Source organism: Sphingomonas sp. jy18, from assembly GCF_056931895.1.
In genome coordinates, this window is record NZ_JBXPBT010000001.1 from 56,008 (window position 1) to 112,525 (window position 56,518).

General features: G+C 67.4%; 54 protein-coding genes and 1 riboswitch (2 of these 55 running past the window's edge). Of the genes, 18 read left to right on the forward strand and 36 right to left on the reverse strand.

Going from position 1 to position 56,518, the window contains the following annotated elements; genetic code table 11:
* The 29 genes from AC0QC4_RS00285 to AC0QC4_RS00425 all read right to left on the reverse strand — a co-directional run.
* Positions 1–853, reverse strand: partial view of a TonB-dependent receptor gene (locus tag AC0QC4_RS00285; protein WP_483657546.1) — the start only. 1,523 nt of this gene lie to the left of the window's left edge; 853 of the gene's 2,376 nt are visible here — the first part of the coding sequence; it begins with the start codon at positions 851–853; the stop codon falls past the left edge of the window.
* Positions 854–999: 146 nt separating this feature from the next.
* Positions 1,000–1,377: a winged helix-turn-helix domain-containing protein gene (locus tag AC0QC4_RS00290; protein WP_483657547.1), complete on the reverse strand. Its 378-nt coding sequence runs from the start codon at positions 1,375–1,377 to the stop codon at positions 1,000–1,002.
* 4 nt (positions 1,378–1,381) lie between these two features.
* On the reverse strand, positions 1,382–3,058 hold the full coding sequence (gene gcvPB, locus AC0QC4_RS00295; RefSeq protein ID WP_483657548.1) for an aminomethyl-transferring glycine dehydrogenase subunit GcvPB: 1,677 nt from the start codon (positions 3,056–3,058) through the stop codon (positions 1,382–1,384).
* A complete protein-coding gene (gene gcvPA, locus AC0QC4_RS00300; protein ID WP_483657549.1) occupies positions 3,055–4,407 on the reverse strand; it encodes an aminomethyl-transferring glycine dehydrogenase subunit GcvPA in 1,353 nt (450 codons plus the stop codon). The genes gcvPB and gcvPA overlap by 4 nt, the downstream gene beginning before the upstream one ends.
* A gap of 2 nt (positions 4,408–4,409) precedes the next feature.
* Positions 4,410–5,243, reverse strand: coding sequence for a glycosyltransferase family 2 protein (locus AC0QC4_RS00305; protein WP_483657550.1), 834 nt, complete (start codon positions 5,241–5,243; stop codon positions 4,410–4,412).
* A 4-nt stretch (positions 5,244–5,247) separates the two neighbouring features.
* Positions 5,248–5,619: a glycine cleavage system protein GcvH gene (gcvH, locus tag AC0QC4_RS00310; protein ID WP_483657551.1), complete on the reverse strand. Its 372-nt coding sequence runs from the start codon at positions 5,617–5,619 to the stop codon at positions 5,248–5,250.
* Positions 5,620–5,622: 3 nt separating this feature from the next.
* On the reverse strand, positions 5,623–6,777 hold the full coding sequence (gene gcvT / locus AC0QC4_RS00315; protein ID WP_483657552.1) for a glycine cleavage system aminomethyltransferase GcvT: 1,155 nt from the start codon (positions 6,775–6,777) through the stop codon (positions 5,623–5,625).
* 171 nt (positions 6,778–6,948) lie between these two features.
* Positions 6,949–7,062: riboswitch (glycine riboswitch) on the reverse strand.
* A 51-nt stretch (positions 7,063–7,113) separates the two neighbouring features.
* Positions 7,114–7,749: a Rossmann-fold NAD(P)-binding domain-containing protein gene (locus AC0QC4_RS00320; RefSeq protein WP_483657553.1), complete on the reverse strand. Its 636-nt coding sequence runs from the start codon at positions 7,747–7,749 to the stop codon at positions 7,114–7,116.
* A gap of 27 nt (positions 7,750–7,776) precedes the next feature.
* Positions 7,777–8,958, reverse strand: coding sequence for a deoxyguanosinetriphosphate triphosphohydrolase (locus tag AC0QC4_RS00325; protein WP_483657554.1), 1,182 nt, complete (start codon positions 8,956–8,958; stop codon positions 7,777–7,779).
* Entirely contained in the window at positions 8,955–10,781 is a 1,827-nt protein-coding gene (locus AC0QC4_RS00330; RefSeq protein WP_483657555.1) for a tetratricopeptide repeat protein, read from the reverse strand. The genes AC0QC4_RS00325 and AC0QC4_RS00330 overlap by 4 nt, the downstream gene beginning before the upstream one ends.
* A gap of 169 nt (positions 10,782–10,950) precedes the next feature.
* Entirely contained in the window at positions 10,951–12,489 is a 1,539-nt protein-coding gene (gene ftsZ, locus AC0QC4_RS00335) for a cell division protein FtsZ (RefSeq protein ID WP_483657556.1), read from the reverse strand.
* Between the two features lie 139 nt (positions 12,490–12,628).
* Positions 12,629–13,879 (reverse strand): cell division protein FtsA, encoded by a 1,251-nt coding sequence (gene ftsA / locus AC0QC4_RS00340; protein ID WP_483657557.1) that lies wholly within the window; start codon positions 13,877–13,879, stop codon positions 12,629–12,631.
* Complete coding sequence (locus tag AC0QC4_RS00345) at positions 13,879–14,814, reverse strand: cell division protein FtsQ/DivIB (protein WP_483657558.1); 936 nt, start codon at positions 14,812–14,814, stop codon at positions 13,879–13,881. Before AC0QC4_RS00345 ends, ftsA begins: the two co-directional genes overlap by 1 nt.
* The gene (locus AC0QC4_RS00350) at positions 14,811–15,734 is read right to left on the reverse strand and encodes a D-alanine--D-alanine ligase (RefSeq protein WP_483657559.1); all 924 of its coding nucleotides are present in this window, start codon (positions 15,732–15,734) and stop codon (positions 14,811–14,813) included. The genes AC0QC4_RS00345 and AC0QC4_RS00350 overlap by 4 nt, the downstream gene beginning before the upstream one ends.
* A 151-nt stretch (positions 15,735–15,885) precedes the next feature.
* A complete protein-coding gene (gene murB / locus AC0QC4_RS00355) occupies positions 15,886–16,770 on the reverse strand; it encodes a UDP-N-acetylmuramate dehydrogenase (protein WP_483658628.1) in 885 nt (294 codons plus the stop codon).
* An 8-nt stretch (positions 16,771–16,778) separates the two neighbouring features.
* Entirely contained in the window at positions 16,779–18,212 is a 1,434-nt protein-coding gene (murC, locus tag AC0QC4_RS00360; protein ID WP_483657560.1) for a UDP-N-acetylmuramate--L-alanine ligase, read from the reverse strand.
* Complete coding sequence (gene murG / locus AC0QC4_RS00365) at positions 18,209–19,381, reverse strand: undecaprenyldiphospho-muramoylpentapeptide beta-N-acetylglucosaminyltransferase (protein WP_483657561.1); 1,173 nt, start codon at positions 19,379–19,381, stop codon at positions 18,209–18,211. Before murG ends, murC begins: the two co-directional genes overlap by 4 nt.
* Positions 19,378–20,616, reverse strand: coding sequence for an FtsW/RodA/SpoVE family cell cycle protein (locus AC0QC4_RS00370; RefSeq protein WP_483657562.1), 1,239 nt, complete (start codon positions 20,614–20,616; stop codon positions 19,378–19,380). The genes murG and AC0QC4_RS00370 overlap by 4 nt, the downstream gene beginning before the upstream one ends.
* A complete protein-coding gene (murD, locus tag AC0QC4_RS00375; RefSeq protein ID WP_483657563.1) occupies positions 20,613–22,118 on the reverse strand; it encodes a UDP-N-acetylmuramoyl-L-alanine--D-glutamate ligase in 1,506 nt (501 codons plus the stop codon). The genes AC0QC4_RS00370 and murD overlap by 4 nt, the downstream gene beginning before the upstream one ends.
* Positions 22,115–23,185, reverse strand: coding sequence for a phospho-N-acetylmuramoyl-pentapeptide-transferase (gene mraY, locus AC0QC4_RS00380; protein ID WP_483657564.1), 1,071 nt, complete (start codon positions 23,183–23,185; stop codon positions 22,115–22,117). The genes murD and mraY overlap by 4 nt, the downstream gene beginning before the upstream one ends.
* Position 23,186: 1 nt before the next feature.
* On the reverse strand, positions 23,187–24,596 hold the full coding sequence (locus AC0QC4_RS00385) for a UDP-N-acetylmuramoyl-tripeptide--D-alanyl-D-alanine ligase (protein ID WP_483657565.1): 1,410 nt from the start codon (positions 24,594–24,596) through the stop codon (positions 23,187–23,189).
* Positions 24,593–26,041, reverse strand: coding sequence for a UDP-N-acetylmuramoyl-L-alanyl-D-glutamate--2,6-diaminopimelate ligase (locus tag AC0QC4_RS00390; protein WP_483657566.1), 1,449 nt, complete (start codon positions 26,039–26,041; stop codon positions 24,593–24,595). Before AC0QC4_RS00390 ends, AC0QC4_RS00385 begins: the two co-directional genes overlap by 4 nt.
* Positions 26,038–27,918 (reverse strand): peptidoglycan D,D-transpeptidase FtsI family protein, encoded by a 1,881-nt coding sequence (locus tag AC0QC4_RS00395; RefSeq protein WP_483657567.1) that lies wholly within the window; start codon positions 27,916–27,918, stop codon positions 26,038–26,040. The genes AC0QC4_RS00390 and AC0QC4_RS00395 overlap by 4 nt, the downstream gene beginning before the upstream one ends.
* Complete coding sequence (locus tag AC0QC4_RS00400; protein WP_483657568.1) at positions 27,915–28,370, reverse strand: hypothetical protein; 456 nt, start codon at positions 28,368–28,370, stop codon at positions 27,915–27,917. The genes AC0QC4_RS00395 and AC0QC4_RS00400 overlap by 4 nt, the downstream gene beginning before the upstream one ends.
* Positions 28,367–29,350 carry a 16S rRNA (cytosine(1402)-N(4))-methyltransferase RsmH gene (gene rsmH / locus AC0QC4_RS00405; protein ID WP_483657569.1) on the reverse strand — a complete coding sequence of 328 codons (984 nt, stop codon included), beginning with the start codon at positions 29,348–29,350 and terminating at the stop codon, positions 28,367–28,369. Before rsmH ends, AC0QC4_RS00400 begins: the two co-directional genes overlap by 4 nt.
* Complete coding sequence (locus AC0QC4_RS00410) at positions 29,347–29,868, reverse strand: hypothetical protein (RefSeq protein WP_483657571.1); 522 nt, start codon at positions 29,866–29,868, stop codon at positions 29,347–29,349. The genes rsmH and AC0QC4_RS00410 overlap by 4 nt, the downstream gene beginning before the upstream one ends.
* A gap of 281 nt (positions 29,869–30,149) precedes the next feature.
* Positions 30,150–31,370, reverse strand: a complete 1,221-nt coding sequence (locus tag AC0QC4_RS00415) for a Gldg family protein (RefSeq protein WP_483657572.1) — start codon at positions 31,368–31,370, stop codon at positions 30,150–30,152.
* A complete protein-coding gene (locus tag AC0QC4_RS00420) occupies positions 31,367–31,750 on the reverse strand; it encodes a hypothetical protein (RefSeq protein WP_483657573.1) in 384 nt (127 codons plus the stop codon). The genes AC0QC4_RS00415 and AC0QC4_RS00420 overlap by 4 nt, the downstream gene beginning before the upstream one ends.
* Positions 31,747–32,748: a cysteine synthase A gene (locus AC0QC4_RS00425; protein WP_483657574.1), complete on the reverse strand. Its 1,002-nt coding sequence runs from the start codon at positions 32,746–32,748 to the stop codon at positions 31,747–31,749. Before AC0QC4_RS00425 ends, AC0QC4_RS00420 begins: the two co-directional genes overlap by 4 nt.
* A 197-nt stretch (positions 32,749–32,945) precedes the next feature.
* Here AC0QC4_RS00425 and AC0QC4_RS00430 point away from each other — a divergent pair, with 197 nt between their 5' ends.
* Complete coding sequence (locus tag AC0QC4_RS00430) at positions 32,946–33,737, forward strand: SDR family oxidoreductase (RefSeq protein WP_483657575.1); 792 nt, start codon at positions 32,946–32,948, stop codon at positions 33,735–33,737.
* A 24-nt stretch (positions 33,738–33,761) separates the two neighbouring features.
* Here the strand turns inward: AC0QC4_RS00430 and AC0QC4_RS00435 are convergent, their stop codons facing one another.
* Together AC0QC4_RS00435 and AC0QC4_RS00440 are read right to left on the reverse strand one after the other, a co-directional pair.
* Positions 33,762–36,497 (reverse strand): TonB-dependent receptor, encoded by a 2,736-nt coding sequence (locus AC0QC4_RS00435; RefSeq protein WP_483657576.1) that lies wholly within the window; start codon positions 36,495–36,497, stop codon positions 33,762–33,764.
* Positions 36,498–36,628: 131 nt separating this feature from the next.
* Entirely contained in the window at positions 36,629–37,681 is a 1,053-nt protein-coding gene (locus AC0QC4_RS00440) for a quinone-dependent dihydroorotate dehydrogenase (RefSeq protein ID WP_483657577.1), read from the reverse strand.
* A 412-nt stretch (positions 37,682–38,093) separates the two neighbouring features.
* Here AC0QC4_RS00440 and AC0QC4_RS00445 point away from each other — a divergent pair, with 412 nt between their 5' ends.
* From AC0QC4_RS00445 to AC0QC4_RS00490, 10 genes are all read left to right on the forward strand, one after another.
* Positions 38,094–38,924 carry an AraC family transcriptional regulator gene (locus AC0QC4_RS00445; RefSeq protein WP_483657578.1) on the forward strand — a complete coding sequence of 277 codons (831 nt, stop codon included), beginning with the start codon at positions 38,094–38,096 and terminating at the stop codon, positions 38,922–38,924.
* A 73-nt stretch (positions 38,925–38,997) separates the two neighbouring features.
* A complete protein-coding gene (locus AC0QC4_RS00450) occupies positions 38,998–39,597 on the forward strand; it encodes an RrF2 family transcriptional regulator (protein WP_483657579.1) in 600 nt (199 codons plus the stop codon).
* The gene (gene sufB, locus AC0QC4_RS00455; protein WP_483657580.1) at positions 39,594–41,075 is read left to right on the forward strand and encodes a Fe-S cluster assembly protein SufB; all 1,482 of its coding nucleotides are present in this window, start codon (positions 39,594–39,596) and stop codon (positions 41,073–41,075) included. Before AC0QC4_RS00450 ends, sufB begins: the two co-directional genes overlap by 4 nt.
* Positions 41,076–41,588, forward strand: a complete 513-nt coding sequence (locus AC0QC4_RS00460) for a hypothetical protein (protein WP_483657581.1) — start codon at positions 41,076–41,078, stop codon at positions 41,586–41,588. It begins immediately after the preceding gene.
* Positions 41,588–42,421 carry a Fe-S cluster assembly ATPase SufC gene (gene sufC, locus AC0QC4_RS00465; protein WP_483657582.1) on the forward strand — a complete coding sequence of 278 codons (834 nt, stop codon included), beginning with the start codon at positions 41,588–41,590 and terminating at the stop codon, positions 42,419–42,421. Before AC0QC4_RS00460 ends, sufC begins: the two co-directional genes overlap by 1 nt.
* Positions 42,418–42,633, forward strand: coding sequence for a DUF7336 domain-containing protein (locus AC0QC4_RS00470; RefSeq protein WP_483657583.1), 216 nt, complete (start codon positions 42,418–42,420; stop codon positions 42,631–42,633). Before sufC ends, AC0QC4_RS00470 begins: the two co-directional genes overlap by 4 nt.
* Positions 42,581–43,369, forward strand: coding sequence for a SufD family Fe-S cluster assembly protein (locus AC0QC4_RS00475; RefSeq protein WP_483657584.1), 789 nt, complete (start codon positions 42,581–42,583; stop codon positions 43,367–43,369). Before AC0QC4_RS00470 ends, AC0QC4_RS00475 begins: the two co-directional genes overlap by 53 nt.
* A gap of 140 nt (positions 43,370–43,509) precedes the next feature.
* On the forward strand, positions 43,510–44,688 hold the full coding sequence (locus tag AC0QC4_RS00480; RefSeq protein ID WP_483658629.1) for a cysteine desulfurase: 1,179 nt from the start codon (positions 43,510–43,512) through the stop codon (positions 44,686–44,688).
* Positions 44,685–45,158 carry an SUF system Fe-S cluster assembly protein gene (locus AC0QC4_RS00485; RefSeq protein ID WP_483657585.1) on the forward strand — a complete coding sequence of 158 codons (474 nt, stop codon included), beginning with the start codon at positions 44,685–44,687 and terminating at the stop codon, positions 45,156–45,158. Before AC0QC4_RS00480 ends, AC0QC4_RS00485 begins: the two co-directional genes overlap by 4 nt.
* Positions 45,158–45,517 (forward strand): HesB/IscA family protein, encoded by a 360-nt coding sequence (locus tag AC0QC4_RS00490; RefSeq protein ID WP_483657586.1) that lies wholly within the window; start codon positions 45,158–45,160, stop codon positions 45,515–45,517. The genes AC0QC4_RS00485 and AC0QC4_RS00490 overlap by 1 nt, the downstream gene beginning before the upstream one ends.
* A 33-nt stretch (positions 45,518–45,550) precedes the next feature.
* On the opposite strand, the gene AC0QC4_RS00495 is transcribed toward AC0QC4_RS00490, so the two are convergent.
* A complete protein-coding gene (locus tag AC0QC4_RS00495) occupies positions 45,551–46,918 on the reverse strand; it encodes a cytochrome P450 (protein WP_483657587.1) in 1,368 nt (455 codons plus the stop codon).
* A 445-nt stretch (positions 46,919–47,363) separates the two neighbouring features.
* Between AC0QC4_RS00495 and AC0QC4_RS00500 the strand changes: the two genes are divergently transcribed.
* From AC0QC4_RS00500 to nth, 3 genes are read left to right on the forward strand one after another with little or no spacing between them, the layout of a single operon-like run.
* Positions 47,364–48,590, forward strand: coding sequence for a M48 family metallopeptidase (locus tag AC0QC4_RS00500; RefSeq protein ID WP_483657588.1), 1,227 nt, complete (start codon positions 47,364–47,366; stop codon positions 48,588–48,590).
* On the forward strand, positions 48,587–49,114 hold the full coding sequence (locus AC0QC4_RS00505) for a hypothetical protein (protein ID WP_483657589.1): 528 nt from the start codon (positions 48,587–48,589) through the stop codon (positions 49,112–49,114). The genes AC0QC4_RS00500 and AC0QC4_RS00505 overlap by 4 nt, the downstream gene beginning before the upstream one ends.
* A gap of 28 nt (positions 49,115–49,142) precedes the next feature.
* On the forward strand, positions 49,143–49,805 hold the full coding sequence (gene nth / locus AC0QC4_RS00510; protein WP_483657590.1) for an endonuclease III: 663 nt from the start codon (positions 49,143–49,145) through the stop codon (positions 49,803–49,805).
* An 18-nt stretch (positions 49,806–49,823) separates the two neighbouring features.
* On the opposite strand, the gene AC0QC4_RS00515 is transcribed toward nth, so the two are convergent.
* The 4 genes from AC0QC4_RS00515 to AC0QC4_RS00530 form a co-directional block, all read right to left on the reverse strand.
* Positions 49,824–51,029 (reverse strand): cupin domain-containing protein, encoded by a 1,206-nt coding sequence (locus tag AC0QC4_RS00515; RefSeq protein ID WP_483657591.1) that lies wholly within the window; start codon positions 51,027–51,029, stop codon positions 49,824–49,826.
* Positions 51,030–51,085: 56 nt separating this feature from the next.
* A complete protein-coding gene (locus AC0QC4_RS00520) occupies positions 51,086–51,571 on the reverse strand; it encodes a hypothetical protein (protein ID WP_483657592.1) in 486 nt (161 codons plus the stop codon).
* Between the two features lie 180 nt (positions 51,572–51,751).
* Positions 51,752–52,636: a hypothetical protein gene (locus AC0QC4_RS00525; protein ID WP_483657593.1), complete on the reverse strand. Its 885-nt coding sequence runs from the start codon at positions 52,634–52,636 to the stop codon at positions 51,752–51,754.
* A 77-nt stretch (positions 52,637–52,713) separates the two neighbouring features.
* Positions 52,714–52,845, reverse strand: a complete 132-nt coding sequence (locus AC0QC4_RS00530) for a hypothetical protein (RefSeq protein WP_483657594.1) — start codon at positions 52,843–52,845, stop codon at positions 52,714–52,716.
* A gap of 31 nt (positions 52,846–52,876) precedes the next feature.
* Between AC0QC4_RS00530 and AC0QC4_RS00535 the strand changes: the two genes are divergently transcribed.
* From AC0QC4_RS00535 to purT, 4 genes are all read left to right on the forward strand, one after another.
* Positions 52,877–53,266 (forward strand): MerC domain-containing protein, encoded by a 390-nt coding sequence (locus AC0QC4_RS00535; RefSeq protein WP_483657595.1) that lies wholly within the window; start codon positions 52,877–52,879, stop codon positions 53,264–53,266.
* Positions 53,267–53,312: 46 nt separating this feature from the next.
* Positions 53,313–53,768 (forward strand): Fur family transcriptional regulator, encoded by a 456-nt coding sequence (locus tag AC0QC4_RS00540; RefSeq protein WP_483657596.1) that lies wholly within the window; start codon positions 53,313–53,315, stop codon positions 53,766–53,768.
* Between the two features lie 81 nt (positions 53,769–53,849).
* Complete coding sequence (gene dxs, locus AC0QC4_RS00545; protein ID WP_483657597.1) at positions 53,850–55,775, forward strand: 1-deoxy-D-xylulose-5-phosphate synthase; 1,926 nt, start codon at positions 53,850–53,852, stop codon at positions 55,773–55,775.
* Positions 55,772–56,518, forward strand: partial view of a formate-dependent phosphoribosylglycinamide formyltransferase gene (purT, locus tag AC0QC4_RS00550; protein WP_483657598.1) — the 5' portion only. Its footprint extends 429 nt past the window's final position; the window shows 747 of its 1,176 coding nt (coding positions 1–747); the start codon lies at positions 55,772–55,774; its stop codon lies beyond the right edge, outside the window. Before dxs ends, purT begins: the two co-directional genes overlap by 4 nt.

Genomic DNA, 56,518 nt, shown 5'->3' on the forward strand with positions numbered 1-56,518 from the left:
ATTGCCGCGCTGCGGCGCGCAGGCTGGTGCCGACCTGCCAATAGACCTGGGTGCAGCAATTGCTGCGGAAGCTGGTAAAGTCTGCACTCAGCCGGATGCGCAGGTCCGCATCGGGGACGAACAGCAACTGGCCGCGCACCGCCTGATTGCCGATGCCATTGTGGTCGATGCCACTGACCACATTACGGATGAATCCGTCCCGGCGGGTGACGAGGCCGGACAGGCGGAAGGCCACGACATCGCCGACCAGCGGCCCCGTCACCGATACCTTGGCCTGCACCAGATCGAGGTCGCCCAGCGACAGTTCAAACCGACCGCTGCGGCGAAATTCCGGTGCGGCGGTGGTGATGCTGATCGCACCGGCCGTGCTGTTCTTGCCGAACAAGGTGCCCTGCGGCCCGCGCAGAACCTCGATCCGCTCGATGTCGGTGAAATCGAACGCAGCCGTCGCCGGGCGGGCATGATAGACCTGGTCGACATAGAAGCCCACTCCCGGCTCCAACCCGTCGTTGGCCTGGCTGACCGCAACCACGCTGCTGCCCAGCCCCCGGATGGTGAAGGCGGTGTTGCGCGGATTGGCCGAGCTGTAGTTGAGCGTCGGCACCAGCAGGCTGAGCTGCTGGGTGTTGACCGTATAGGAGGCATCGAGCAGCGGCGCATCGACCACTGAGACCGCGATGGGCACGCTCCCCAGCGGCTCGGGACGTAGCCGTGCGGTGACCATGATGTCTGCGATGTCCGGCTCTGTGTTCGCCACTCCGGCATCGCTGGCGATGGCCGGAGGCCCGGCCTGCGCATGCAATGGAGACGTGCCCGCCGCGGTCAGCGCCGCCCCACCCACTGCCGCCAGCATCCTCCAGCGCATATTGCCCCCTGCCCTGTCAGTGCCAGCAGGCGCCGGCGAGTCTCTATATCCCATTGGATATAGAGGTGTGCTATCATCGGGAGCTGCAGCATGCAAGCGGGGTGATGCGACAGGCCGAGCGGGCGGTGCGCGGGTTAGCCGCTGTGCGGTGGCACTGGATGTTCGCGGATCAGCGCCTCAATGGTCGCATAGGCAGCACCGTCTGCTGCATCGGCAATCGCCGCGTCGAGCGCGCGATAGGCAATCAGGATAGTGCGGCCTGCCTCGGTCAGCCGTGCACCCCGCTCACGACCGCCACCCTGCAGCGTGTCCACCAGCCGCTCGCTGAAACAGCGGTTCATCTCGTCGACCAATATCCAGCTGCGGCGATAGCTCATGCCCATTGCCCGCCCGGCTGCGGCGATTGATCCATGCGTGTCGATGGCCTCGAGCAGATCGGCCTTGCCCGGCCCGATTGCCGCTACCTCGCCGCAGAAAATCTGCGCCTTGAGCTTGAGCGGGCCGATGCGCACCGGGTCAGCCTGCGGCCGGCTCGCGCCACACCAGCACCGGCTTGCGCGCCGCCAGCGTCTCGTCGAGGCGGGCGCGCGGGGCGAAGTGGGGGGCGGATTTGAGCGCTTCATCGCCCGCCTTGGCCCGCTCTGCGACATGCCGCAGCGCGCCGATGAACTGGTCGAGCGCGGCCTTGCTTTCGGTCTCGGTCGGTTCGACCAGCATCGCGCCATGGACGACCAGCGGGAAATAGACGGTCATCGGGTGGAAGCCTTCGTCGATCAGCCCCTTGGCGACGTCGAGCGTCGAAAAGCCGTCCGGGAAACCGTCATCGCTGAACAGCGCCTCATGCATGCACGGGCCGGAGCCCGCGAACGGCGCGTCGAGCACATCCTCCAGCGCGCGCAGCACATAGTTTGCGTTGAGCACTGCGTCCTCGGCAACCTGCCTGAGGCCGTCTGCACCGTGGCTGAGGATGTAGGTCAGCGCGCGGGTGAACATGCCCATCTGGCCGTGGAAGGCGGTCATCCGACCGAAACTGTCGGGATGTTCGGCGGGGGCGCTTTCTTCCTCGACCAGTCGGAACGATCCATCCGGATATTTGGCGGCATAGGGCAGCGGGCCGAAGGGGCTGAGCGCCTCTGATAGCACCACCGGGCCAGAGCCGGGGCCGCCGCCGCCGTGCGGGGTCGAAAAGGTCTTGTGCAAATTGATGTGCATCGCATCGACGCCGAGATCGCCGGGGCGGACGCGGCCGACGATCGCGTTGAAATTGGCGCCGTCGCAATAGACGAAGCCGCCGGCTGCGTGCACGGCATCCGAAATCGCCTTCATGTCGCGCTCGAACAGGCCGCAGGTGTTGGGATTGGTGATCATCACCGCCGCGACATCGGGGCCCAGCCGCGCCTTCAGCGCCTCCAGATCGACCCGGCCTTCGGGCGTCGCGGGAATATCCTCTACGGTGAAGCCGGCGAAGGCGGCAGTGGCGGGGTTGGTGCCATGCGCGCTGGTCGGCACCAGCACCACCTTGCGATCGTCGCCGCGTGCCTCGAGCGCGGCCTTGATGCACAGCATGCCGCACAGCTCGCCATGCGCGCCGGCCTTGGGGCTCATGGCGACACCATGCATGCCGGTCAGCTCGATCAGCCAGAAGGCGAGCTGGTTGATCGCCTCGAGCGCGCCCTGCACCGTTTCCTGCGGCTGCATCGGGTGGACATCGGCGAAGCCGGGCAGCCGCGCCATCTTCTCGTTGAGGCGCGGATTATGCTTCATCGTGCAACTGCCCAGCGGGAACAGGCCGAGGTCGATGGCGTAATTCTGGCGGCTGAGGCGTGTGTAGTGGCGCACGGTCTCGGCTTCGGACAGGCCGGGGAGACCGATGGGGGCGCTGCGGAGAAGGGAGGCGGGGAGGTCCTCCCCGGAACGGGGAGGGGGACCATCCGCAGGATGGTGGAGGGGCTGCGCGATGGCACCATCGTTTGGCTCAGCCGCTGCCCCTCCACCAGCTTCGCTGGTCCCCCTCCCCATGCCGGGGAGGACCGCATCCCCAAAATCCACACCTGTCCGCGTCGTCGAGCCGATCTCGAAAATCAGCGGCTCTTCCAGCATCAGTGCGCGATTGCCGGTGAAGGTGGCCGCAGTCTCCTGCTGCACCACGCCGCCGATGGTCGGCTTCCAGCCGGTGGGGTTGATCGCGTTCATGCCAGCACCTCCTTCAATGCAGCGGCAAAGGCAGCGATATCCTCGCTGCTGACGGTTTCGGTGGCGGCAACGATCAGATGGTTGGCGAGGTCCGGACGATCCGGATAGAGCCGCCCCAGCGAAACGCCGCCGAGGATGTTGCGTGCTGCCAGCTCATGCACGATTGCCCGCGCATCGCGCGGCAGTTCCACGGTGAATTCGTTGAAATAGGCCGGCGTCCGGATGCTCACGCCGGGGATGGCGGCCAGCGCCTGCGCGGTCTCCACCGCGCGGGCATGGCTGATGGCCGCCATCTGCCGCAGGCCCGCCTCACCCAGCAAGGTCATATGGATGCTGAAGGCCAGCGCACAAAGCCCTGAATTGGTACAGATATTCGACGTCGCCTTTTCCCGGCGGATATGCTGTTCGCGGGTCGACAGGGTGAGCACGAACCCGCGCTGGCCATTGGCATCGACCGTCTGGCCGCACAGCCGCCCCGGCATCTGTCGCACGAACTTTTCCTTGGCGGCAAACAGCCCCACATAGGGCCCGCCGAACTGCAGGCCGACGCCGATCGACTGGCCTTCGCCGACGACGATGTCCGCGCCCATCGCACCGGGGCTTTCGATCATCCCCAGCGCGACCGGCTCGGTCACCACCGCGATCAGCAGCGCGCCTGCGGCCTGTGCGGCGTCGGCGATGGGGCGCAGATCGAAGACATTGCCGAACACGTCGGGATATTGGACGACCACGCAGCTGGTCTCACCGTCGATGTGCGCGATGATGTCCTCGGCGCCCTGCCCCACCGCCGCAGGCAGCGCGTCGAGCGTGTCGCCAGTGAACCTCGCCATCGTCCGGCAGACCGAGGCATAATGCGGATGCAGCCCGCCCGCGAGCACCGCCTTGCGGCGCTTGGTGATGCGGCCGGCCATGCCGATCGCTTCCCAGCAGGCGGTCGAGCCGTCGTACATCGAGGCATTGGCGATGTCGCAACCGAGCAGCCGCGCGACCTGCGTCTGGAATTCGAACAGCATCTGCAGCGTGCCCTGCGCGATTTCCGGCTGATAGGGCGTATAGGCGGTCAGGAACTCGCCGCGCTGGATGAGGTGATCGACGCTGGCCGGGACATGGTGGCGATAAGCCCCTGCCCCCAGGAAGAAGGGCACGTCGCCCGCGACCATATTCTTTGCCGCCAGCGCCTTCATGTGCCGCTCGACCGCCATTTCGCTGGCATGGCCGGGCAGCCCCTTGATCGGGCCGTCGAGCCGGGCTTCGGCCGGCACATCGACAAACAGATCGTCGATGGTCGTGGCACCGATGGTCGCCAGCATCGCGCTGCGGTCGTCGGCGGTCAGAGGGAGGTAGCGCATAGTTACTCCGGCGAGGCGGGTGAGGGGGAGGCGGTTGGCGCCGCAAACAGTGGCGCAAGATCGGAGAGGCTGCCCGAAAAGGTGGCGGGGCCGCTGTGCGCGGTCCTGACCCAGGGCGCGAGCCAGATGCGGAAGCCCGCATCGCGGGCGCGGCGGCAGAAGGCATAATCGTCGGACAGCATGTGCTGGCTGCCCGGCTCGATCATCGGCTGGAAGATGGCGTGCACCTCTTCGCCAAGCCCATAGCCGCGGCGCTCCTCGGCATCGGGGCGATAGATGAGTTCGGGGTGGCGGTCGCACAATGTGTCGATCACGTCGCGGCGGATCAGCATCAGCCCGGTGCCGAGCCGCGACAGTTCGACCAGATCGGTGAGCGCAAAGCTCTGGTCGGGCTGCAGGAAGCCGAAGGCGAAATCGCCGGAGTAGCGGGCGAGATCGGCCGGATTGGCATCCGCCAGCCCCATCTGCGCGGCGCGGGCGACATTGCCCCAGCTGATCGCCCGCCGCGGCACCGGCCCGCCGAGGATGGCGCATTCCGGGAGGCCGGCCATCGCCCGCACCATCGAGAATATGTCATCGGCGGAAAAATCGATGTCGCTGTCGATGAACAGCATGTGCGTGAAATCGCTGTTGCGGAAGGTGTGCGCCAGCATGTTGCGCGCGCGGTTGATCGACGGCTGGTGCAGGATGAAGGCGAAGTCGACGATGATCCCGTGCCGCTGTGCCGCCAGCGCCAGCGCCAGCGCCGAGCGGACATAGGTGCCATGCGCCGCATCATAGATGGGCGTCGCCACCATCAGGCGGCAATTGGCCAGCGCGGGATCGAGCGTCGTCATGCGCTCACAGCTTGGCGACGAACTCGGCGTAGGCCGCTTCGTCCATCAGCCCGTCGAGTTCGCTGGTGTCGCTCAAGGTCATCTTGAAGAACCAGCCGTCGCCCTCGGCGTCGCTGTTGACCAGGCTCGGCTCGGCTTCCAGTTCGCTGTTGCCCTCGATCACCTCGCCCGAGACCGGGGCGTAGACGTCCGACGCGGCCTTGACCGATTCGACCACCGCGGCGTCATCGCCCTTGGCAATGGTGCGGCCGGCCTCGGGCAGTTCGACGAACACCACGTCGCCAAGCTGGCCCTGCGCATAATCGGTGATGCCGACGGTGGCGATCTCACCATCGAGATCGATCCATTCATGGTCTTCGGTGAAATAACGCGACATGGCTCAGGCTCCTTTGCGGACGTAGCGGTGGGGAACGAAGGGCATGGGGGCGACGGCGATGGCGATGCGCTTGCCGCGCACTTCGGCGGTGAGGGCCGTGCCGGGCGCAACGGCCGTCGACAGGAAGCCCATCGCAATCGGCGCGCCGACGCTGGGCGCAAAGCCGCCGGAGGTGATGACGCCGACGTGCGCTTCGCCCGCGTAAATGGCCGCGCCTTCGCGCACCGGCTGGCGGCCGTCGACCGTGAAGCCGACCCGCTTGCGCTCCGCCCCTCTGGCCAGCGCGCCCAGGATGCGCGCGGCCCCGTGGAAGCCCCCCTCCTCGCGGCGACGCTTGGAAATGGCGAAGGCGAGATCGCCCTCGACCGGATCGACGCTGTCGTCGAGATCATGCCCGTAAAGCGGCAATCCGGCTTCGAGCCGCAGCGAATCGCGCGCGCCAAGGCCGATCGGCTTGACTTCCGGCAACGCACACAGCGCATCGGCAAGGGCGACGACATGGCTTTCGGGGACCGACAGCTCGAACCCGTCCTCGCCAGTGTAGCCGGAGCGGCTGATGCCCACCGCCACCCCATGCCACTCGCGCGACGTGCCAGCCATGAACACCAGTTCGGCGGCGACGCCCGGCAGCACGGCGTCGAGCGCACTAGCCGCCTCAGGCCCCTGCAGCGCCAGCAGCGCGCGGTCGTCGAGATGGTTGATGACGATGTCGTCAGGCAGATGCTCGCGCAGGAAGGCCAGATCGTCCCACTTGGTCGCGCCGTTGACCACCAGATACAGCCGCTGCTCGCCCTCCGCCTCGACATTGGTGATCATCAGATCGTCGAGAATGCCGCCATCCTCGGCCAGCAGCAGCGAATAGCGGATGCGGCCGGGCTTCAGCGCGGAGATGTCGCCGGGCACCAGCGCCTCGAGCGCGGCGGCGACGCCTTCGCCGGTCAGCATAAGCTGGCCCATGTGGCTGACATCGAACAGCCCGGCATGCTCGCGCGTCCAAAGATGCTCGGCCATGATGCCCTCATACTGGATGGGCATGTGGTAGCCGGCGAATTCGACCATGCGTGCGCCACGCGCGCGGTGCCACGCATCGAGCGGCAGCGTTGCCACCTCCGGTTCGACATACTCGTCGGCCTGATCGATAAAGGACTGGTCGCTCATCGCAGGAGGCTCCGGCACAAGGGTCATGACAGTCGCGAGGCCCGGCGAACCGGTCCCGACGCACTGCCCCCTCTGTCACGGAAACCTGAGAGCTTTGATCCCGGACCCAGGTCCGGGACTTACCCCTTCGGTGGCCACGGACCATGTCCGGGGCGCTTTCCAGAGTGCCTCACCAGCGATGCGGTCCGGTCGACCTGAGAGATTCCGGGGCGGTTGCTCCTTCGGTGCCTGCGAACCGCCGACCAGCGATGGTCGGCATCCGCAGGACTCTCCCGCATCGCCGCCCGCCGTTGCCGCCGGGAGACGCGTCCGCCTTGGCCAAGCCCCTCGCCAGAGTCAATCGGCGAGCGCGTGCATTTCCCGATTGTGGTGGATGAAATGCCCTGCCGTGCCGCTGTCCGCCAGCACCGCGATGGCGGCGGCGACGGTGCGCGCCTCTATCGCACGGTAGCGGTCGAGCGAGGACGGAGTCAGCAGGTTGGTGATCGGCGCGAGCAGCATGCCCAGCCGTTCGGCCGGACGCGCCGGGCCGCTCCTGTCTCCCAGCAGCAGCCCGGGACGCAAGATGTCGAGCCGCTCAAAGCCGAGCGAGGCGAGGCCAGCCTCGGCTTCGCCTTTGACCTCAAGATAGAAGTTGCCGCCCCCGGCACCGACCGAGCTCACCGATATCGCATGGCGCGCGCCGGAGGCCCCGGCGCAGGCCAACAGCAAACTCTTGTCGACCGCGACGAACGCCGCCTGCGATCCGGCCTGGCGGATGGTGGTGCCGAGCGTCGAAATGAACAGCGCCGCGCCGAGCGCGGCAATGGCGTCGGGCCATTTGTCGGAGGGCATGACATGCTGCGTCAGCCCCGCCCGCTCCGGGACGGCACGGCGGAGGAAGGCATGGACATCGGCCCTGCCCTGCGCGGCCAGCCGGTCGAGCAACAGGCCGCCGACGAGGCCGGAGCCGCCAACGATGGCGATGGTCATGTGCCATTCCCTTTCCAGTTTGCAACGTCAACCACGCCGCAGCACCTCCGGCACCGCATCCGCACCGAACAGCTCGGCGTAGCAATCCAGCGCAAAGCGGTCGGTCATGCCGGCGATATAATCGGCGATGTGACGGGCGCGTCCGGTCTCGTCCTGTGGCAAGCGCTCAATCCAGCTACCGCCCATCGCCTCGGGCTGGCCCTGATAGGCGACGAACAGCCCGGTCACGACCTCGCGCGCGGCATCCGCGGCCTCGATCTGGCTGGGGTGATGATAGAGGGTGCGGTACATGAAGCGCTTGAGATCGCGCTCCGCCGCCGCCAGCGCGTCGGACAAGCCGGCAAGCGGGCGGCCCGCGGCGCGGACATCGTCGACATTTCCGACCCCGGCCGCTCGGGTGGCGGCCAGCGTCGCGGCGATCACGTCATTGACCATCACGCCGATCTGGCTGCGCACCAGCTCGCGCAGGCGGCGGTCCTCGGCAACATCGGGCAGCGCCGCCTCGACCCGCGCAAGGTTGGCCGCGACCCACGGCTGTTCGCGCAATTGCGCCACGCTCAGCAGGCCGGCGCGCAGGCCATCGTCGATGTCGTGATTGTCATAGGCGATGTCGTCGGCAATCGCCGCCACCTGCGCCTCGAGCGAGGCATGGCTTGCGAGGTCCAGCGCAAAGCCCGCGTCGAGCGCGCGCATCGCCCAGGTCGGCTCGGTGACCGGGCCGTTGTGCTTGGCCAGCCCCTCCATCGTCTCCCAGGTCAGGTTCAGCCCGTCGAAATGCGGGTAGGGCGTTTCCAGCAGTGCCAGCGTACGCAGCGTGTGGGCATTGTGGTCGAACCCCCCATAGGGCGCGAGGCAGGCTTCGAGCGCATCCTCACCGGCATGGCCGAACGGCGGATGGCCCATGTCATGGGCAAGGCACAGCGCCTCGGTCAGATCCTCGTTGAGGCCCAGCGCACGCGCAATGGTCCGGCCGATCTGCGCGACCTCCAGGCTGTGGGTCAGGCGGACGCGATAATGATCGCCATCGGGCGCGATGAACACCTGCGTCTTGTGGCGCAGCCGGCGGAACGCGACCGAGTGGATGATCCGGTCCCGGTCACGCTGGAAGCAATCGCGCGGACCGCGCGTGCCATCGCCCGGCTCGGCATGCGCCCGGCCGCGCGACCGCTCGGGGCGGCACGCCAGATGCGCCAGCGGCCCGGCGCTCATCGCCGGGGCAATGGCGCCACTTCCTCGCCTGCCTCGCTGTTCCAGACAAAGCCCTGCCCGCCCGCAGCCGTCAGTGTGCGCAGCCAGTCGCGCGCGGCCGCGGCGTTGCGGAACGGGCCGACCAGCAGCCGGTTGGTCCGGTTCCATGTCGCGGTTGCGCCCGATTGCCCTTCGAACTGCTGCGGGAAGCGGCGCGCCATCCGCCGGTAATCGCCGGCCAGCGCGCTGACCGGGGAGCCGGTCGCGACCTGCACCCAGATCCGCGCCGGATTGGCGCGCAGCCGCTGCTGTTCGGCGCGCGCTTCGGCCTGGGCTTCGGCCCGGCGGCGTGCCTCGGCCTCGGTACGCAGGCGCGCCTGATCGGCGGCCCGCACCCGCGCCGCTTCCGCCGCGGCTTCGCGGGTGGCGCGCTGTTCGGCGGCGATGCGCTCGATCTCTGCAAGCGACAGCGCCTCGGCGGCTGCGGCGCGCTCGGCTTCGGGCACTTCGATGGTCTGGACCATGTCCGCCAGCGACCATCCGCTGACCACCGTGGTCTGCGACGGCGCCGGCGCGCTGGCAACGGGCGCCGGGGCGGGCGATGCAACGACCGCTACCGGGGCGGCCGTGAAACCGGGGCGGACGTCGCCGGTATCCGGCGGACCGGCCACCGCGCCGACACTTGCCGCGGCGCTCTGGGCCGGTGCCGGCAGCCGCGCGGGCGGTGCAACCATTGCGGGTGGCGGAGCTGATGTGGCTGTCTGGACGGCGACTGTGGCCGGTGCAGGGGTCGGGGTCGCAGTCGGGGTCGGCGCGGTGGCGACCACGGCAGGAGGCGCCGCCGTTGGCCGGGCCGGCACCGGCGGCGGGGGCGGAGGCGGCGTGCCGATATCGGCGCTGGCGACGCGCACCGGGGCGGGCGCGGGCGCAGGCGCCGGCGCCGGGGTTGCTGCGGAGCTGCGCGTGCGGCTGCGCGAACCACGGTCGCGGCCCCGCGTCCGTTCGGGCCGCGCTGCGGCCGGCGCGGCCGGCGCGGCCGTCTGCGCTGCCGCGAGCCGCACCGCCTCGCTGCGTGACGGCTGGTTGCGCACCGTTTCATAACCCGGAAAGCGCCCGAAGTGCGAGGCGGCGGCGAGCTGCGCCGGAGTCAGCCGGTCGAGCAGCGGAAAATAGCTGTCGAGCGCCTCGGCGAGTTCGGCGGGCAGCGTCTGGCGGGCGATCTGCCGTGCCTCATCGGCCCGGCCGTTCATCGCCAGGATCATCGCCCGTGAGCGCCAGGCGGCGCGGTCCTGCGCGCGCAGCAGCGGCGCGAGCAACTGCACCGCTTCGTCGGCGCGGCCCGAAATGCCGAGCGAGATCGCCCAGCGCCGGGTCAGCTCCGCCGACGGCGCGGACTGCTGCGCCACCGCATAGTCGGCCTGCGCACGCGCCTGGTTGCCGAGCAGATCGAAGGCAAGCCCGCGATCGCCCAGATAGGTACGATCCAGGCCGCCAGCGGCCACTGCCGCATCGAAATAGCGCAGCGCCTGCTCCGGGTCCTCGAGCTGGACCATCGCCGCGCCCAGCGCCGCCTTGATCACCGGATCGCGCGGCATGAGCGCCTCGGCGCGGATCAGGAAACCGAGCGCCGCGCGCGCATCTCCCAGCGCCAGCGCCGCACGCCCGGCCTCGGACAGGGCCATGCCGTCGCTGCCATCGGCGGCGATGCGCGAAAGCGCGCCGGTCAGTTGCTGCTGCGCCGACGATCGCGCTGCCGCCTCGGCGTCGAGCGGGGTCGCCGGTGCCGTGACCTGTGCCCGCGCGGCAGAGGGCATGGCAGAAGCGACCAGGGCGATCGTCGCCATTGTGGTGAAGGCGGTGAAAGGCAGGCGGCGCCGTGGGCGCCCGCGGCGCGACGTCATGGTCAGGATCATTCCGCCCGACTAGCACGTGCGACCGGCTTGGTCAGCCCCATCGGGCGCATCCCGCCCCCCGTTCGTCGCGACCGGTCTCGGCCGCGACGCAGCACGGGCTTCACTGGTTGGACTGTCGGCCCAGAAAGCGCGGGATCGACGGAAAGGCACTGTCATCCTCGCCCTCGTCGTCTCCGGCCTTGTCCTTGCCGCCTTCGATGCGCGACAAATGCTTCATCCGCTCGAACAGCGTCGCACCGGCGGGGACGCGCGACTCTTCGGCCTCGGGCGCGGTAATCGGCGGCAGAGACGGCTGCGAGGGCGGCGGCGGAGCCAGATCGTCGAACACGGCGGCAGGGGCGGCGGGTGCGGCAGGCTCGGGGGCCGGCGCTTCCAGCACCAGCTCGTCGGCTTCGTCCGCTTCCGGCGGCGTATCTTCCGCAGTCGGCTCGGTCAGTTCGAGCGGCTCCGGCTCGACGACGGGCGGCTCGGCCGAGAAGCTGCCGAAACCGGGCGCAGGCTCGGCATGCGCCGAGGGCGGCGGCACCGACAGGCCGATCGAGGGCGCAGCGGGGGCCAGCGACGGTGCGGGCGCGAAGGCCGGCGCGGGTGCCGGAGCGGCCGGAGCCAGCGAAGGCGACGCCGGACGCGGGGTGGAGAACAGCGAAGGCCGCTGCACCTGCGGCGCGCCTGCGCCCATCTCGAGGCCGGTGGCGACCACCGACACGCGGATGCGGCCGTTCAGCGATGGATTGAAGGCCGACCCCCAGATGATGTTGGCATCCGGATCGACCAGATCGCGGATATGGTCACCGGCTTCCTGCAGTTCGAACAGGCCCATGTCCTCGCCGCCGGAGATCGAGACGATGACGCCCTTGGCGCCCGCCATGCTGACCCCGTCGAGCAGCGGGTTGGCGATGGCCTGTTGGGCGGCGAGCAGCGCGCGGCCCTCGCCCTCGGCCTCGCCGGTGCCCATCATCGCCTTGCCGGCATCGCGCATCACAGATTTGACGTCGGCGAAGTCGAGATTGACCAGGCCCGGCATCACCATCAGGTCGGTAATCCCGCGCACGCCCTGCTGCAGCACCTCGTCGGCCATGCGGAACGCCTCGATGAAAGTCGTCTTGGCCTCGGCGATCATGAACAGATTCTGGTTGGGGATGACGATCAGCGTGTCGACATGCTGCTCCAGCTCCTCGATCCCGGCCTCCGCCGCGCGCATGCGGCGGGCGCCTTCGAAGCTGAACGGCTTGGTCACCACGCCGACGGTCAGGATGCCCTTGTCCCGCGCAGCCTTGGCGATCACCGGCGCGGCGCCGGTGCCGGTGCCGCCGCCCATGCCGGCGGCGAGGAACACCATGTGCATACCTTCGAGCGCTTGCTCGAGGTCGACGATCGATTCCTCGGCGGCGGCCCGGCCGACTTCGGGACGCGAGCCCGCCCCCAGCCCCTGCGTGATCTGCGTCCCCAGCTGGATGCGCCGCTCGGCCTTGCTGGCGTTGAGCGCCTGCGCATCGGTATTGGCAACGAGGAAGTCCACGCCCTGAACATCGGCGGCGATCATGTTGGCAATGGCATTGCCGCCGGCCCCGCCCACACCGATGACCGCGATCTTCGGTTTCAGACCATCGAGCTGCGGCAGACCGATATTGATGCTCATATGTTTTACTCCCCAGTCCGGCCAGTCGTTGCGACACCATCAAGTGGTGAAGGGCTGAACGAAACCACCAGTGGTTGAATCTTTGCACATATTGCGCGGCGGGTGAATCCCCAATCGTTTACCATGTTGCGTTTTTCTTTCATTTGCCGCGCTTCCACAGGCCGATCAGCCGCGACAACCAGTTGGCGCCATCCGCCACCGGCGTGCTGCCGCCACGCGGGCGCAGATCGGCGGGCGGGTCGGCAGCGTGCAGCACCAGGCCGATCGCCGTGGAAAACACCGGCCCGGCATGGGCCGTCGGCAGCCCGACGATCCCCATCGGCATCGCCGTGCGGGCATGGCCGCCCAGCGCGCCCTGCACATAATCGGCCATATTCTTGAGTTCCGAGCCGCCACCGGTCAGCACCACCTGGCGGTTGGCCGGCCCGCCATCGCCCATCGCCTTCAGCATCGCGCCGATCTGCGGGACGAAATGGTCGAGCCGCGCGCGGATCACCGCGTTGAGCTGTGCGCGGTTGATACGCAGACCCGCCGCGCCGTCATCCTCGGCGGACGGATCGACCGGCAACTGGTCCTGATGGTCGCGCGGGCTGGATATGGCCGATCCATATTTGCATTTCAGCCGCTCGGCCTGGCTGCGCCGCGCGCCGAAGCTGGCGGCGATATCGTCGGTGATGTCGCCGCCACCGGCAGCGATGGTGCCCAGCCCGATCAGCATGCCGCCGGCAAACAGGCCGACATGGGTCAGCGACGCACCGATGTCGACCAGCGCGGTGCCCAGATCCCGCTGTTCGTCGGTCAGCATCGCCCGGCCGGAGGCGACCATCGTCGCCACCACCTCGCGGACATCGACATGCGCGGCACGCACGGCGGTGACGAGGTTGGACACCGGGCCACGGTCCGCTTCGACCAGATGCACCGCCACGCCGAAACGGTCGGCGTGCAGCCCCACCGGATTGCGCACGCCCTCCCCGCCGTCGAGCGTGTAGAGCGCCGGCTGCGCGTGCAGCACCGCGCGTTCGTCGCGCAGCAACCGGTCGCGCGCGCGTTCGAGCAGCTCGTCGACATCGTCGGGCTCGATCTGGCCGCGGCTGAACTGTTCGCTATGGTGCTGGATGCTGCTGCTGATCGATCCGCCGCCGAAGCCGATCCATGCCTGTTGCACTTCCAGCCCGGCGACGCGCTCGGCCATTTCCAGCGCCTCGCGCACGCTGCGGTCGACCGCCGCGATATCGACGACATAACCGCGCTTGACGCCCAGGCTTTCGCGTACGCCGGTGCCCAGCGCGTGGATGGTGCCGTCTGCGGTCTGGCCGGCGATGACCACCGCGATCTTCGAAGAACCGACGTCGATGCCGGTCAGCAGCCGTTCGACCCTGGGTCCGGCCATCAGCCGCCTTCCCCGCCGTCGGCGCGCACCGAGGTGCTGATCGAGCGCAGTTCGGCATCGCTGATCGCACCGTCCGCGCCGGGCCGCATGATCAACTGATCGTCGAAGCGCATGTCCATGCGCACCAGCCCGCGCCCGAGCAGCCGGTTGACGCCTTCGACCCGGGCGAATTCGGCAAAGGCTGCGTGCGCGGCGCTCTCGTCTTCGGGAAGCAACAGATCCTCGCCGGTGCGGAAGCGCAGCGTCCAGCGCCGGTCGCCGACCCATTGCGCGCCGGCAATCTGGTCCTTGAGCGCCGGAGCGGCATCGAGCAGTTCGAGCAGGGCCGGCATCTGCACCTTGGGGTCGACGCCGACCAGCACCGGCAGGCCCGGCACCGATGCGGCATCCACCCCGGGCAGCCGCACGCCGGCGCGGTCGATCAGCGTATATTGTCCGCGCTCCTGCCACACCGCCACCGGCTCGCGCTCGACGAGGTCGATCACCAGCGTATCGGGCAGGCGGCGGCTGACGCGGGCATCGGCGATCCAGCCATAGTCCTTGAGTTCGGCGCGGACCTCGGCGAGGCTGAACGCCGCCATCGAGCGATCCTTCTGCTCCAGCGCCTTTTCATAGATTTCCAGGTAATCGGCGCGATTGACGCCATTGACCTCGATCCGCTCGACCACAAACCCCGCCCGGCCGATGGCCGCGACCGTTTCCGCCCGCGCATAGGCCAGCACACCGGTCGCCCAGGCGGCGGCCAGTCCGCCGCTCACCAGCAGCAGTGCGAACACGCCGACGGCAAGCCGGCGCACCACTGCCGGCGGCAGCGGCTGCGCATCGAGCAGGCGGCGCGCCAGCGGCTTGCGTGCCCGCGCACGCTGCGGCGCCCGCCCGCGCGTGCTGCCCGAGCGTTTGACCTTGGTGCTGGTGGATTTGCTGCCCCTGCTCATAGCGCCTCCTCGACGATCCTCTCGACCAGCTCGGCATAGTCGATGCCGCATGCTTTCGCCTGCTCGGGCACCAGGCTCAAGGGCGTCATGCCCGGCTGGGTGTTGACCTCGAGCAGGAAGATGCCTGCCTCGCCCTCGGCATCGTCCCAGCGGAAGTCGGAGCGCGACGCGCCCTTGCATCCCAGCAGGCGGTGCGCGTCGAGCGCGATCTGCTTCATCCGCGCGGCAATGGCGTCGGGCACCTGCGCCGGGCAGATATGGACGGTCATGCCCTCGGTATATTTCGCGTCATAATCGTAGAAGCCCGATTTGACCTCAAGCTCGGTGACCGTCAGCGCCTCGTCTGCCAGCACCGCCACGGTCAGCTCGCGCCCCTTGATGAAGGGTTCGGCGAGCAGTTCGGCAAATTCCTGCCACGGCCCCACCGCGTCGCGCGCGATCGGGCTGCCGTAATTGCTGTCGTCGCGGACGATGGCGACGCCGACCGACGATCCTTCGTTGACCGGCTTCAGCACATAGGGGCGCGGCAGCGGATCGCCGGCAAACAGGCTCTCGCTGGCGACGATGGTGCCCGCGGGCATCGGGATGCCGTGCGGCACCAGCCGCTGCTTGGTCAGCTCCTTGTCGATGGCGATGACGGAAGTGACGAGGCCCGAGTGGGTGTATTTCAGCCCCATCAGATCGAGCATGCCCTGCACCGTGCCATCCTCCCCTGGCACGCCATGCAGCGCATTGAATACGACATCGGGCCTGGCCTCGGCCAGCCGCAGCGCGACATCGCGGCCCATATCGATGCGGGTGACGCGATGCCCGCGCGACTCCAGCGCACGCGCCACGCCTTCGCCGCTCATCAGCGACACCTCCCGCTCGGCGGACCAGCCGCCCATCAGGACGGCGACATGCCATGGGCCGCGGGTCATGCGGTCCTCCCCCGCAGGGGGAGGGGGACCATCCGCAGGATGGTGGAGGGGCCAGCGCGGTCCGCAGCAGCGGGGTAGAGGCTTGCGCCTGCCCCTCCACCAGCTTCGCTGGTCCCCCTCCCCGTTCCAGGGAGGACCTGTTCAGCAACGCTCACTTCGCCAGCCCCACCCGCTGAATCTCCCACTGCAATTCCACCCCGCTCTTGTCCTTCACCCTGCGCCGCACCTCTTCGCCCAATGCCTCGATATCGGCGCTGGTGGCTTCACCGGTATTGATCAGGAAGTTCGTATGCTTCTCGCTGACCTGCGCCCCGCCCAGCATCAGCCCGCGACAGCCGGCTTCGTCGACGAGCTGCCACGCCTTGTGACCGTCCGGGTTCTTGAAAGTCGAGCCGCCGGTCTTGCTGCGCAGCGGCTGGCTGGCCTCGCGCGAGGCGGCGATACGGTCCATCTCGGCCTGAATCGCGGCGGGGTCATCACGATGTCCGCGAAACGTCGCACCGATGACAATAGCACCATCGGGAAGTGAACTGTGGCGATAGGTGTAGTGAAGATCAGCAACCGACAAGAACTTGCGTTGGCCGCTGCGCAGAACCACCTCGCACTCGGTGAGGATGTCGCATGTCTCGCGGCCGTAGGCACCGCCGTTCATGCGAACAAAACCGCCAACGGTGCCAGGAATCGAGCGAAGAAACTCGAGGCCGCCAATGCCGGCATCCCGAGCGGTGGAGGACACGAGAATGCCCGATGCGCCGCCCCCACAGCGAAGCGTCGTACCATCAAGAGCTTCGACCTTCGCAAACGCCTTGCCCAGCCGCACCACCACGCCTGGCACGCCGCCATCGCGAACGATGAGGTTGGAGCCGAGGCCGAGCGCCATCGCCGGCACGGCAGGATCGAGGTCGCGCAGGAAAGCGGCGAGATCGTCGGCATCCTTCGGCTCGAACAGCCATTCGGCCGCACCGCCGGACTTGAACCAGACCAGCGGGGCAAGCGGCGCGTTAGGCGTGAGCTTGCCGCGAACCGAAGGAAGCATTGCAAGGCTCACCGCCGCGCCTCCACCGCTGCTGCCAGGCCCGCAGCCATCTTGGTGATGTCGCCCGCGCCCATGCAGATGACGATATCGCCAGCCGCCAGCTCACCCGCCGCGATGTCGGCGGCGATATGCGCCGCCAGCGCGTCGGCATCTGCCACCACCGCCGCCTGCCGGTGCCCGCGATCGCGCAGCCCGGCGACCAGCGCGTCGGAGGACACGCCCTCGATCGGGGTTTCGCCCGCGGCATAGACGGGCAGCGCCAGCACCGCATCGGCATCGTTGAACGCCTGCTGGAACTCGACGATATGGTCGCGCAGGCGGGTGAAGCGGTGCGGCTGGACCACGCCCAGCACCCGCCCGGCACCGACGCTCTCGCGCGCTGCGGACAGCACCGCGCGGATTTCCACCGGATGGTGCGCATAATCGTCGATCACCGTGACGACACCGCCGGCAACCGCGATCTCGCCGACCTTGGTGAAGCGCCGCTTGACCCCGGCAAAGCCCTGAAAGCCCGAGACGATCTTGTCGTCGGCCACGCCCATGTGCAGTGCCACGGCGATGGCGGCGAGCGCGTTCTGGACATTATGGCGGCCCGACATCGGCAGGTGGATGCCCTCGATGGTGCGGCTGCCGCCATCGCGATCCCGCACCACCACGTCGAAGCGGTTGCCATCCGCCCCCGGCGTCACATTGGTGCCGCGCACGTCGGCCTGCGCCGAAAAGCCGTAGGTGACGATGCGCCGGTCGCGGATGCGCGGGATGATCGCCTGTACCTCGGGATGATCGAGGCACAGCATCGCCGCGCCGTAGAAGGGCACATTCTCGATGAACTCGACGAACGCGTCCTTGATCGCGTCGAAGCTGCCATAATGGTCGAGATGCTCGGGATCGATGTTGGTCACCACCGCGATGGTGCCATCGAGCCGGAGGAAGCTGCCGTCGCTCTCGTCGGCCTCCACCACCATCCAGTCGCTCGCACCCAGCCGGGCGTTGGAGCCGTAATTGTTGATGATCCCGCCGTTGATCACCGTCGGGTCGATGCCGCCCGCGTCGAGCAGCGCGGCGACCAGGCTGGTGGTCGTCGTCTTGCCATGCGTGCCCGCGATGGCGACCGTGGATTTCAGCCGCATCAGCTCGGCCAGCATCTCGGCGCGGCGGACCAGCGGGATGCGGTTGGCGAGTGCGGCCTCGACCTCGGGATTGCCGCGCTTCACGGCGGTCGACGTCACGACAACCGCGACGCCTTCGACATTTTCCGCCTTCTGGCCGATGATCACCTTGATGCCGCGCTGGCGCAGCCCTTCGACGACATAGCCCTCGGCAATGTCGCTGCCCTGCACCCGATAGCCCAGATTGTGCATCACCTCGGCGATGCCCGACATGCCTATGCCGCCGATGCCGGCGAAATGGATGATGCCGATGTCGGTGCCGACGCCTTTCATGCCCGCGCACCCACCAGACCGGTGCGTGCAGCCGCGCCCTCGCCTGCCCCGACGCGGATGACGTCCATCAGCCCCGCGCCCCCGCTCCGCTCGACCAGATCGGCCAGGTCGCGCGTCGCGTGCGGGCGACCGACGCCGAGCGCACGGGTCGCGGCATTTTCTAGCGCGCCCGGTTCCAGCGCCAGCTTCTGCATCTGCTTGGCCAGCTCGACGACGGTGAACTTCGGCTGCTGGATCGCGCGCGCGCCGCCGACGGCGACCATCTCGCGCACATTGTGGGTCTGGTGATCGTCGGTGGCGATCGGCAGCGGCACCAGGATGGCAGGCCGCCCGGCGCAGGTCAGCTCGGCAATGGTAGACGCGCCCGCGCGACCGATGACGAGATGTGCCCAGTTGAGCTTGGCTGGCATGTCTTCGATATAGGTGGCGAGATCGGCAGGGATTCCGTGCGCGGCATAGGCCGCGCGCACCCGGTCGATATCCTCCGGCCGGCACTGCTGCGTCACCTGCAGGCGTTGGCGGAAGGCGACCGGCATCAGCGCCAGCGCATCGGGCACGACATCGGCAAAGATGCTCGCCCCCTGGCTGCCGCCGGTCACCAGCAGGCGGAACACGCCCTCTTCGCTCACCGGCGGATAGCCGAGCGTGCGCAGCTCCAGCACCGCTTCGCGTACCGGATTGCCGACCAGATGCACCCGCGATGCGGCGCTGGCCGGCAGCCGCGCGACATCGGGATAGGCGGTGGCAATGGCATCGACCCGCCGCGCCATCAGCCGGTTGACCCGGCCGAGCACCGCATTCTGCTCGTGGATCACCGTCGGCACCCGCGCCGAGCGCGCCGCGAGCAGCGTCGGCAGGCTGGGATAGCCGCCGAAGCCGACCACCGCTGCCGGCTGGAATTCGCGGATCAGCGCCAGCGCCTGCGCGCGGCCCCTGGCGATGGCCAGCGCCGAGCGCACCCAGCCGACCGGCCCGCCACCGACGCGTCCGGCGGGCAGCACATGCACCTCCACGCCATCGGGCAGCCCGCCGATCTTCGCGCCGCGATCGTCGGTGACCAGCGCGATGCGATGGCCGCGGGCAATCAGCTCGGTCGCCAGCGCATAGGCGGGCATCATGTGCCCGCCGGTGCCGCCTGCGGCGAGGATGTAGTGGCGGGAAATGCTCATCGCGGGGACCATCCGGAGAAGTTGACGGGGGCAGCGCGATAGGGATTACGCCGCGTCAGCGCCAGCAACAATCCCATGCTCAGCGACAGCGCCCACAGCGACGATCCGCCATAGCTGATGAACGGCAGCGTCATGCCCTTGGACGGGGCGAGCTGCAGGTTGACGGCGATGTTGATGAACACCTGACCGGTGAATTGCGCGATCAGGCCGGATCCGGCCAGGATGACGAACTGGTCCTTTTCCTCGCGCAGCCGCTGGATGACGCGTACGATCAGCGCGACATAGAGGAACAGGATGGCGGCACAGGCAATCAGGCCGAATTCCTCGCCGATCACCGAGAAGATATAGTCGGTATGCGCTTCGGGCAGGTGCCATTTGGCGGTGCCGGTGAACGGCCCGGAACCGATCAGGCCGCTGTTGGCCAGCGTATCCAGCCCCTTGTCGACCTGATGCTGGTCGCCTTCGCCGAACAGGAAGCCGTCGATGCGGCGTCGCGCGGTTTCGTAGAGGAAATAGGTGGCGATGCCGAACACCGCCCCGCCGGTGCCGAGCAGCCCGAGCAGGCGCATCGGCAGTCCGGCGATGAAGGCGAGCACCAGCCAGGTGCCGACGAACAGCACCGTCTGGCCGAAATCGGTCTCCAGCATCAGCAGCACCGCGATGACGCCGGTGAGGATGAAGGTCAGCGAAAAGACCGGCAGCGTCCGGTCCTCGACGCGGCAGGACAGGATCCAGCCGACCGCGACCGCGAACATCGGCTTGAGGAATTCCGAAGGCTGCAACCGGTAAAAGCCCTGCCCCAGCCAGCGGTAGGAGCCGTTGGACTGCGAGCCGATGCCGGGGATCAGCACCAGCACCAGCGCGATGATGCCGGCGAACAGCGCCCACATCGCCACCGTCCTGATCTCCAGCTTGCTGCGCATGCCGGTGAGGATGAGGATGCCGATCCCGGTCGAGACCCAGAAGATCTGGCGATAGAGATAGTAGAGATCGGCCACCGGCTGCTTGACCCGCCGCTCCATCACCTCGGCACCGACCGGTGAGGCCACGGCAACCGCGAGCAGGCCGATAGCCATCAGGCCCAGGATCATCGCCAGCAGGCTGCGGTCGATTTCCGCATACCAGCGCGCCACCGGGCTGCGGTCTGCACGGCTGAGCGGCGCAGGGCGGCGGCGGCCATGCAGTTCGGGCGGGACGAACGGCGTGTCGGCGGCTTCGGCGGTGGTGCTGGTCATGGCTGGCCTTCCCCTGCGGCGAGCGAGGTGACGAGTGCGCGGAAATGATCGCCGCGATGTTCGAAATCGCGGAACTGGTCGAAGGAGGCGGCGGCGGGCGAGAGCAGCACGACATCGCCCGGCTGCGCGGCGGCACGCGCGGCGGCGATGGCTGCGTCCATCGTGCCGGAGACGGTCACCGGCGCGCGGCCCGCCAGCGTGCGCTCGAGCATCGGCGCGGCATCGCCGATCAGATAGGCGTGCTTGACGTTGCCGAGCAGCGGCTCGCATTCGCCGACGCCCTCGGTCTTGGCGAGGCCACCGACGATCCAGTGAATGCGCGGCGCGGGCGCGAGCGGGTAAGCGGCAAGCGCGGGGGCGGCGGAGGCGGCGTTGGTCGCCTTGCTGTCGTTGACGTAGAGGACGCCGTCGATTTCGGCGATGCGCTCCATGCGGTGGGGCAGGCCGGGATAGGTGCGGAGGGCCTGTAGCGTGGCGTCTCGTGAAACACCCAAGAGGCGACACACTTCCATAGCTGCTGCTGCATTCTGAGCATTGTGTGGCCCAGCCAGGGACGGCGACCTATCAATTTCAGAAACGTCGGCAACGCTTGCGTGCCATGTATGGCTTAGAGCGATACGCTTGCTGATTGGACCCTGAGGCGCAAGGCCGCCAAGCGCAGCAGCTATGGGGTCATCAATGCCAAAGACCCCATGATTCTCCCATGACTGCATGGTAAACAGGCGCTCTTTGCTTTTCACATAGCCCTCGAACCCGTCATACCGATCCAGATGATCTGGCGTGATGTTGAGCAACACCGCCACCTCACAATCGAGGCTGAAGGTCAGGTCGATCTGGTAGCTCGACAGTTCGAGCACATAGACCCCGCCTTCCGGCAGCGCAGGCTGCGACAGGATGGGGATGCCGATGTTGCCGCCCATCGTCGTCGGCACTCCGGCCGTCTTCAATATGTGGTGGACCAGCGCGGTGGTGGTCGATTTGCCGTTGGTGCCGGTGATGCCGACCACCTTGTGCGGCGGCAGGTAAGGCCGCGCCAACGCGAACAGCTCGACATCGCCGATCAGCGGCACCCGCGCCGCACGCGCCGCGGCGGAAATGGGGTGCCGGTTGATCGGCACGCCGGGGGAGACGACGATGCCGTCGAAGCCGGTGAGGTCGATGGTGAGCGGATCGGCGAGCGCCAGGTCCTCCCCGGAACGGGGAGGGGGACCATCCGCAGGATGGTGGAGGGGCACAGGCGGCGTGGCGCTTGGTTGAGAGCCTGCGCCCACCGGTGCCTGCCCCGCCACCAGCTTCGCTGGTCCCCCTCCCCGTTCCGGGGAGGACCAGGCCGCGACGACTTCCCGCGCCTCTTCCCTCTCGTCCCACGCCACGACACGCGCACCGGCAGCGAGCAGCGCGCGCACCGTCGCCAGCCCCGAGCGCGCGAGGCCATAGACGGCGTAGCGTTTCCCGGCGACGCTCGCCCCTAGTGGAAAGACCGAAGGCTCGCCCGCGCTCACCGCAGCTTCAGCGTGGCGAGGCCGGCCAGTGCCAGCACGATGGAGATGATCCAGAAACGGATGACGACCTGGCTTTCGGGCCAGCCCAGTTGCTCGAAATGATGGTGGATCGGCGCCATCTTGAACACCCGCTTGCCCGTGCGCTTGTACCAGAAGACCTGGATGATCACCGATAGCGCCTCGACCACGAACAGGCCGCCGACCAGCACCAGCACCAGCTCATGCTGCGCCGTCACCGCCACCGCGCCCAGCGCCCCGCCGAGCGCGAGGCTGCCGGTGTCGCCCATGAAGATCGCCGCCGGCGGCGCGTTGAACCACAGGAAGGCCAGCCCGCCACCCATGATCGCCGCACAGAAGATCGCCAGCTCGCCCGCGCCGGGAATATGCGCAATGCCCAGATATCCCGCGAACTTGGCGTTGCCGGTCAGGTAGGTGATGACGAGGAAGGTCAGCGCCGCCATGATCACCGGAAAGGTCGCGAGGCCATCGAGCCCGTCGGTCAGGTTGACTGCATTGCCGAAGCCGACGATCAGCACCATCGCGAACACATAATAGAACAGGCCGAGGTCGATCGACACCTCGTTGAGGAACGGCAGATAGAGCTCGGTGCCGGTGCGGTCGACGATCAGGAAGACGACGATCCCGGCGATGATGAATTCCAGCGCGAGCCGCACCTTGCCGGATACGCCCGCATGGCTGCGCTTCTTGACCTTGTCATAATCGTCCATGAACCCGATCGCACCGAAACCGATGGTGACGAACAGGCACGCCCAGACGAAGGTGTTGGTCAAATCCATCCACAGCAGCGCGGAGACGATCAGCGAGACGAGGATCATCAGCCCGCCCATCGTCGGCGTGCCGCGCTTGGCGAGGTGGGTCTGCGGGCCGTCCTCGCGGATCGGCTGGCCTTTGCCCTGCCGCACCCGCATCATCATGATGAAGCGCGGGCCGATCACCAGCCCGATCACCAGCGCGGTGGCGATGGCCGCGCCCGAACGGAACGACAGATAGCGGATCAGATTGAGTGGCCCCGGAAACCCCAGCCATTCCGCCAGCAGATACAGCATCTTATTTTTCTCCCTCCGTCAGCGCCGCGACGATGCGCGACAGGCCGACCGAGTTGGACCCCTTGATCAGGATGACATCGCCGCTGCGCAGATCGGCTTCGAGCCGCTGCCGCGCGTCGTCGACGCTGGCCCCATGGGCGAAGTCGATGGGCTTCTCAAGCCTTGCCGTAGCGATAGCCTCGGCGAGCTCCGCCATTTCGTCGCCGACCAGGATCGCCTTGTCGATGCCGGCGCTGACAAGGTGCGGCAGCAGCTCGGCGTGGAAGCGCGGGCCATGCTCTCCCAGCTCCTTCATCGCGCCGAGCACGGCGATGCGGCGCTGCGCCGGCTCCCTGCCCAGCTGCGCCAGCGTCGCGGCCATCGATGCCGGATTGGCGTTGTAGCTTTCGTCGATCAGCAGCGCGGATCCGCCGTCGAGCGCGATCGGGTGCCGGGCGCCGCGCCCGGCGAGGCCGGGCAGTTCGGCGAGTGCGACCCCTGCCGCCGGCAGGTCGCCGCCCGCGGCCTGAACGGTCGCCAGCACCGCCATGGCGTTGGCCACCCAATGCTCGCCGGGCTGGGCTAGGCTGAAGCACAGGCTGGTCTCGCCCATCTGCGCGGTGACCAGACTGCCGCCGCTGTCATGATCGACCACCCAGTCGCGCGCGCGCACATCCGCGCCCTCGCCGACGCCGAACGCGACTTGCGTGGCGCTATGCGGCGCGGTTGCAGCGCGCAGGCGGCCGAACCACGGGCTGTCGAACGGCAGGATCATCGTGCCGCCGGGTTCCAGCCCCTCGGCAATCTCCGCCTTGGCATCGGCAATCGCCTCCAGCGATCCCAGATTCTCGATATGCGCGGGCGCAATGGTGGTGATCACCGCGGCATGCGGGCGCACCTGCCGGGTCAGCGCGGCGATCTCGCCTGCATGGTTCATGCCCATCTCGAACACGCCGAACTCCGCCTCGCGCGGCATGCGGGCGAGGCTCAGCGGCACGCCGGTATGGTTGTTGTAGCTCTTGACCGAGCGATGCACCTTGCCCGGCCGATGCCGGTCGAGCGCGGCGGCAATCGCTTCCTTGGTGCCGGTCTTGCCGACCGAACCGGTCACCCCGACGATGCGCGCGCCGCTGCGCGCGCGGGAGGCGCGCCCCAGGGCTTCCAGCGCCGTCATGCCGTCGGCCACCAGCACATGCGGGTGATCGACCGGTCGTTCGACGATCGCGCCCGCCGCGCCGGCGGCAAAGGCCTGCTCGATGAAGCGGTGGCCGTCGGTGGTTTCGCCCCGCAAGGCGATGAACAGGTCGCCCGGGCCGACCTCGCGGCTGTCGAAGGTAACCCCGTGCACCGCAAAGTCGGCGCTGGCGGTGCCGCCGGTCGCTGCCGCGATTTCTGCGGCTGTCCACAATGGCGAAGGATGAGGCGCGCTCACCGTCCGGCCTCCTCGCGCGCGACGCTGGCGTCATCGAACGGCAGCACCCGCATCGCGTCGCCGCTGCCGACGATCTGGCCCTGCTCATGCCCCTTGCCGGCGATGACGACGATGTCGTCGGCCCCGGCTTCGGCAATCGCGGCGGCAATCGCCTCGCGCCGCCCCGGCACTTCGCTGGCGCCCGGCGCGCCTGACAGGACAGAGCGGCGGATCAACGCCGGGTCTTCCCCGCGCGGATTGTCGTCGGTGACGATGACCACCTCCGCGCCGCGCACCGCTTCCGCGCCCATCGCCGGGCGCTTTCCGGAATCGCGGTCGCCGCCGGCGCCGAACACGCAGATCAGCCGACCGCTGACATGCGGCCGCAGTGCCGCCAGCGCCGCTGCCAGCGCATCGGGGGTATGGGCATAATCGACATAGACCGGCGCGCCGCTGCGGGTCAGCGCCGCCCGCTCCATCCGCCCGCGCACCGGCTGAACGCGGGACAGTGCGGCGATGGCCGCATCGGCATCGGTGCCGGTGGCAATGGCAAGTCCTGCAGAGACAAGCGCGTTCGACGCCTGGTAGCCGCCGATCAGCGGCAGCTTGACGGTGCGCTCGCCCAGTCCGGTGACGGAGAGGGTCAGCGTCTGGCCCATCGGCGTCGGCACGCGCGCGAGCAGGCGGATATGGTCGCCCTTCTCCCCCACCGTCAGCAGGCGCAGGCCGCGCCGTGCCGCATGCCCGGCTGCCGCCTCCGACCAAGCATCGTCCGCCCAGATCACTGCCGCGCCATCGTCCGCCACCACCTCGTCGAACAGCCGCATCTTGGCCGCGAAATAGGCCTCCATCGTGCCATGATAGTCGAGGTGATCGCGGCTGAGGTTGGTAAAGGCGGCAGCGGCGACCCGTGGCCCCTCGGCGCGATATTGGTCGAGCCCGTGGCTGGAGGCTTCGAAGGCGCAGTGGGTCACCCCTTCGGTGGCAAGGCCCGACAGATTGGCAAGGAAGGTGACGATGTCGGGCGTGGTCAGCCCGGTGGAGACCTGATCGTTGGCGGTGGTGATGCCAAGCGTGCCGATCGACGCCGCGACCTGGCCGGTCAGGTGCCAGATCTGCCGGGTCAACTCGACGGTGGAGGTCTTGCCGTTGGTCCCGGTCACGGCGACCAGCGTGGCCGGTGCACGATCGAACCAGCGCGCCGCGGCAAGCGCGAAGGTCCGGCGCGGTTCGGCAGCGGCGACATGCACCGCGCCCGCCACCTCGGCCTCGGCGCGCGCGACCACCGCCACCGCGCCGCGCGCGACCGCGTCCGCGATCACTGCCTCGGCATCGAAGCGGGCCCCGCGGAAGGCGCCGAACAGGGCACCGGGCGCGATCTGCCGATGATCGATTGCGACGCCGGTCACTTCGACCGACGCCGCCGCATCATCCAGTCCGTCGATCAATCGTCCAAGCCGGGTCAACGCTCGCTCCGCGGTTTCCACAGCAATGGCTCGAGCTCGCTGATGTCGACGTCGCGGTGCGCGTCGGGATAGATGCCGAGCATCGGGCCGATGCGCTGCACCACCTTGCGGACCACAGGCGCAGCGGTAAAGCCGGCGGTGCGCTGGCCGAGCGAATAGACGTTGCCCGGGGGCCGGTCGATCATCACCAGCACCACATAGCGCGGCCGGTCCATCGGGAAAGCCGCAGCGAAGGTGGCGACCACCGAATTGCGGATATAGCCCGCGCCTTCGGAACGTTCGGCCGAGCCGGTCTTGCCGCCGACACGATAGCCCTCTGCATCGGCACGCTTGCCGGTACCGATCGAAACGATCATCCGCAACAACTGCCGCATCCGCGCGCTGGTCGCCTCGGTGAACACGCGGCGACCCGGCACGGCATGGCCTTCCTCGACCTTCAGCAGCGTCGCCGGGCGCCAGATGCCGCCATTGACCAGCGCGGCATAGGCACTGGCGAGATGCAGCGGCGTCACCTGGACGGAGTGGCCGAAACCGGCGGTGATAGTGCTGGTACGGCCCCATGGCGACACCCAGCGCGGGCGCCCCACTTCGCCGATCTCGAGCTGCGGGCGCCGGTCGAATTCGAGCGCGCGGAACATCGCCTGCAGCCGGTCCTTGCCCAGCTTGTCGGCAATCTGGCCGGTGACGATGTTGGACGAATGCACCAGCGCCTCCGGCACGTTCAACCAGCGATGCGAGGAGTGCGAATCGCCGATGCGCCGCCCGTCGATGACCAGCGGCCGGGTCGCGTCATAGCGTTTGGCCATATCGGTCACGACACCCGCGTCCATCGCGGCGGCAACGGTCAGCGGCTTGAAGGTCGAGCCCAGCTCATAGGTCATCCACGACACACCGTTGCGCTGCGCCGCCGGATTGTCGAACCGCACCCGGTTGGGATCGAAGCTGGGGTTGGAGGCCATGGCCACCACTTCCCCGGTGTCGACATCCAGCACCAGCCCCGCCCCGCCCTGCGCCTCGAGCTGCTCTACCGCGTCGTTCAGCTCCAGCTCCAGCGCCGCCTGCACGCGCGTGTCGAGCGACAGCACCAGCGGTGTGCCCAGCATCGACGGCCGGGTCAGGCGGTCGTTGTGGAACTTCTCGATGCCCATGCCGCCATCGGCCCTGTCCGGCACGAAACCCAGCACATGGGCGGCGAGCCGCCCCTGCGGGTACAGGCGTTCGGCCACCACCGGATATTCGAAACCGATCTCGGCAAGCTCGTTGACGGCGTTGAGCTGCTGCGGCGTCGCATTGGCGCGCAGCAGGGCGGAGGAATGGCTGACGATGCGGCGGCGCAGCATGGCGCGATGCTCGGTCTCGTCGCTGCCCTCGGGCGCCGGAAACACCGTCACCAGCGCATCGGCGAACGCGTCGACATTGCCGCTGCGCGCATAAGCGGAAAGGTGCCGCCGGGTCGCCGCAATCTGCCCGGCGGTCGCGCCGTCCGGGGCGATGCTCTCTGCGCGCATGGTCAGGCGGCTGTAGAACCAGGCGGCGCTGCGGTCCGGGAAGATGCGCGCCAGCTCGCCGGCCAGCCACTGCGGATCGTGCATCAGCGCGGTCTTGACCACGCGCAGCGAATGCACCGGGATGGTGCGGGCGAGCGGGACATTGTTGCGATCGACGATATCGGCGCGCAGATAGCTGACAGAGGTGGAGGCCTGCGCCGGACTGACCAGCCCGACAGCCACCAGATAGACGATGCGCAGCAACAGGACGCCGCCGACCGCGAGCACCGCGAGCAACAGCATCCTCAGCCGCCCGTCCGCCTCCTGTGCGAACTGGCGGCGCAGATCGGCGCGGCGCAGCGGGTCAGGACGGGCGATCGCAGCGCTCACCGCAGCGCACCTGCGGGGATCAGCGTGACATCGGCGCTGGCAATGGTGTCGATGCGGCGCGACGGCACATCTTCATCGTCGTCGATCCCGGGCGAAACCGGGTCGGCGGCGGCGAAGCGGACTTCGGCGCGCCCGTCGATCCCGCGCAGCGGGCGCAGGCGATCGAGGCTGGCAATCGCCCGCTCGCCTGACAGATACTGGCCGGGCGCCGGGGCGACATAGCCGATCATGTCGCGGTTCCAGCGGTCGAGCTGAGAGACATTGGCAACCACCGCGATATCGCCCTCGATCATGCGGTTGCGCAGCCGCACATCGGCAATGCGCTGTTCGACGCGGCGCAGTTCGGACTGGGTGGCGGAAACCTGCAACGACACCGGATAGACGATCAGGGCACAGATCGTCAGCAAAAGGATGAGGCCGATATTCTGTAGCTTGCGGGCAGCGAAGATCATCGACGGACACTCCGGGAGGTTGCGGGGGAAGACCAGGCAGGGGCGGACGTACGCACCGCGCTGCGCAGCGTGGCGGAGCGGGCACGGGGGTTACGGGCGGTTTCGGCGTCGGAGGGTTTGACCGGCCGGGCGACGGCACCGAAACTGGGGGCAGGATTGGCATTGGCGACCTGCGCCGGCAGGTGCCGGGACCCTGCCGGATCGCCGCCGCTGCGGGTGCGCAGGAAGGATTTGACGATGCGGTCCTCAAGGCTGTGGAAGGTCACGATCGCCAGCCGGCCGCCAGGCTTGAGCGCCCGCTCGGCCGCCTCGAGCCCGCGCTCCAGCTCGCCCAGCTCGTCGTTGATGGCAATGCGGATCGCCTGAAAGCTGCGCGTCGCCGGGTCCTTGGGCGCTCCGGGGCGGTAGCCCAGCGCCTTGCGGACCACGGCGGCCAGCTCAGCCGTGCGGGTCAGCGGCCGCGCCGCGACAATGGCCCGCGCCACGCGGCGCGACTGGCGCTCCTCGCCATAGCGAAAGAGCGTGTCGGCAATCTCCTCCTCGCTCACCCGGTCGATCCACTCGGCGGCGGTCTCGCCCGATTGCGCCATCAACATGTTGAGCGGGCCGTCCTGCCCGAAGGCGAAGCCGCGCTCAGCCCGGTTGAGCTGCATCGAGGACACGCCGACATCGAAGGTCGCGCCGTCGAGCCCGCTGGCACCGACGTCGGCGATGATCTGCTCGAGATCGGAAAAGCGCCCGTGCACCAGCGTCAGCGCACCCTCGGCCTCTTCCACCAGCGGCTGCCCCTCGGCGATGGCATCCGGGTCCTGGTCGATGGCGATGACCGTGGCACCGCGCGCCAGCAGCGCCCGGCTGTAGCCGCCGGCGCCGAACGTGCCGTCGAGATGCGTCTCCCCGGCAGCAGGCGCGAGTGCGGCGAGCACCTCGTCGCGCAGCACCGGGATGTGGCGGGGATCGTCATGGACGGCGACACTCATGCCTTGCCGCCCTTCTTCTTTTTCTCGGCCTCGGCCCGTTCCGCCGCCTCGACCTGCAACTGCACGCCGGCAAAGGCCGGGTCGTCGCGCAGCGACTTGATGCGGTCGAGCTGCCAGATTTCGAAGAACTGGCCCATGCCGCGCAGGAACAGCTCACCCTCCAGCCCGCCGAGGAAGCGATACTGATCGGGCACCGAAAAGCGCCCCGATCCGTCGATCGGCATCACCTCGCCGCCATGCAGCCGCCCGCTCATGTCGCCGAAATTGAACGGCTGGTTGCGGCGGATGGCGATGTCTTCCTGCTTTTCGACATAGGCGTCGATGGTCGCCCGGAAGGTCGGGCTGGCGCCGATCAGGCACGGCGCGGTCATGTGCTGGCAGATATAGACCTGCTTGTGGGTCGGCCGGTCGGGGTTGAGCATGGGCACGGAGTTGCGGAGCTGAGCGGGCAGCGCCAGCCGGTCAGCGCTGTCGAGGCGGGCAAGCGCGAAGCCGGTAAAGATGCCGTCCCCCTGCATGACCCCCAAATCGTCCCCTTGCGGCCCCGGCTGCTGCCGTGGGCAAAGCTTCCCCTCCACCGGAAACGGGCGACAAAGCCCCTCCGGCGCGAAACGCGTCATCGATGCGCGAGTAATCCTCCGCTGCAGCTTGGTGTTACCAAGCCAGCGACAAGGCGCAAGGGATTTTTGGGCAAAAGACTATAAAAGCTGGGGATATTCTGTTTTTGTTCTCATTTTCCCGTCCGTGATATTGGGGGTGGCCGGCATGGTTGCTGGCTGAGGGGGGCTGCGCCTGAACATCATGGCATGCCTGCCCCCAGCGCATCACGGCGCTTGCTCCACGATGGCAGGGCGCGCGCGCGGCCCGCTTCTCCACCGAGTTTATCGAGCAGCCACAGCATGTTGCCCGACCGCCAGTCGAGCGAGGATGCAGACCCTCCGGGCCCTGCCCACAGCGGCGCTGCCAGCATGTCGGCGTCTGCCACCAGCAGCGCATGGCCGCGGCCGATCCGGCACTCGGCAATCAGCCCCTGCGCCCGCAGCAGGCACTGCGAGTCGCGGCCATGGAACCGCCCGGGGCTCAGCATTTCGAGCCGCTGGCCCGAATCCCGCACGGCGGTGCGCGACTCGCTGAGGCCTTCCGGCGCCGCCAGCTCCACGCCCCAATGCGCCAGCAACGGCCCGAGCAGCGAGGTGACGGGCGGATTGCGCGGATCGCCCAGCGGCCACGGCGGCGGCCAGCTCGACAGCCCGTCCGCAAGCACCACCGCCCTACCCCCGCCGCGCACCCAGCTGTCGATCGCCACCAGTTGCGCCGGATCGAGCGCGGGCGGATGCGCCAGCAACAGCACGTCGCTGTCGGCCAGCACCGCCGCATCGACGGTCGCCAGCCGCCGCTCGCGGGTGGCCCGCGCGAGCAATGCCGCCAGCGGGTCTCCCGCCTCGCCATCTCCGGCATGTGCCGGTCCGGCTTGCAGCACTGCCGCTGGCGGCGCGCCAATCGGCAGCGCGGTCAGCACGGCGACACGCGGGCGCTGCGCGTCGACGATGTCGATGCGATAGGCGCTCTCGACCATCGGCCAGGCCAGCGCGTTCCAGCCGATGGCGAGCGCCGGCAACACCGCCAGTACCACCAGCCGCCGCGCCCAGCGGCGCTCCCCCGCAAGCCGCATGCCGACCTGCACGACGCTGGTGACGATCTGCGCCGCGGCCAGCAGGATCAGCGTCGCGATGGTCCACTCGCCCTGCCGCAAGCCTTCCATGCCGTCGACGACCTGGATCGTGCCGAGCAGGATCGCACCACCGCCCGCTGCCATCAGCAGGCTCCACCACATCGGCTGTCCGCGCATCGCCCAGACGGCGACCACCGCCGCCCATCCGGCACCGGGCACCGCCAGCAGCGGATCGACCCGGCCAAGCGCCAGCCAGCCGCCGCCGGTCAGGGCGATGGCGATCAGCGCCAGCGCATAGAGCAGGACCGCCGCCAGTGCCGCGCGCCGGGGCGCAACCGCAGCGTTCATCGGCGCCGCTGGGACGCTTCGAGCTCGGGATCGGGCTGCAGGTCCGGCACGATCACCCCGCCATCGCCGGTCGGCACCACCGGCACGGTGCCGCTGCCCGGCACATCCTTCGCTTCGACCGTCAGCGGCACGTCCGCCAGCGGTTCATTGGCGGAAGGGGACGGCGGAGCGGGATTGCCCGGATTGTCGACGCCCACCGCCTCGGCCTGCGCCTTGGCCACTTCGGCCTGCTGGCGCGCCTCGCCGGTCAGATAGCCAGCCAGCAGCACCAGCAACAGCATCAGCAGCAGGCCACCCAGCCCGATCAGCAACCGGCGGCGGCTCTCCTGCCGGACATGCGTGGCATTGTCGGTCGATGGCGTGATGGACCCCCCGGTCACGCCGCGGCCTCCGCCACCGCACGCAGCGGGGCCAGGCCCTTCGCTGCACGCCATTCTTCATTGTAGAGAGAGGAGAGATAGCGGAAACCGCTGTCGCACAGGATGGTGGCGACCCGGCTGCCCGGCCCCAGCGCCTTGGCCAGCGCCACCGCACCGGCCACGTTGATGCCAGAGGACAGGCCGAGGCACAGCCCCTCTTCCTTGAGCAATCGCTGCACCCAGTAATCGCCTTCCGCATCGGACATGCGGAACTGCGTATCGATCGGCGCGCCCTCGAGATTGGCGGTGATGCGCCCCTGCCCGATGCCTTCGGCGACGCTGCTGCCCTCGGCCCTGAGCTCGCCATGCGCGTAATAAGAATAGAGCGCCGCGCCATGCGGGTCGGTGAGCGCGATGGTCACCCGCTCGTCCCGTTCCTTGAGGCCCAGACCGACCCCGGCGATGGTCCCGCCGGTGCCGGCAGCGCAGGTGAAGCCGTCGATCCGGCCCTCCATCTGCTCCCAGATTTCCTGCGCGGTGCCGGCGATATGCGCACGGCGGTTGGCGATATTGTCGAACTGGTTGGCCCACACCGCACCCGCCGTCTCCTCGGCGATGCGGCGGGAAGTGTGCACGAAATGGCCGGGGTTGGCGAAGGGCGCGGGCGGCACCAGCACCAGCTCTGCCCCCAGCGCACGCAGCGTATCCATCTTCTCGCGGCTCTGCGTGTCGGGCATGACGATGATGGTCTTGTAGCCACAGGCATTGGCAACCAGCGCCAGCCCGATGCCGGTGTTGCCCGCCGTCCCTTCGACGATCGTCCCGCCGGGCTTCAGCAGGCCCTTTTCCTCGGCATCGCGAACGATGAACAGCGCTGCACGGTCCTTCACCGAAGCCCCGGGGTTGGCAAACTCGCATTTGCCGAAAATCTCCGCCCCCGCCGCCGCGCTGGGGCCGGCGAGGCGAACCAGCGGCGTGTTTCCGATGAGGGCGAGGCTGTCTTGCGCGATATGGGTCACGAGCGGAGATGTAACCCCGCACTCCAGTCGCGACAAGCGGGGCAAATCTTTACCGGGGTGAAGGCGGGCCAACCCGGTCGTTGGCTCCCTCCCGTAGCGCTGAGCGTGTCGAAGGGCGTTTTGCGGCAACGGGAAACGCCCTTCGACAAGCCCGGGACTGCGGCTTACGACGTGTCGACACATCGAAAGGACATGCCATGGACCTCAAGCTCAACGGACGCACCGCCCTGGTGCTCGGCGGATCGAAGGGGATCGGGCGCGGCATCGCCGAGGCGTTGGCCGCGGAAGGCGTCGCCGTCGCGCTCGTGGCGCGCAATGCCGATCAGGTGCGCGCTGCTGCCGACGCCATCGCCGCCGCGCACGGCACCGCGGCCTTCGGGTTCAGCGCCGATCTGGCGGACTGGACCAGCATCGAGCGCGCCATGGATGCCGCACGCAGCGCGCTGGGCGGCGATCCCGACATTCTTGTCAACAACAGCGGCGGCCCGCCGCCATCGGGCGTCGCCGGCATCGACCCGGGGCTGTGGTCGGCGCAGTTCGATACGATGGTGCTCAGCCTCATCCGCATCGCCGACGCGGTGCTGCCCGGCATGCGCGCGCGCAAATGGGGCCGCATCCTCACCGTCGCCTCCAGCCTGGTGGTCGAACCGAGTCCGATGATCGGCGTGTCGAGCGCGCTCCGTTCGACCCTGGTCGGCTGGTCCAAGGTGTTGTCGAGCGAGGTCGCCGCCGACGGAATCACCGTCAACATGCTTCTGCCCGGCCTGATCGCCACCGATCGCACTGCCTTCCTCGACCGCATGACGGCCGAAAAGACCGGCAGGACCGTCGCCGAAGTCGAAGCACAGCGCACCGCCACGATCCCGGTCGGCCGCTACGGCACCCCGGCGGAATTCGGCGCAGTCGCCGCCTTCCTCGCCAGCGACGCCGCCGCCTATGTCACCGGATCGATGATCCGCATCGACGGCGGAGCGATGCGCTCGGTGTAACCCGGCGCATCGCTCCCGTCGCGATCAGAATGTAAAGCGCACGCCGCCGGTGTAGCGCCGGCCGAAGCGTTCCCACTCGATGGTGTAAGCGCTGTCGCGCACATAGCGGCGGCCGGGCTGGTTGAGCAGGTTCGAGGCATCGAAATAGACCTCGAAATTCTCGGTGAACGCATACCGCGCCGAGAAATCCAGTTCGTCGTCCGCCGCCCAGTAGAAATTGCCGCCGTCGGATGCCGGGCCATAAGCGTCGATCCAAGCCGAGCGATACTGGTAGTTGAGGCGGATCGACAGGCCGTATTTCTCGTAATAACCGCCGATGTTGTAGACGATGTCCGAGGTACCAGGCAGGCGGATCTTGCTGCCGTCGGGTGCCTCGGCTTCGCTGTCATTGACGTTGATGTTGGCATTGATGCCAAAGCCACCCATCCATTCGGGCAGGCCGAGGTCCTGAGTCCACGGGTCGAGCTGCAGCTGCACCGCGGCTTCAGCACCGTACAGCCAGCCCGATCCGCCGTTGGTGATGGTGCTGAGCACATATTGCGAGCGATCGATGCCGCCCGAGTTGAGCACGTCGGAATTGAACACCCGTGTGTCGTCGAACAGCACGTCTTCCGCGCGCTTGTAGTAGATGCCGAAGCTCAGATAGCCCTGCGGCTGGATGTAATATTCATAATAGAGGTCCGCGCCATAGGCGCGTTCTGGCTTGGCCAGCGGGTTGCCGCCCGAAATCGTCAGGTTGCTGTCGCTGAAGGTGAAGTTGGGACGCAGCTGGTCATAATCGGGCCGCGCCGCGCCGCTGTTGAAGGACAGGCGGACCCGCTGGTTCTCGCCGACATTGTAATTGAAGTGCAGGCTGGGGAACGCCAGCGTGCTGTCGCCGTCAGTGCGGATCAGCGTCTGCACGCCGTTCAGCAGGACGAAGGCCTCGCCGCGGTTGCGGACATGCTCGACGCGCACGCCGCCAAGGATGCTGCCCCAGTCGGTACGCACGGTGGCCATGGCATAGCCCGCATACACCTGCTCGCGGACGTTATAGAAGTTGGCGGGGATCGGCGTGAAATCGCGCACGGCATCGAGCTGATCGACATATTGGCGCATTCTGGCGATGTCGAAATAGCGGAAGTCGTAGCTCAGCGGGATGCGCCCCTGGAACGGCAGCTGGGCATTCCACCACGAGCTGTAGGTGGTCGGCAGCGATGCCGCCGTGAACGTCGCCGACGAGTTTGCCAGCAACTCACTTTCTTGCGATTCCTTGGTCCGCTGGTCGAAGCGCACGCCGAACTGCAAGGTGGTCTCGCCGCCAAACAGATCGCTGCGGTTGGTCAGGTCGAACTTGGCCGTATAGGCATCGGTGGTGTCCACCGCGTCGAGCGAGCGCAGCGAGGACAAGGGCCGGGAAAATGTGTCGATGTCCCGCGTTTGCGTGCCGCGGCTGAACAGTCCGCCCGACGAGAGAGTCGAGAACAGGTCATAGCGCGCGAGCTGCGGATCGGTGAAGTCATAGGCTATGGTCGGGCGCAGCGTCCGGGTCGACGGGCTGTCGAACCGAGCCTCGCCGACAACGCTGCGATCATCCTCGGAGCGCGTATAGTTCAGGCGGAAATCGAGATCGGTCGAATCCGAAAGCGCGAAATGCCCGCCGAGCGTGTTGGTGAAAATCGACTGGCGGAACGCGCGCAATGTCGCACGCTGGTTGATGTCGATGCCATAAATGGTGCCGACAAACGGCGTGTTGCCGATGCAGACGTCCGCATAGCCGGTATTGGCCGCAGATGTCGTTGTCGTGATGGTGCACGGGGTTGCGCCGCGATTATTGTCGCCCTGCCGGTCATCGAGGTCGAAGATGAAATTGTCGCGTGCCTCGTCGTCGGTGAAAATAGTGTAGATCGACTGGGCGAACAAGCGCGTGTCGCCATCACCGGGGCGATATTCGAGACGGCCCGAAAGCGACCAGTTGCGCCGCGTCAGCCGGTACAGCTTGTTTTCGGTTTCGCGCGCCCAGATGCGGTCGGCAAAGCCAGGCTGCAGATCCTGTGCCACCGGTTCCCAATCGGTTTCGAAATTGTCGGTGATCATGTCGCGCTCGTAATAGGAGCCGGACACCAGCACGCCGAGCTCGCCGCCGCCGACATCAAACCGGTTGGACAGCACCAGCGACCCTTCATACTCCTGCCGCGAACCGAGCTCGACCGAGCCCGCGCCCAGCTTGCCCGCCACATGATAGCCGCTGTAGTCGAACGGCGAGCGGGTGACGATGTCGACATTGCCGGAGATGGTCTCCCCGGTCAGGTCCGGCGTCACCGCTTTGCGCACGATGATCTGCGAGGCGATGGCCGAGGGGATCGAGTCATAGCGCGTGTCGCGACCTTCGGGGCTGACCACAGTGATCCCGTCGATCGACAGCGTCGTCCAGGTGATCGGCGCGCCGCGCAGGCTGATGTAGCGCGCCTGGCCCTGGTCGCGCTGCACCGCCACGCCCGGCAGGCGGCCAGCCGCCTGCGCGATATTCTGGTCGGGCAGACGGCCGACACTGTCCGACGCGGCAACGGTGATCAGCGAGTCCGATTCGCGCTGCACGGCAAGCGCAGCAGCCTCGGATTCGGCAATCGGGCGCGCGCCACGGACGATGATGTCCTCATCATTATCGGCCGCAGGCGCAGCCGCGGCTGCTCCCGCGTCCTGGGCGATGGCGGGTGCGGTAGCGAACAGCGCAAAAGCGGCAACGCCTGCGGAACGCAGCAACACGGACTTGGCAATCATGGTGTCTAATCCCCGGTTTGATCGTTTTCGATCGTTCGGGGCGCGGCTAGACAGGCATTGTTGCGCAGCGGAGACGAACCTGTTGCGGTTGTGCGACGATTCGGTGAATCTCCCGTGACGTGGCCAAGTTGTTACACTGCCGTCGGCACCGCACACCCGACGGCGTCCGCAAGCGTGCCGTGGCCGGAGCGGTCGAGCAGCCCCGCCAGCCCGTCGGCGATCCGCTGCGCCAGCCATGGCCCTTCATAGACCAGCGCACTGTAGAGCTGCACCAGGCTCGCGCCCGCGGCGATGCGCTGCCAGGCATCCTCGGCACTGGCGATGCCGCCGGCGGCGATCAGCGGCATGGCGCCGCCCGTCGCGGCCCGGAATGCGCACAGCGTCCGGTACGCCAGCGGGGCGAGCGGCGCGCCCGACAGCCCGCCGCTCTCCTCGCGATGACGCGATTGCAAGGCGGGGCGAGAGACGGTGGTATTGCCCACGATCAGCGCGTCGATGCCATGCGCCATCGCGCTGCGGACGATACCGTCGACCTGCTCCCGATCGAGGTCGGGCGCCACCTTGAGAAACGCCGGCGGCCCGCCTGCCCGCCGCGCCCCGGCCACCGCCGCCAGCAGCGCGTCGAGCGCGCCTTCGTCCTGCAACGCGCGCAAGCCGGGCGTGTTGGGAGAGCTGATGTTGACCGTCAGCCAGTCGGCGAGCGGCGCCATCCTTTCGACGCCGGTCGCATAATCGGCAATGCGATCCGTCGCATCCTTGTTCGCGCCGATATTGATGCCCAGCAGCGCGCGCTTCGGCTGCGCCCGCATCCGCACGATCCGCGCCACCGCCGCCGCCTGCCCGCCATTGTTGAACCCCATGCGGTTGATCACCGCCCGGTCCTCGCCCAGCCGGAACAGGCGCGGGCGCGGGTTGCCGAACTGTGCCAGCGGGGTCAGCGTGCCCACCTCCACCCCGGCAAAGCCGAACCGCGGCATGGCATGCGCCGCCACCGCATCCTTGTCGAACCCCGCCGCCAGCCCGACCGGGTGGACGAAATCGAGCCCCGCCACGCGCATGGCAAGCCGCGGATCGGCCGCGCCGACGTCGCCTGCCGGCAGCAATCCGGCCGCCGCAACCGTCAGCCGGTGCGCCGCCTCCGGATCGAGCAGATGCAGGGCGCGGGTGGTCAGGCGGTCGATCATCGGCGCAATAAGTCCAAACTGTTACGGTCAGACCGCATAACAATCCTTTGCATAACCTGCGTCAGAACGGTGCAAAGCTGCGGCATGTCGATTCCGTCCAATACAGATGTTTATCGCTGCGCCAAACGGGCCTTGCGACCCGAAGGGCTCCGAGTCTTCGACGAAGAGACCTTGACCAACTCGATACCGATCGGCCGGAGACGGCTGGTCGGTATTTTTTTGCGCCGGCGACCGCCACCATCCCCGCATGTGCGCCCGATCACGGCGTCGTTATTGCATTAGCTCTACAAAACTGCATAGTCCGATCTCGGGGGGCTGGTCGCACGGCCTTGAAATCACCGGTGAAACACCGGGTTTCGCTGAAAGAGGTCGTCGCAGGTCAGGGTCAAGGGTCGTGTCAGCACCGGTTTCCATGCGCTACAGTCCGCCGCCCGCGTCGCTGGGCGACAGGATTTCCTCGCTCTACGAACTGGTGCAGGACAGCCCCAGCTACAATGAGCTCGAACGCGCGGACCGTCCGCAGTTCCGCATCCTCATCTCCGGCAATGGCCGCTATGAGTTCGCCAACGGGCAGGTCGATCCGTCCGGCCCGGTCATCATCCTCGGGCCGACCAGCGGGCCGGTGCGCGGTGTCGGCACCGGGCCGATGCATTGCGTCGGCGCCGGGCTGCTGCCGCCGGCGTGGGTGTCGATCGCCGGGCCCGATGCCGAACGCTGGATCGACCGCGCGGTCTGCGGCCGCACGCTGTTCGGCGAATGCGCGGTCCAGCTCGCTGCCGCGGTGGCCGCGGCCAGCGACACGGACGAGCGGTTCCGCCTGATCTGCGCCTTCCTCGAAACAGCGACCGAAACCACCGATCAGCAGCAACTGGCCTTCACCCGGCAGGTCGATGCCTGGCTGTGCAGCGTGCCCGATCCGCAGATCGATGCCCTCGTCGCCGCGACCGGCCTGTCGATGCGCCAGCTCGAACGGCTGACCAAGCGCTATTACGGCCTGCCGCCCAAGACGCTGGCGCGCAAATACCGCGCCCTGCGCGCGGCCGCCGCCCTCGCGCGCGGCGACGATATCGACGAGCTGGCCGACAGCTTCTACGACCAGTCGCACCTGATCCGCGAGGTCAAGCGCTTCGCCGGGCTGACGCCGCAGCAGATCAGAAAGCGCGAATCGCATCTGCTCACCGAAATTTCCACCGGTCGCAAGGCGCTGGCCGGGCAGGTCGGCCCGCTGGTGTCCGACGCATAAGGCCGCGCGCCGCAGCCAGCACCGCCCCAGCGCCGGGTTGAAGCACCGGCCGCGACGTGCCATATGGCAATTGTTGACCGATCCGTTCCTATTTGCCGAGTCCCGCCCGATGCGCCTGTCCAACCTTGCCGATTATGCCGTGGTGCTGATGTGCGCGGCAGCCCGCCACTGCGGACAGAGAGCGCTTGACGCGAACGGCATCAAAAGGACCACGCGCACCAGCGCCGCCACCCTGGCGCAGGAAACCGGTCTGCCGCTCGCGACCGCGCAAAAGCTGGTGCACGCGCTGGTCCGCGCCAAGCTGCTGCAGTCGGTGCGCGGTGCCGGCGGCGGCGTCAAACTCGCCCGCCCGGCTGCCGCCATCAGCGTTGCCGACATTATCGAAGCGGTCGAAGGGCCGATTGCGCTTACCGCCTGTGTCGATCACAGCCGCACCGATTGCGCGCTGGAAGGCAGCTGCCGCGTCCAGCCGCACTGGGCCGTGGTCAATGGCGCGGTGCGCGGAGCGCTGGGAGCGATCAGTTTGGCGAGTCTAATCAAGCCCCCTCCGCTTTTGGGGAGAGGGTTGGGAGAGGGGACAGAGCGAACCGCAGCGAGCGTGATGTTCGCGAGCGCGGCGACTGCCCCTCTCCCCAACCCTCTCCCCAGAGGGGAGAGGGAGTATATCGCATGACCGACACCGTCGAAATCAAGGATCAGGCCGCGCGCGACGCGGCCAAGCGCCTCGAAACCTATGAATGGGGTTTCTCGAGCGACATCGAGCAGGAATTCGCGCCCAAGGGCCTCAGCGAAGATACCGTCCGCTTCATTTCGGCCAAGAAGAACGAGCCCGAATGGATGCTCGACTGGCGGCTGAAGGCCTATCGCCACTGGCTGACGATGGAACAGCCCGACTGGGCGCATCTGCAGATCGCACCGATCGATTATCAGGACGCCTATTATTACGCCGCGCCCAAGGCCAAGCCCAAGCTGGCCAGCCTCGACGAGGTCGATCCCGAAATCCTGCGCGTCTACGAAAAGCTCGGCATCCCCATCGAGGAGCAGAAGATGCTCGCCGGGGTAGAGGGCGCGCGCAAGGTCGCGGTCGATGCGGTGTTCGACAGCGTCAGCGTTGCCACCACCTTCCGCGCCGAGCTGGAGAAGGCCGGCGTCATCTTCCGCTCGATCAGCGAGGCGATCCGGGAGTATCCCGATCTCGTCCGCAAGTGGCTGGGCAAGGTCGTGCCGATGCACGACAATTATTTCGCCGCGCTCAATTGCGCAGTCTTCTCCGACGGCACCTTCGTCTACATTCCCGAAGGCGTGCGGTGCCCGATGGAGCTTTCCACCTATTTCCGCATCAATGCCGAGAACACCGGCCAGTTCGAACGCACGCTGATCGTCGCCGACAAGGGATCGCACGTCTCTTATCTCGAAGGCTGCACCGCCCCGATGCGCGACGAGAACCAGCTCCACGCCGCGGTGGTCGAGCTGGTCGCGCTCGACGATGCCGAGATCAAGTACAGCACAGTGCAGAACTGGTACCCCGGCGATGCCGAGGGCAAGGGCGGCATCTATAATTTCGTCACCAAGCGCGCGCTGTGTCAGGGCAAGCGCAGCAAGGTGAGCTGGACCCAGGTCGAAACCGGCAGCGCGGTGACGTGGAAATATCCGTCCTGCGTGCTCAACGGCGACGACAGCGTCGGCGAATTTTATTCGGTCGCGGTGACCAACAACCGGCAACAGGCCGACACCGGCACCAAGATGATCCACAATGGCAAGCGCACCAAATCGACCATCGTGTCGAAGGGGATTTCGGCGGGGCGGTCGGACAACACCTATCGCGGTCTGGTGCGCGTCTCCCCTAATGCCGAGGGCGCGCGCAACTTCACCCAGTGCGACTCCCTGCTGCTGGGCGACCAGTGCGGCGCGCACACCGTGCCCTATATCGAGGTGAAGAACCCTTCAGCGCAGATCGAGCATGAAGCGACCACGTCGAAGATTTCCGACGACCAGCTCTTCTACGCGATGGCGCGCGGCCTGGGGCAGGAGAAAGCGGTGGCGCTGATCGTCAACGGTTTCGCGAAAGAGGTGCTGCAGCAACTGCCGATGGAGTTTGCGGTGGAAGCGCAGAAATTGCTGGGGATTAGCCTTGAGGGGAGCGTGGGGTAGATGTCCGCTCCTATCTATTTCATCTGCAAGGCAGAAAATATCCCGAACGTCAAAGACGTAAACGCCAGCTTGGCGACCCTTGGCTACGGCACGAGACTGGATGAAGCTGACTTATGGCCCGGTCGCGAGTTCGGTGTTCTGTCAGCTATCCGCGATGGGGAAGCATCGACGCTGCATTTTTCCCGAGAAAGCGTTCGCTCAAAGGCGGAGTATATTGCCCGCATACTTGGCCGAGTGGCGCCGCAACAAAACTTGGAATTCGAGATCAATCGGATTGAGACCGAATTTGGCGATCTGCTCATTGAGGCATGTTATTCATGGCCCAATGGCCTCGCTTGCGCTGAAGTGCATCATGCTATTGTCGCGGCGTCCAATGCTCGCTTGTGGGCCCCTCTAGACCGGGTTTCGGCCGACGATATCTTGTCCAAGGACGAGACCGCGCAGCGGCTGACCAAAGCTGTTCAGTATCAAGTCGAACAAGCAACAGTCCTCAAAAACCAACGAGTTTTATAATGCTCAAAATTGAAAATCTCCACGCCACCGTCGCGGACAAGCCGATCCTGAAAGGCCTTTCGCTCAGCATCAACGCGGGCGAAATCCATGCGATCATGGGGCCGAACGGCGCGGGCAAATCGACGCTGGGCTATGTGCTGGCCGGGCGGCCGGGCTATGAGGTGACGGAGGGGACGGTTACGTTCACCGCACCCCGTCACCCCGGCCTTGAGCCGGGGTCCCGCGTGATTGCGGATGACAGCGGGACCCCGGGTCAAGCCAGGGGTGACGAAGGGGAGGCTATCGACCTCCTCGCGCTAGACCCGCACGAGCGCGCCGCTGCCGGACTGTTCCTCGGCTTTCAATATCCCGTCGAAATCCCCGGCGTCTCCAACCTGCAATTCCTGCGCGAGGCGGTGAACGCGCAGCGCGGGGCGCGGGGTGAGGCGGCGTTGTCGGGCGCCGAGTTCCTGAAGCTGGCCCGCGAGAAGGCGGCGCTGCTGTCCATGGACATGGACATGCTCAAGCGCCCGGTCAACGTCGGTTTTTCAGGCGGCGAGAAGAAGCGCAACGAGATGGTGCAGATGGGCATCATCGACCCGGCGCTGTCGATCCTCGACGAGACCGACAGCGGTCTCGACATCGACGCGCTGCGCGTGGTGGGGGAAGGCATCAATACGATCATGCGCAAGCCCGACAAAGCCGTGCTGCTGATCACCCACTACCAGCGCCTGCTCGACATCGTGCGGCCGGATTTCGTGCATGTCCTCGCCGGTGGCCGCATCGTCCGCAGCGGCGGCCCGGAACTGGCGCTGGAGCTGGAAGAACATGGCTATGAGGCGGTGGCGGCGTGACTACTGTACACCTTCTATGGCACGTTCGCGAGGACGACACGCACAAGGACGACGCCAAATTGATCGGTGTTTATTCGTCTAACGATGCGGCCGCTGCGGCGATCGATCGCGTCAAGGAACAGCCTGGTTTCTGCGATCATCTCGCCGGGTTCGAGATTGATGCGTACGCGATCGATAAAGATTACTGGCTGGAAGGCTTTGTTCGTGGCTGAGACTCTGGCCCTCCCCACCCGCCGTGACGAAGCCTGGCGCTACAGCGACCATGACGCGGTCGCCCGCGTCTGGCCCGACGTCGCCACACCCGAGCGCATCGCCATTCCGGCCGGTGAAACCCACATCCGCATCATTGACGCACTGCCAGCGAGCGGCATCGTCCGTATCGACGCCGAACTCGGGACAAGCGCAAGGCTGGAGCTGTTCGTACTGGTCGCGGGCATGGATTATGGCCGTGTCGAAATCTCCGCTCGCCTGTCCACCGGCGCGCACGTCGAGATCGGCGGCGCGATCCTTGGGCAAGCCGCGCAGACGCTCGAAATCGTCACCGCCGTCGACCATGCCGAGCCTGGCGCGACGAGCAACCAGACGGTGCGCTCGGTCCTCGCCGGCACCGCGACCGGCAGCTTCCTCGGGCACGTGCACGTCGCGCGCCATGCGCAAGCGACCGACGCCGAGCAATCGGTCAAGGCGATGCTGCTGGACCGCGGCGCCACCGCGAATGCCGTGCCCCAGCTCGAAATCTACGCCGACGACGTGAAATGCGCGCATGGTGCGACGGTGGGGGAACTCGACGCGATGAGCCTTTTCTACCTCGCCGCCCGCGGAATTGCCCCCGCGACAGCCAAACGGCTGATGTTGCAGGCCTTTTTGGCCGATGCCTTTGCCGAAGCCGGCGACGCGCGGGAACGGCTTGAGGCGCGCGCGGTCGAATTGCTGGAGGCGATGCTGTGAGTGAGCAGGCGATCCAAAAGCCCTCTCCCCTTCAGGGGAGAGGGTTGGGAGAGGGGGCAGAGCGAAGCGTAGCGAGCGTAGGTGCTGACCTCGCCGCTCTGCCCCTCTCCCCGACCCTCTCCCCTGAAGGGGAGAGGGAGATAAGGTTCCTCTTCCCCGGCATCCCGGCCGAATGGCACTATCTCGACACCGCCGCCACAGCGCAGAAGCCGCAGTCGGTGATAGACGCCACCGTCCGCGCAATGGGCGCCGATTACGCCACCGTGCACCGCGGCGTCTATGCCCGCTCGGCGGACATGACGCTGGCGTACGAGGCCGCGCGCCGCCGCGTCGCCCGCTTCATCCATGCCCAGCCTGACGAAATCGTCTTCGTGCGCGGCGCAACCGAAGCGATCAATCTGGTCGCCAACACATGGGGTCAGGCCAATATCGGCGCGGGCGACCGCATCCTGCTGTCCACCCTCGAGCATCACAGCAATATCGTGCCGTGGCAGATGTTGGCGGAGCGCGTCGGCGCGCATATCGATGTCTGCCCGCTCACCGCCGACGGCCGCATCGATCTCGACGCGGCAGAGGCGATGCTGACCGACCGGCACAAGCTGGTCGCCTTCGCCCACGTCTCCAACGTGCTTGGTTCGGTGCTCGACGCCCCCCGTGCCGCCGCGCTGGCGCATCGCGTCGGAGCGAAACTGCTGCTTGATGGCTGCCAGGCCGCCCCGCGCATGGCGCTCGACATGGCGGCGCTGGATTGCGACTTCTACACCTTCTCGGGCCACAAGCTCTACGGCCCGACCGGCATCGGCGTGCTGTGGGCGCGCCCCGAAATCCTCGGCCAGATGCCGCCATGGCACGGCGGCGGCGCGATGATCGACCGGGTGACGTTCGAACGCACCACCTACGCCCCACCGCCCGCGCGGTTCGAGGCGGGCACCCCGGCGATTGTCGAGGCGCTGGCGCTCCACGCCGCAATCGATTTTGTCGAGAACATCGGCATGGACGCCATCGCTGCGCATGAGGCGCATCTGGTTGGCGCCTGCCGTGATGCACTGGCAGCGATCAACAGCATACGCTTGCTCGGGCCGGACGATGCGGCTGGGATCGTCAGCTTCGTGGTCGAGGGAGTGCATCCGCATGATGTCGGCACTATCTTGGATGAGAGCGGCGTCGCGGTGCGCGCCGGCCATCATTGCGCCCAGCCGCTGATGGACGCTCTGGGTGTGCCGGCGACAGTGCGCGCGAGTTTCGGTGTGTATAATGACGAAGGCGATGTCGATGCGCTGCTGCGCGGCCTCGCCCGGGTAAGGACGATATTCGGATGAGTGAGCCAATCAGGACCGAAGTAGTCGAGAGCGTTGCCCCGCCGCCGCGTGCGCGGGTGGAGGATGCTTTTGTCGAATCGCCAAGCGAAAAGCTGGAGCGCAAGCGCGACTATCTGGCCGGCTTCCTTTCGGAAAAGCCAGCCGAAGTCCCTGCGTCTGCTCCGGGCAGTGACCTGCAGGCCGCCGTCATCGACGCGCTGAAGGAAATCTACGACCCGGAAATTCCGGTCAACATCTACGATCTCGGCCTGATCTATGGCGTCGAGGTGGGCGAGGACAATCATGTCGCCGTCACCATGACGCTGACCACCCCGCACTGCCCGGTGGCGGAATCGATGCCCGGAGAGGTGGAACTGCGCGTCGGCTCCGTCCCCGGCGTGGGCATGGTCGACGTCAATCTCGTCTGGGATCCACCGTGGAGCCCAGGCAATATGACCGACGAGGCGCGGTTGGAACTGGGGATGCTGTGATGACAACCGACACCAAAACCCGCACGCGCTCCGCCGCGATCACCCTGACGCCATCGGCCGAGGCGCGTATCGCCAAGCTGATGGCACAGGCTCCCGCCGACGCCATCGGCGTGAAGCTCTCCACCCCGCGCCGCGGCTGCTCGGGCCTCGCCTATTCGGTCGACTATGTCAGCGAAGCCATCGGCTTCGACGAGCGCATCGAAACGCCCGGCGGCACCTTCTTCGTCGACGGCGGCTCAATCCTCTATCTAATCGGCAGCACCATGGACTGGGTGGAGGATGACTTCACCGCCGGCTTCGTCTTCAACAATCCCAATGCCAAGGGTGCGTGCGGGTGTGGCGAGAGCTTTACGGTGTGAGCATGCACCTCTCCCCCTCAGGGAGAGGTGTCGTCACAGCCGCTCGAACCGCACCTTGAGCCCGTCCTTCGGCTGCGGGATAGGCCACATCTGCCAGTCGGGTGCATAGCCTTCCGCCACGCTGATCCGGTTGCGGGTCAGTGCATGGTGGAGGAAGATCTTCGCCTGCATGTAGGCAAAGTGCAGCCCCAGGCACATGTGGGCACCGCCACCGAACGGCACCCAGGCATATTTGTGCCGCTCGCGCACCGCTTCAGGCGTAAACCGCATCGGATCGAATTTCTCGGGCTCCGGCCAATACTCCGGCATGAAGTGGGTGTAAGCGGGGTTGATGCCGACGCTGGTGCCAGCCGGAATCCTGTATCCGCCGAATTCGAAATCCTTCAGCGCGCGGCGCGGGATGCTCGGCACGGGCGGGATCAGGCGCAGGCTCTCCTTGAAGGCCATGTCGGTCAGCGGCAGGTCGCCCAGCGCATTGTGCCCCAGCCCCTCGCCCGGCGGCGACACCGCGATCATCTCCTCGCGCAGCCGCTCCTGCCATTCGGGGTTCTTGGCCAGCAGCCACACCATCGACGTCAGCGAGCTGGTGATAGTGTCATGCGCCGCCATCATCAGAAAGTTCATATGATCGACGATGGCGTCGACCGGCAGATACTCGCCCGCTTCGTCCTTGGCCTGACAGAATTGGGTGAAAATGTCCTGCCCGTCGCTGGCGCGGCGCACCGGCACCATCGGGGTGAAATAATCGACCAGGAATTTGCGTCCGGCGACGCCGCGGCCCATCGCCGTGCCGGGCAGCGGACGGCGCACCACGCCGATGCTGGCCTGCACCATGTCGACGAACGCCTTGTTGATCCGCTGCGCGTCCGGCCCCCACGGGATGCCGAGAAAGCTGGTCGCCGCGAGATCGAGCGTCAGCTGCTTGATCCTGGGGTAGAAGAGCAGATCTCCCTGCCAGCCGCCCAGCTGCGCAGCGATGCCGGCATTCAACGCCTCGGCATAAAGTCTCATCGGTTCCGGCTTGAACGCCACCGACAGCGTCTTTCGGTCGGCCCGATGCTTTTCGAAATCCATCAGCATCAGTCCGCGCGGGAACAAGAGGTTGAGCACCGGACCCCAGCCCTGCTCCGAGCTGAAGATCTTGTCGCGGTCGAACAGCACCAGCTCGTTCGCTTCCGGCCCCACCAGCGCGACCGAACGGCCGCCGAATGCCTTGTTGCGATAGACGAGGCCATATCGCCCGACCATCGCATGGCCGAACGCGACCGGGTCACGCAGCATCTTGATGGTGTTGCCGACCAGCGGCCAGCCATCCTCGCCCGGAATATGATCGAGCGCCGACGGCGGATTGCGCGGCAACCAGTGCGGATTGGCTTCGAATGTATGGGCGAGCGCGTTCATTCTTCTCTCCGGGGACAGCCGTGGCCTGCCCTTCTGGCGGGGCCTGTTGACAGCCGGGTTAATTAGCGGCGCGGCGCGTTGCAATTATTTTTGGCGCGCGCCTGATTTGGCCAAATTAGTGCTTGCACCAGCATTTACGATGATTCACCTTGCCCCTGTGCCGCAACGAACAGGGAGTGTGCACGATGTCCCAATTCAAACAGCGAAAGGAGGTGATCCGATGTCTCATGGTTCAGCTAGGAGATCGGTCAGGTTCTTTCGGATCGCGCGCGACTGAGCATATCAGGCGCGCCTGAGCGGTCCGGCAGGGCAACCTACCGTTCGCTGACCCATGTGAAAGGGTCGTCGGGGCTGCCCCGGCGGCCCTTTCTCATATGCGCCCAAAAGCATTGCGTTGTGCCTGTGGCCGCGACTACACCGTAACGAAACAGGAGATTGCCTGCTCATGGCCTTCGATCCCGCCCGCGCAACCGCCGCTTATATCGATTCCCTGGGTCCGGAGGCGCTGGCCAAGGCCGCCGCCTATACCAGCGGCGGCCACTGGCTGCTGCTGTGGAGCACGCTGGTCAGTGTTGGCGCATGCTGGCTGGTGGTGCGCTCGGGCATGCTCGAGCGGATGGCGGCACGCCTGTCGCGGCGGGGATTTGCTCTGCGGACCTGGCTGGTCGCCATGTCGTTCCTGCTGGTGCTGCCGCTGATCACGCTTCCCTGGAACATTTACGAAGGATGGTGGCGCGAGGCCGCCTATGGTCGCAGCGATCAGCCACTCAGCGACTATCTGCTGCAGGGCGGTATCTCCATCGTCATCTCAGCGGTGCTCGGCAGCCTGTTTTTCCTCGGGCTCTATGCCCTGATCCGCCGCAGCGGGCGGGCCTGGTGGCTGTGGTCGGGCGGGCTGGCGGCCACCGCCATTTCGGCGCTCTTGCTCGCCGCGCCGATCGTTATCGAACCCCTGTTCAACGAATATAAGCCGGTGCCCGAAGGCCCGGTGCGCACTGCGCTGCTGGAAATGGCCGACGAGGCCGGCATTCCGCACGATCGTCTGTTCGTCTATGACGGGTCGCGACAGTCGAACAATTTCACCGCCAACGTCTCGGGCGTGCTCGGATCGGCGCGCATTGCCATTTCCGACGTGGCGCTGGGTCGGGCCAGCCTCGACGAGGTCAAGGCGGTGACCGGTCATGAAGTCGGCCATTATGTGCTGGGTCACGTCTGGCGCAGCGTCATCCTGTTCAGCGTCCTTGCGGTGCTGCTGTTCTTTCTTGCCGACCGGCTTTACCCGCGCGTCGCGCGCTGGATGGGGAGCAACGCAGCGCTGGGCGATGCCGTGGGCCTGCCGGTAATGCTGGCCATCGTGACGGTGCTCGGCCTGCTGGTCTTGCCGATCACAAACAGCCTGACCCGCATTTCCGAGAGTGAGGCAGATGCTTACTCGTTGCGGACGGTCAATCTGCCCGACGCGCTTGCCGGAGCGTTGGTAAAGACCGCGGAGTACCGCTACCCCCGGCCGAATCCGGTGCAGGAATTCATTTTCTACAGCCATCCGTCGGTCGAGACGCGGGTTCGCCGGGCGATGGAATGGAAAGCGGCGCATCCGTCGCCCCCCGCCCCGCCCGCCGATACGGACGGCCCGCACATGCGCGGGCCTGCGGCCGAGACGACCGGACAGTGAGCGCGGCACAGGCGCGCACCGCCTGTGCATGGCATGTGGCCGGGGGCGGCGCGGAAGTGGCGGCGCGCATCATCGCATTCCTCGATGCGATCGGCATTGGCGTAGAGGTGGCGCCGATCACCGGTCGCGCCTTCGTGCCGGGCATGATCATCGAGAAGGGCGTGCTGCTGGTCGATTCCGACTGCCCCGCCTGGCCGGGCGATCTGCTGCATGAGGCCGGGCATGTGGCCGTCACCCACCCGGAACTGCGACCAAGCCTGTGCGATGTAGGGGCCGACCCCGGCGAGGAGATGGCCGCCATAGCCTGGTCCTGGGCGGCGGCGCGGGCATGCGGAGTCGCGGCGGGTGACCTGTTCCATCAAGCGGGCTATCGTGGCGGGGCCGCCAGCCTCGCCGAGAATTTCGAGGCCGGGCGCTACATCGGCGTGCCCATGCTCGCCTGGTACGGCATGACGGCCGATCCCTCTTCCCGCGCCCCTTCGCACCTGCCCGCCTATCCGGCGATGGCGCGGTGGTTGCGCTAGGGCGCAGCGCGCGGCAGGAAGCGGCGCCATGAACGCTGCGCAACGCTTCGAATTCTTCCGAATCCTCGCCGAGGCCAACCCGCACCCGGAAACCGAACTCGCGTTCGGCAACACTTACCAGTTGCTGGTCGCTGTCGTGCTCTCCGCACAGGCGACCGACGTTGGCGTCAACAAGGCGACGCGGCGTCTGTTCGAAGAGGTGACACACCCCGAACAGATGGTCGCGCTGGGGCGGGAGGCGCTGGAAGCGCATATCAAGACCATCGGCCTGTTCAGGGACAAGGCAAAGAATGTCATCGGTCTGTCCGAAGCGCTGATTGCCAATCATGGCGGAGAGGTGCCGGCGGATCGCGACGCGCTCGAGGCGCTGCCCGGCGTCGGCCGCAAGACGGCCAATGTCGTGATGAACTGCGCCTTCGGCGCGGAGACGTTCGCCGTCGACACCCATGTCTTCCGGGTCAGCAATCGCACCGGTCTTGCACCGGGCAAGACAGTCACCGCGGTCGAAAAGGGGCTCGACAAGCGCGTCCCTGCCCCGTTCCGCGTGCATGCGCACCACTGGCTGATCCTGCTCGGCCGCTACACCTGCAAAGCGCGGACGCCAGAATGCTGGCACTGCCCGGTGGTGGCGCAATGCCGCTTCAAAGCCAAAGTTATGGAGCCGCCAGCCGGCCGCCGCGCGGCAAGCTGAGGCGAACTCGGGTCATGCCTAGCAGCGCCGCACCAGTCCGTACGCAAGCAGGCGGCGGACCAGCGCTTCGGCATGGTCGAAGGCAAGATCGCTCAGCAGGAACGGCGTTGCATCGAGGGCCCGGGTAAGCGCGGCCTTGCTCTCCGCCGTGAACCACAAGTCGCTGCCCGGCACCGTCAGGCACGCTCGCCCGTCGTCGCCTCCCTCGTCCGACCGTCGCCACGGCGCGAGCGGTTCCAGGCAAAAGCGGTCGGTCGGGCCGATCGGCTGCGCAGCATGGCTGATGGCGCCCGAATTGATGGCTGCCCGGCCACGCACAAAGGTATCGGCCAGCAGGTCCATCGCCGGATCGAGCCTGAGGTCGCTCGACAGCAGCCGGCCGAGCTCGGCAAGCGTGGCGCGCGCTTCGGTGCGGTCGAACCCGGCGCGGGCATATCCTGCGGGCAGGCTGCGGCGGAACAGCGGCTGGCGCAGCGCCACTTCGGACACGGCTTCGAGCAGCAGGTCGGCCCAGGTGCGGGTGATGAGGCCGACGGTGATGTGCAGGCTCGGCGCATCGCCGCTGGTTGCGGCATCGTGCATCATGCCGCGCGGCACATAGGCCACGTCCCCCGCCTTCAGCACGAATTCGTCGCGCAATTCCCCCTTGGCATGGACATGCCGGGAAAAATGCTCGCCGCGATAGGGGATGTCGACGGGCATGTCGTAGAGTCGCCACAGCTTCTCGCCCTCCGACTGAATGACGAACACGTCATGATTGTCGAAATGGGTGGGGAAACCCTGCGATCCAGGCGGCGTCAGATAGAGATTGGTCTGCACGTGGCAGGAAAAGACATGCTCGATGCCCTGGCACAGCCGGCCGAGCGCCGGAATCAGGCGTTGCGCCTGGTTGAGAATGACGGTCGCGCCCTGCCGGTAGCGCATGGCGACGGCACCGCGGTCGACATAACCCTGATCGTCGATATAGGCCGATGACTCGATACCGTCGGCGAGCGAGGCGTCGGCCAGCAGCAGATCGCCGGTCCTGAGGTCGGTGCCAGTGACGATGCGGTCGACTTCCGCGATCGACAGCACCGCCGCGAAACGGTCCGCCGCGAGGCCGCACGCCGGGGCGGACGCGATTACCGCCTGCTTTTCATAACTGTCGGACAGGAAAGTGCGGGCCGCCTCCGTACCGATCAGGAAGGAAAGCGGGTCGTCACGCCAAGCGTCGGCCAATGCCATCGAAGGGCCTCTAGAATGGAGATGGGCGGGCGGGGCATGCGGCCCCGCCCGTCATGTCAGAAGCGGCTGGCAGCCGCCGGGTCGGTGGGATCGCTGTCGCTTGCCCGGCGCCCACGGCCACGGCCCGAACCATCGGTCGGGTCGCTGTCGGTCACGCCGCTGCGACCACGGCCGCCTGCGTCGGTCGGATCGCTGTCGCTGGTTCCGGTGCCGCTGCCGCGCCCGCGGCCTGAGCCGTCGGTCGGGTCGCTATCCGTCGGGCCGCTGCGGCGAGCACTGCCACGGCCACGTCCCGAACCATCGGTCGGATCGCTGTCGGTCACGCCGCTGCGGCCACGGCCGCCAGCGTCGGTCGGATCGCTGTCGGTGGCACCGGTGCCGCTGCCACGACCACGGCCATAGCCGTCGGACGGATCGCTGTCCGTCGTCTGGGCGCGCGCGGCGCTGCCAGCGACCAGCGCGCTCGCACCACCGGCCAGCACAGCTCCGCCGACCACGCGGCCGAGAAATGACCGCCGGTTGAGCGGCGTTTGATCATCCATGTGTACTTCCCCCACAAAAACGCCCGCTGTTACGGGAAAACTTCGCCAGGCTAGCGTGCGACCTGCTGCCTGATCGGAGCTATCCTGCTTCAATTACGTGCCTTTGTCGAGGCCATCGTCGCATCGACGCCCCGCCCCCCACGAACAGGGGAACAGGAGCACTGCCACGGCGGCAGCCGATCAGAAGCGCGTGGACGAGCCCGGATCGGTCGGATCGCTGTCGACATAGCGCCCGCCACGTCCGCGACCGCCGGCATCGGTCGGGTCGCTGTCGGTGGTGCCGGACCGGCCGCGCCCGCTCGCGTCTGTCGGGTCGCTGTCGGTATAGCCGCTGCCCGATCCGCGCCCGCGACCGCCCCGGTCGGTCGGATCGCTGTCGGTTCGTCCGGTTCCCCGCCCGCGACCGGATCCATCGGTGGGATCGCTATCGGTCACGCCGGTACGTCCACCACGGCCGCGCCCGGAGCCGTCTGTCGGATCGTTGTCGGTAACGCCAGTACGGCCACGGCCACGGCCACGCCCCGAACCATCGGTTGGGTCGTTATCGGTGACGCCGGTCCGGCCGCGTCCGCCGGCATCGGTGGGATCGCTATCCGACACGCCAGAGCCGGAGCCCCGCCCGCGGCCGGAGCCATCGGTCGGATCATTGTCGGTCACACCGCTGCGGCGGCCACGGCCGCGCCCCGAGCCGTCGGTCGGGTCATTGTCGGTGATGCCAGTACGGCCCCGCCCGCCCGCGTCGGTCGGGTCGCTGTCTGACACGCCGGAGCCGGAGCCACGGCCGCGCCCCGAGCCGTCGGTGGGGTCGCTGTCGGTCACACCGGTGCGCCGGCCGCCGCGGCCATAGCCGCTCCTGTCGTGCGAATCGCTGTCGGTAATGCCGGTCTGTCCGCACCGCCGCCCCCGGCCGATGCCGTCGCTGTAGCGGCCCGTATCGCTGTCGCTGCAGCTCTGCGCCGCGGCCTCGCTCGCCGACAGCAGGCTGGAAGCGCTGCCAGCGATGGCGACGCCGCCCATCACTCGCCCGAGAAACGAACGGCGATTGATATGAGAATTGTCCGTCATGACTCCCCCCACGGGTAACATTCGCGCAGCAGCGGCAGATTTGCCGTCAGCTGCCAAGGGCACGACCCCCCGCGCCTTCATTCTGCAGCGCCCTCGCTGTTTGTCAAAGTCAGGATGAAGGCCGAATGAACCATCGCCGCCGCCGGATAGCCCAGTACAGAGTCGAAAATCGGCAATGTAATGTTGTAACCTGCCGCCGCTTGTGCCATTGGCTTTGCCCAGTCCCCACGGAGTCGTTTCTTGCCCGCCTTCAGTCCCGCCCTCGATGACCGTCGCGCCACGCTGCTGGATCGTGCCGGCATCGCGATGTCGGCGCTGTGCATGGCGCACTGCCTGACCAGCGCGATCGTGGTGACGGCTCTGGCAAGCTTTGGCGGCGTGCTGTTCTCGCACTGGATTCATGAGGTCGGTCTGGTCATCGCCATGCTGCTCGGCGCGGTTGCACTCGGACAGGGCGTGTGGCGGCACGGCTATCTGGCGCCATTCGGTGTCGGCTGCTTCGGTCTTGGCATGATGGCCGGTGCGCTGTCGCTGCATGGCAGCTCGACCGAAATGGAACTGCTCGCTACCCTCGCCGGGGTGATGGTGCTCGCACTCGGGCATGACCTCAACGCGCGGGCGCGCAGCTGATCCGGCCCCTCTTGTCGTGACCTGCCAGCGGGTCTAGATTTCCGCCATGGCCCAGCATCATCATCACAAGTCCGGCTCCGATCTGGCTGCAGCTGCGCGCCAGACGCTGGAGACCGCCGGCGAACAATGGACCGAGATGCGCGCGGACATTTTCGCGGCCATCGCCGCCAGCGCGCAGCCGACCAGCGCCTATGACATTGCCGATGTCGTCTCCAAGGCCCGCGGCAAGCGCGTCGCGCCCAACAGCGTCTATCGCATCCTCGATCTGTTCGTGGCCAACAATCTGGTGCGGCGGGTGGAGAGCGCAAACGCCTTCATCGCCAACAGTCACCCGGGCTGCGTGCACGATTGCATCTTCCTGATCTGCGACAATTGCGGCCAGACGACGCATATCGACAATGACGCCATCGCCGGAGATGTGCGCGCCGCCGCCAGCGCCTCGGGTTTTGCCCCGGCGCGTCCGGTGATCGAAGTGCGCGGCATCTGCGCCGACTGCGACTGAGGTAGCGCTCGGCAGCGCTGCACGGCATCTGCACCGCATTTCCGTTCGACAGTTTCGCGCGCAACCACTAATTACAGTCGGATGACTGACCGCCCGCTGACTCCGCTGCTCGATACCGTCGATACCCCCGCCGACCTCAAGCGCCTCCGCCCCGATCAACTGCGCCAGCTGGCCGACGAATTGCGGGCCGAGATGATTTCCGCGGTCGGCGTGACCGGTGGCCATCTAGGGTCGGGTCTGGGCGTGGTCGAGTTGACTGCAGCGATCCACTATGTGTTCGATACGCCCCGCGACCGGCTGGTGTGGGATGTCGGCCACCAATGCTATCCGCACAAGATCCTGACCGGCCGGCGCGACCGCATCCGCACCCTGCGGCAGGGCGGCGGCCTGTCCGGCTTCACCAAGCGCGCCGAGTCCGAATATGATCCGTTCGGTGCCGCCCACAGCTCGACTTCGATCAGCGCGGCGCTGGGTTTTGCCATCGCCAACAAGCTGAGCGGCGCACCGGGCAAGGCCATCGCGGTGATCGGCGACGGCAGCATGTCGGCGGGTATGGCCTATGAGGCGATGAACAACGCCACCGAGGCCGGCAACCGGCTGATCGTGATCCTCAACGACAATGACATGTCGATTGCCCCGCCGGTGGGCGGCCTCTCCGCCTATCTGGCCCGGCTCGTTTCCAGCCGCGAATTCCTCGGCGTGCGTGACGTCCTCAAAAAGCTGGCCCGCAAGCTGCCCTCGCCACTCCACAAGGCGGCGCGCAAGACCGACGAGTTCGCCCGCGGCATGGCCATGGGCGGCACGTTGTTCGAAGAGCTGGGCTTCTATTATGTCGGCCCGATCGATGGTCACAATATCGACCATCTGATCCCCGTCCTCGAAAATGTCCGCGACGCCGCGGAGGGGCCGTGTCTGATCCATGTCGTCACCGAAAAGGGCAAGGGTTACCCCTATGCCGAAGCGGCCGCCGACAAATATCACGGCGTGCAGAAGTTCGACGTGGTCACCGGCGTGCAGCAGAAGGCACCCCCGGGGCCGCCCGCTTACCAGAATGTCTTCGGCGAGACGCTGGCCAAGCTGGCTGAAACCGACAAGCGCATCGTCGCCATCACCGCCGCCATGCCGTCGGGCACGGGCGTCGACAAATTTGCCAAGGCGCACCCGGACCGTTCCTTCGACGTCGGCATCGCCGAGCAGCATGCCGTCACCTTTGCCGCAGGTCTTGCCGCGCAAGGCATGCGCCCCTTCGCCGCAATCTACTCGACCTTCCTGCAGCGCGCCTATGACCAGGTGGTGCATGATGTGTGCATCCAGAACCTGCCCGTGCGCTTTGCCATCGACCGCGCCGGACTGGTCGGCGCGGATGGCAGCACGCATGCGGGCAGCTTCGACGTCACCTATCTCGCCACCCTGCCCAACATGGTGGTGATGGCGGCGGCAGACGAAGCCGAACTGGTCCACATGACCTACACCGCGGCCTGCCATGACAGCGGCCCTATCGCCTTCCGCTACCCGCGCGGCAACGGCATTGGCGTGCCGCTGCCCGACGTCCCGGAACGGCTGGAAATCGGCAAGGGCCGGATCGTGCGCGAAGGCCAGAAGGTCGCGATTCTCTCGCTCGGCACCCGTCTGGCCGAGGCACTGAAGGCAGCCGACGCGCTCGACGCCAAGGGGCTCAGCACCACCGTCGCCGACCTGCGCTTCGCCAAGCCGCTCGACGAGGATCTGATCCGCCGCCTGCTGACCACGCACGAAGTGTGCGTGACCATCGAGGAGAACGCCATCGGCGGCCTCGGCGCCCATGTCCTGACCATGGCCAGCGATGCCGGCCTCATCGACGCTGGCCTCAAGCTGCGGACGATGCGGTTGCCGGACGTCTTCCAGGACCAGAACAGCCCGGACAAGCAATATGACGAAGCCGGCCTCAACGCCCCGCACATCGTCGAAACCGTGCTGCGCGCGCTGCGCTGGAACGACGCGGGGGTGAATGAGGCCGGGGTGGCGTGACCCCCACCGCCACCATAGTCCTGCTCGGCTCGGGCGAGCTCGGGCGCGAGTTCACCATCTCCGCCAAGCGGCTCGGCTGCCGGGTTATCGCCTGTGACAGCTACGCGCATGCTCCGGCGATGCAGGTCGCCGATGCCTGCGAGGTCTTCTCGATGCTCGACGGCGCGGCCCTGCGCAGTGTCATCGATCGCCACGGACCCGACCTGATCGTGCCGGAGATCGAGGCGATACGCACCGAAATTCTGGGCGAGGTGGAGGCCGAAGGCTTCACCGTCGTCCCCTCAGCGCGCGCCACCATGCTGACCATGAACCGCGACGCCATACGTGACGTCGCGGCACGGGAGCTGGGCGTGCGGACATCGCGCTACACCTATGCCGAGGCGCTGGCCGAGGCCGAGGCGGCCGGCGCAGACATCGGTTACCCGTGTGTGGTGAAGCCGGTCATGTCGTCCTCGGGCAAAGGCCAGAGCGTGGTGCGCACACCGGCGGACATGGCGGCGGCCTGGGACTATGCCGTATCGGCGATGCGCGGGGACCGCGTGCGAGTGATCGTCGAGGAGTTTATCGCCTTCGATTATGAGATCACCTTGCTCACCATCCGCACTCGCGATGGCGTGCGCTTCTGCCCGGCCATCGGCCACCGGCAGGAGCGTGGCGATTATCAGGAAAGCTGGCAGCCGACGCCGATGGCCCCTGAGCATATCGCCGCCGCACAGGATATGGCGCGCAAGGTGGTCGACAAT

What these genes read in the sequence shown, in the direction of transcription:
- gcvPB (WP_483657548.1), bottom strand. Translation starts at nt 3,058, where the DNA reads ATGAACGCGATCAACCCCACCGGCTGGAAGCCGACCATCGGCGGCGTG.
- gcvPA (WP_483657549.1), bottom strand. Translation starts at nt 4,407, where the DNA reads ATGCGCTACCTCCCTCTGACCGCCGACGACCGCAGCGCGATGCTGGCG.
- AC0QC4_RS00305 (WP_483657550.1), bottom strand. Translation starts at nt 5,243, where the DNA reads ATGACGACGCTCGATCCCGCGCTGGCCAATTGCCGCCTGATGGTGGCG.
- gcvH (WP_483657551.1), bottom strand. Translation starts at nt 5,619, where the DNA reads ATGTCGCGTTATTTCACCGAAGACCATGAATGGATCGATCTCGATGGT.
- gcvT (WP_483657552.1), bottom strand. Translation starts at nt 6,777, where the DNA reads ATGAGCGACCAGTCCTTTATCGATCAGGCCGACGAGTATGTCGAACCG.
- AC0QC4_RS00320 (WP_483657553.1), bottom strand. Translation starts at nt 7,749, where the DNA reads ATGACCATCGCCATCGTTGGCGGCTCCGGCCTCGTCGGCGGCCTGTTG.
- AC0QC4_RS00325 (WP_483657554.1), bottom strand. Translation starts at nt 8,958, where the DNA reads ATGAGCGCCGGGCCGCTGGCGCATCTGGCGTGCCGCCCCGAGCGGTCG.
- AC0QC4_RS00330 (WP_483657555.1), bottom strand. Translation starts at nt 10,781, where the DNA reads ATGGCGACGATCGCCCTGGTCGCTTCTGCCATGCCCTCTGCCGCGCGG.
- ftsZ (WP_483657556.1), bottom strand. Translation starts at nt 12,489, where the DNA reads ATGAGCATCAATATCGGTCTGCCGCAGCTCGATGGTCTGAAACCGAAG.
- ftsA (WP_483657557.1), bottom strand. Translation starts at nt 13,879, where the DNA reads ATGGCCGGACCCAGGGTCGAACGGCTGCTGACCGGCATCGACGTCGGT.
- AC0QC4_RS00345 (WP_483657558.1), bottom strand. Translation starts at nt 14,814, where the DNA reads ATGAGCAGGGGCAGCAAATCCACCAGCACCAAGGTCAAACGCTCGGGC.
- AC0QC4_RS00350 (WP_483657559.1), bottom strand. Translation starts at nt 15,734, where the DNA reads ATGACCCGCGGCCCATGGCATGTCGCCGTCCTGATGGGCGGCTGGTCC.
- murB (WP_483658628.1), bottom strand. Translation starts at nt 16,770, where the DNA reads ATGCTTCCTTCGGTTCGCGGCAAGCTCACGCCTAACGCGCCGCTTGCC.
- murC (WP_483657560.1), bottom strand. Translation starts at nt 18,212, where the DNA reads ATGAAAGGCGTCGGCACCGACATCGGCATCATCCATTTCGCCGGCATC.
- murG (WP_483657561.1), bottom strand. Translation starts at nt 19,381, where the DNA reads ATGAGCATTTCCCGCCACTACATCCTCGCCGCAGGCGGCACCGGCGGG.
- AC0QC4_RS00370 (WP_483657562.1), bottom strand. Translation starts at nt 20,616, where the DNA reads ATGACCAGCACCACCGCCGAAGCCGCCGACACGCCGTTCGTCCCGCCC.
- mraY (WP_483657564.1), bottom strand. Translation starts at nt 23,185, where the DNA reads ATGCTGTATCTGCTGGCGGAATGGCTGGGGTTTCCGGGGCCACTCAAT.
- AC0QC4_RS00400 (WP_483657568.1), bottom strand. Translation starts at nt 28,370, where the DNA reads ATGATCTTCGCTGCCCGCAAGCTACAGAATATCGGCCTCATCCTTTTG.
- rsmH (WP_483657569.1), bottom strand. Translation starts at nt 29,350, where the DNA reads ATGAGTGTCGCCGTCCATGACGATCCCCGCCACATCCCGGTGCTGCGC.
- AC0QC4_RS00410 (WP_483657571.1), bottom strand. Translation starts at nt 29,868, where the DNA reads ATGCAGGGGGACGGCATCTTTACCGGCTTCGCGCTTGCCCGCCTCGAC.
- AC0QC4_RS00415 (WP_483657572.1), bottom strand. Translation starts at nt 31,370, where the DNA reads ATGAACGCTGCGGTTGCGCCCCGGCGCGCGGCACTGGCGGCGGTCCTG.
- AC0QC4_RS00430 (WP_483657575.1), top strand. Translation starts at nt 32,946, where the DNA reads ATGGACCTCAAGCTCAACGGACGCACCGCCCTGGTGCTCGGCGGATCG.
- AC0QC4_RS00435 (WP_483657576.1), bottom strand. Translation starts at nt 36,497, where the DNA reads ATGATTGCCAAGTCCGTGTTGCTGCGTTCCGCAGGCGTTGCCGCTTTT.
- AC0QC4_RS00440 (WP_483657577.1), bottom strand. Translation starts at nt 37,681, where the DNA reads ATGATCGACCGCCTGACCACCCGCGCCCTGCATCTGCTCGATCCGGAG.
- AC0QC4_RS00445 (WP_483657578.1), top strand. Translation starts at nt 38,094, where the DNA reads ATGCGCTACAGTCCGCCGCCCGCGTCGCTGGGCGACAGGATTTCCTCG.
- sufB (WP_483657580.1), top strand. Translation starts at nt 39,594, where the DNA reads ATGACCGACACCGTCGAAATCAAGGATCAGGCCGCGCGCGACGCGGCC.
- AC0QC4_RS00460 (WP_483657581.1), top strand. Translation starts at nt 41,076, where the DNA reads ATGTCCGCTCCTATCTATTTCATCTGCAAGGCAGAAAATATCCCGAAC.
- sufC (WP_483657582.1), top strand. Translation starts at nt 41,588, where the DNA reads ATGCTCAAAATTGAAAATCTCCACGCCACCGTCGCGGACAAGCCGATC.
- AC0QC4_RS00475 (WP_483657584.1), top strand. Translation starts at nt 42,581, where the DNA reads ATGCGTACGCGATCGATAAAGATTACTGGCTGGAAGGCTTTGTTCGTG.
- AC0QC4_RS00485 (WP_483657585.1), top strand. Translation starts at nt 44,685, where the DNA reads ATGAGTGAGCCAATCAGGACCGAAGTAGTCGAGAGCGTTGCCCCGCCG.
- AC0QC4_RS00490 (WP_483657586.1), top strand. Translation starts at nt 45,158, where the DNA reads ATGACAACCGACACCAAAACCCGCACGCGCTCCGCCGCGATCACCCTG.
- AC0QC4_RS00495 (WP_483657587.1), bottom strand. Translation starts at nt 46,918, where the DNA reads ATGAACGCGCTCGCCCATACATTCGAAGCCAATCCGCACTGGTTGCCG.
- AC0QC4_RS00500 (WP_483657588.1), top strand. Translation starts at nt 47,364, where the DNA reads ATGGCCTTCGATCCCGCCCGCGCAACCGCCGCTTATATCGATTCCCTG.
- nth (WP_483657590.1), top strand. Translation starts at nt 49,143, where the DNA reads ATGAACGCTGCGCAACGCTTCGAATTCTTCCGAATCCTCGCCGAGGCC.
- AC0QC4_RS00515 (WP_483657591.1), bottom strand. Translation starts at nt 51,029, where the DNA reads ATGGCATTGGCCGACGCTTGGCGTGACGACCCGCTTTCCTTCCTGATC.
- AC0QC4_RS00520 (WP_483657592.1), bottom strand. Translation starts at nt 51,571, where the DNA reads ATGGATGATCAAACGCCGCTCAACCGGCGGTCATTTCTCGGCCGCGTG.
- AC0QC4_RS00525 (WP_483657593.1), bottom strand. Translation starts at nt 52,636, where the DNA reads ATGACGGACAATTCTCATATCAATCGCCGTTCGTTTCTCGGGCGAGTG.
- AC0QC4_RS00530 (WP_483657594.1), bottom strand. Translation starts at nt 52,845, where the DNA reads ATGGCACAAGCGGCGGCAGGTTACAACATTACATTGCCGATTTTCGAC.
- AC0QC4_RS00540 (WP_483657596.1), top strand. Translation starts at nt 53,313, where the DNA reads ATGGCCCAGCATCATCATCACAAGTCCGGCTCCGATCTGGCTGCAGCT.
- dxs (WP_483657597.1), top strand. Translation starts at nt 53,850, where the DNA reads ATGACTGACCGCCCGCTGACTCCGCTGCTCGATACCGTCGATACCCCC.